Origin of the sequence: Providencia sp. PROV267 (genome assembly GCF_028477825.1) — a bacterium.
GTDB classification, from domain to species: Bacteria; Pseudomonadota; Gammaproteobacteria; order Enterobacterales; family Enterobacteriaceae; genus Providencia; species Providencia stuartii.
This window is the reverse complement of the sequence record NZ_JAMPLX010000021.1, coordinates 57,672-115,342: the sequence shown is the minus strand read 5'-3', so window position 1 is coordinate 115,342 and position 57,671 is coordinate 57,672. Positions and strand designations below refer to the sequence as shown.

Genomic DNA, 57,671 nt, shown 5'->3' with positions numbered 1-57,671 from the left:
TATTATGAAGGCGAGGCCGCAAAGCCCTTTTTATGTTTTAAGCGGTAGGCGTAATTGTGGGTGAATCTTTTTTCGTTCTAAACACCCGTTTATTTATAAGACGTGCAATGATAATAAAAATCACAATACCAACGATGACGAAGAACTTATCTAAAGTGGCGATTTGTTGATTGGCCTTTATTGATAAATAGAGTAAGAATGCTAACAGGCTCATTATTACTAGTAGTATAATGGTATTAATGAATGAAAGAAGCATTAAACGTTTTACCTTGAGTTGACTTCCTTGGAAAGGAATTGTTCTATATATACTTAAAAGGAAGATAACGATAGCAGCTGCTGTTGCAGGAAATAACATGTCAGACGCTTGGTAACTCAGAAGCAAGAAACCTTTTAATATCAGTTGATTCTCCTTGAATAATGCAATGCTATATACTGTGATAAAGGTAATAACAAGCGTAAAGCATAACATGGTTATGGTATAGAGTGCATTGTAAATTAACCCATGATTTTTTTCTGTTAATACGAAATCATGACGCGCTTTTTTACAAAAAAATATTCTTGGTATAAATAGCAAAATAAGTATCAAGACGTTGATAATGCTAACTATAATGGAAAACCTGTAGGCATACACTAAGCTGGGGCGATGATATAATCCTATCCCTCCAAATGTCTTGTTCATGACTATGCCACTTAAGTGTTGCGTAAATTTGAGAATAAAAAAGTAGACAATGGCAATACCCGCAACAATAAGTATATTTTTAAGGTTAGCTTGGTTCAATTTGGTGTAGTAAAAGATAAGGCAAGTGGAAAGTAGGAAGATAAAAATCTTAATGAACCACTCTACCCTTAGGCCATATATAATCGAATTTAAATAATGCGGTGGCGCGTATAATAATGGTTGGAATGTCACGCTATAAAACCACAAATATTCAGTGAGGATCCAAACACTCACAAATATGGCGGGTAATCTAAAAAAAGAGAGTTTGGCTGCATTTGATTGACTCATTTTTATTCCTAAATTTTAGAGAATCACATAATTGATAGCGGTGATATATAAATAGAAGATTACATTCCCGTTCAAAAATGCTATCAAGCTTACTGTCATTTTTACTTATTGTTCTGTATGGCATTAAATCATAATGCGTTGTTGCTACTCGAGAATGGATCATAACGTTTGCTATCTTAATGTTGCCATCGGGCATAAATATAGGAATTTTTCTTAGTAGCGTGAGAGCTAAAAACCTAAACTAACTTCGGATATATATTCACAATCTATAATTGCTTTTATTTAAAAGAAGCTCACGGCTCTCGCTTATTTGTTTCTTACGCATACAAAACAATGGATTAAGCAATATCACTATTGCAAATGTCGAGTAATAAATCAAACTCAAAGCAAAATATAAAGCACTATTCTGATATAACGCAACATTTCCCCAAGAACACTATTCTTTTCATTAATTGAAACTACTTAGAAAGAAAATAATGTAGATTGATAAGGTAAGTGTGAACGGTTTCTGTGGCTTCAATTAGCGTGCACTTACTATCTATGGCTGTTAATCTTAAGGTAAAGAGTGATGGAAAAGAGGTGAATCATGCTAAAACAAATTTGTGAACTGGCTATCGATGCAGGCTCTGCCATTATGGAGATCTATCATGCTCAAGAACCGCTACAAGTTGAGCAAAAAAGCGATAAATCTCCGGTGACGGCTGCGGATATTGCCGCTCATCAAATTATTACAGCGGGTTTGACTCGCATTGCACCGGATATTCCTCAGTTATCTGAAGAAGACCCCCCTTCATGGAATGAACGCAAAGGTTGGCAACGGTATTGGTTGGTTGATCCACTTGATGGCACAAAAGAATTTATTCATCGTAATGGGGATTTTACCGTTAACATTGCCTTGATTGAAAAGGGTATGCCCGTTATGGGGGTTATTTATGCGCCCGCCAAAGGCTTGCTCTATTATGCGGAGGGTAATCAAGCGTGGAAAGAAGAGGGTGGGCATAAACAGTCAATCCATGTTAAAGATATAACACCTCCAATCATAGCGATTAGCCGCTCTCATCAAGACGCTGAATTACGTGATTACCTTGCACAATTGGGGAACCATGACACGGTAGAAATTGGCTCATCATTAAAATTTTGCTTGGTAGCGGAAGGGAAAGCGCAGCTCTATCCTCGCTTTGGGCCAACTAACATTTGGGATACAGCAGCAGGGCATGCAATCGCAATGGCAGCTGGGGCTAAGGTGCTTGATTGGAATGGCAAAACATTAGATTACACACCACGTGAATCCTTTTTAAACCCAGGTTTTCGCGTAACGTTATTTTAAACTATGGTGAAATAATGTCGGGTAAATAACTTTATTTACCCGACAGCGCTGAATTAATTATCCAGTTTGAGCACTTTTGCCGTTGCCGCACGGATATCAGAGCAAGCTTTTGCATCGACTTTTAAGTCAATACCATAAGTTGGAATGATCTCTTTTAAGCGCGCTTCCCAGCCATCTGCACTAAGCTGCTCGGCAAAACAAGTTTTCAAAACGTTTAGCGCGATAAAGGCCGCAGTAGAAGCGCCCGGTGATGCTCCCATTAATACGGTGAAGGACTTATCTGCACTGGTAATTAGCTCCGTGCCGAATTCCAAGACCCCTTTCTTATCATGATCTGGCTTAATGATTTGTACACGTTGACCCGCGACAACTTCTTTCCAGTCTTCATGTTGTGCTTCAGGGTAGAACTCTTGTAGCATCGCAAACTGATGTGCTGATGTTTGTAATACTTGTCCAACTAAGTATTCCGCCAGCGACCAGTTATCTTTAGCAACTGCCAGCATCGGTTCGATGTTATTTAAGCGCACAGATTCAAACAAGTCTAAATAAGAGCCATGTTTAAGGAACTTACTGGAAAAACCCGCGTAAGGTCCGAATAGAAGTGAACGTTTGCCGCCAATGATACGTGTATCTAAGTGAGGCACTGACATCGGAGGGGAGCCTTTGCTTGCTTTACCATAAACTTTTGCATGATGGCGATTAGCAATCTCTTCGTTGTCGCAACGTAGCCAGATACCACTTACAGGGAAGCCACCGAAGCCTTTACCTTCTGGGATGCCTGATTTTTGTAGTAGCTCTATTGCACGTCCACCCGCGCCCACAAACACAAATTTCGCTGATGTGATGGTTTTTTCGTGAGTGAGTAGGTTTTTAACCTCAATATTCCATCGACCCTCTGCGGTTTTCTTAACATCAACCACTTCATGTTTGTAATGAACAGTGAAACCCGATTGCTGTGTTAATTGCTCCATCAATAAATGGGTCAATGCACCATAATCTACGTCAGCCCCCGTTACCACGCGTGTGACTGCAATGGCTTCTTTTGGATCACGGCCTTCCATGATCAACGGTGCCCACTCATTGATCTGCTTAGGATCATCACTGTATTCCATGTTTTGGTAGCAGTGGTGAGCAGACATTTGGCGATAGCGTTGCTGGAGGAATTTTACGTTATCATCACCCCAAACAAAGCTCATATGTGGGCAAGGGTGAATGAAGTCACGGGGATCTTTGATTTTACCTTTGGTGACAAGATAGGACCAAAGTTGACGTGATAGGTCAAATTCAGTGTTAACTTCAAGCGCTTTGCTGATATCCACTGTACCATCTGGGTTCGGTGGCGTGTAGTTCATTTCACAGTTTGCTGCGTGACCTGTTCCCGCATTATTCCATGGGTGGGAACTTTCTTGAGCACAGTCATTGAGTCTTTCAAATATCGCAATATTCAGCGATGGCTCAAGCTCTTTTAAAAAAGTTGCGAGTGTGGTGCTCATGATACCTGCGCCAATGAGCGCAATATCAACTTGTTCTGAAATAGGCTTACTCATTCAAAAAACTCCTAAGACTTAGAGGGTTTAAAACACAGTTCAGTGCCTTCTTGATAAACAACATAAGCACGGCGCCATGGTTCATCACCAATTAAACGCCATTTATGGCCAGTACCTGTGTTGTCTTGTGCGAGTAAAATATCACCAGGCTTGATAATAAAAGTTGAGCCGTCTTTGGTTTCGAATTCTAAAGTGCCTGAAAGTGTGATGACATAACGTGGTACAGGATCTTTATGCCAATCCCAAGACCCACCAGAGGTTGTTTCACGAAATGAAAGTTCACTGACGGCAATAGCAGGCGTTTCTTTATCGCCTCTAGCTTCACCACTTAATTCAATCGTACCTTCTTCAAAAAGAGAATTGCCATCTTCACCGGTCCACATACGAACACAACGTATCATATTATTAACCTCTTACATTTTATATGGCTGAACAAACAACTTAATTGGTAAAAGAGTGAGACTTTCAATAAAGGACTTTCTAAAAAAGACTAAACTGAAAATTAATAATTAACCTACTCGTTATTGTTGTAAATATAAAATATCACATTATTTGATTGTATCGTGTTTTATTTAAAATAAACACTGTAGTTATTAGATTAATAGTTCCTGATAGTATATTTGTGAATAAAAAATTATCGTAACCTATTGATTGTAATTTGGTATTTTTATTTATTTTTTGAGCTGGGATAAGAAATGTCAATATTTCTAGTATAGAGGAAATAAAACGTATTAATGTAAAAATATAAGAAGAAATAAACCCTATTTAATTTTCCTTCTTGGTTCTTATCAAGAAGGAAAATAGAATAATATAAATAGTACTTTTAATGACCCTTTAAAATATTATTTAGGGCAATGTGTTGTATAAGCATAATCGTTTTTCCATCAACAATCTCACCACTTTTTATCGCGGCTAATGCTTTTGGGAATTCCCACTCTAATACTTCAATATCTTCACCTTCCTCGGTAAGCCCACCTCCCGAATTGATGCGGTCGCCATCGTGATATTCGGCAATATAAAAATAGAGTTTTTCAGTGACGGAGCCTGGGCTCATATAGGCTTCATAGACTTTTTCTATTTTTTCGATACGAAAACCTGTTTCTTCTTCTGTTTCGGCAATAATGCGTTCTTCGGGCGATGCATTATCAAGCAACCCAGCCGCAGCTTCGATAAGAAAATGAGGATAGCCGTTGATATACAAAGGAAGGCGGAATTGGCGGATCAGTATAATGGTATTTTTCGCTTGGTTGTAAAGTAGGATAACAGCCCCGTCTCCTCTGTCATATGACTCACGGGTTTGCTGCTGCCAACGACCATCGCGGCGTTGAATTTCGTAAGTGTATTTTTTTAAGGTATACCAATTATCAGAGAGTAAAGTTTCACGAATATGACGGATTTGGGGCGTTTTAGCAGACATGATGTTACCTTCGTAATAGGGGTAACGGTTAATTTAGCACTGTGGTCACCATCCTTAAATAAGAGTTTATGCCAGTTTTATCACATCAATCTCTATCAATATAAATAAGGCAGCCGTAGCGGCTACCTTAATTTTTACCAAAAGATTATTTTATAATTTGGATCTGTTTGACTTCCACTTCGCGTGTATTCCAGTCTTTGTCGATTTTACCGCGGATCTCTACTTTATCTTTTGGCGTGACATTAATGCCATTCCAGCGTTTTGGGCTAATTTCGAGATTGATGGTGCCTGTCCCATCGGTAAACTCATAATGTTTTTGATCTAACTGCTTAACAATATTACCACGCAAGATCACCCAACTATCATCGGATAAATCGAGAGCTTTAGCGACCGTAGTTTCGCCGCTATTTGGGCCAGAAAAGCCACCAGCTTGGTTTGTTTGATTGGTGGTCGTCTGAGCCGCGCCTGGTCCATCAAAGCCACCATTTGCAGCGAGTACAGGTGCAGAAGCTAATGCAGCAATTAACGCGATTAAGGGTAATTTTTTCATAGTGGTCCTCTCCATTTGTTACCAAAATTTGTTTACGGGAGCTATTAAAACAAGAAATTCTTAACAGGATCTTAAGAACCCACAGAAAAAAAATATATTTTAAATTTAGTTCATAACAACTGGTCATATCCAAATTAATCGGATAAATATAACAATATTCTAATAAAGGAGAAAATCATGCGTATTTTGCTGATCGAAGATGACCGGTTAATTGGCGATGGTTTAAAAGTAGGATTAAGCCAACTTGGCTTTACCATTGATTGGTTTGCCGATGGTAAGCAAGGGCAAGTCGCCTTATTCGATGCGCCTTATGATGCCGTGATACTCGACCTTTCTCTGCCGAGTGTAGATGGTATGGAGATTTTGAAGTTTTGGCGCAAAGAAGGGCGTGATGAGCCTGTTTTAATATTAACCGCAAGAGATGCCTTGGATCAGCGAGTTCAAGGGCTACAACAAGGTGCCGATGACTACCTTTGTAAGCCCTTTGCGCTTGCAGAAGTTGCTGCGCGTTTGCAGGCATTAATTCGTCGGCGTAGCGGGCAATTGTCGCCAATATTAAAGCATGGTCATATTGAAATGGATCCTGTTGCAATGACTGTCACCTGTCACGGTGAACGTATCGAATTAAAAAGTAAGGAGTTATCTCTATTATCCTTGTTTTTACATAATCCAAACAAGGTGCTGTCTCGTGCCTTCATTGAGGAAAAATTGTATAACTGGGATGAAGAGGTATCCAGCAATGCCGTCGAGGTGCATATTCACCATTTACGGCGTAAGTTAGGTACACGTTTTATTCGAACAGTTCATGGTGTCGGCTACCGTTTAGGTGAGGAAGCATGAAAACCTTTAGCTTACGCTTAAAATTGACACTCATGCTGTTGCTACTCGCGCTAATGACGTGGGGAGTGGCGAGTTTACTTGCGTGGCATCAAACATATAAAACGATCAATGAACTGTTTGATACTCAGCAAATGGTATTTGCTAAACGTTTGTCTGTATTACCTTCTGATCTCGATTTTAATGATGTTTCATTAGCAAAAACGAAGAAAATCTTACGTAAAAACCGTGGTAATCAAGATGATGATGCGCTGGCATTCGCCATTTTCACACCTCAAGGGGAGATGGTACTGAATGACGGTGATAATGGGCGCAAAATCCCGTTTAACTTTAGCCGAGAAGGGTTTACCGAAGGCAAAATTAAAGGAAGTGATGATGAATGGCGCTTTGTTTGGCTAAGATCATCGGAAGGGCAATATATTATTGTCGTGGGGCAAGAGTGGGAATATCGGCAAGATATGGCGATGGAGATTATGGTTGCGCAGTTTTTACCTTGGCTAATTGCGCTGCCTATCATGCTAATCCTGTTTTTATGGTTATTAACGCGTGCATTGAGGCCATTACATCAAGTCACAACCCAACTCTATCAACGGCGGCCCGATGAGCTGAGTTCAGTGCATGTTGAGCGGCTCCCCTCAGAAGTCAAGCCAATGTTAGATGCACTCAATAGCTTATTTACGCGTATTCAAGCGATGTTTGCTCGTGAACGCCAATTTACCTCGGATGCGGCCCATGAGCTACGTAGTCCGTTGGCAGCACTGAAAGTGCAGGCCGAAGTTGTGCAGATAGCAGGGCATGATCCTACCATTCGAGAACATGCGGTTGCTAACTTATCCGAAGGGATCGATAGAGCCACACGTCTTGTCGATCAGCTATTAACGCTTTCTCGTTTAGAGTCATTGTCACAGCTTGATGATGTGGAGCAACTTTCATGGTTAGCCTTAATTGAGTCTGCACTGCAAGATATCTCATTAGAGGCGAAAGCTGCACAGACGACAATGGATGTTGTAGTGGTTAATGAGCCACCATTATTGACTGGGCAGCGTCTGTTATTAGCTATCCTTTTAAGGAATTTGCTACATAATGCCATTCGCTATGGTAAGGCTGGTGGAAAAGTAGATATTGTACTGAATAAGGATCACCTCACGATCCATGATGATGGGCAAGGGGTAACTCAGGATGTTCTTAAACGGTTAGGTGAACGCTTTTATCGTCCACCGGGGCAAGAGAAAACAGGTAGTGGTTTAGGGTTATCTATTGCGAAACAGATTGCTGAGCTACACCATTTCAGATTGGCTTTTGCAAATGGCGAAAATGGCGGTTTTTGCGTCAAAATCGCTTGGTAATAATGCTTGGTTATTAATAAATTCCAAATAATTATTCACCATATAAATTTAGTGGCTAATAAGCCTTTTTAGAATAACTCACTAGTGATAGATAAACTCACACCTCTCTTTTAATATGTGCACGACAGCGATGTTTCCGTGCACGAGAGGTGATGAGCGCTATTGAGCAAGTTCAGATTTAATTAATGTGATCACTTTATCCACTTCAGGGGCAGTGAGCGCACCGTCTTTGAAATAAAGCACTTTTCCTTGTTTATTCAAGATGATAATCGCTGAACTTTCTGGTGCGAGATGCCATGCTTTTTTAACGACACCATCGCTATCAACGATAAATTGCGAATAAGGAAACTCTTTTTTGCTGTCTTCAACACTGTTACTGACGAAAACACCTGTGCCAAAAATGGCATCATCCGCATTGATAATTGAGGTTGTTTGATAAGCATCATGGGGAAAATTCGCTTTTTTGATCGCTTCAATCAATGGTGCATTCAGCTCTTTAGCGGAAGAGCGCCCCGCAATGTGTTGAACTGTACGGACTTTTCCTGGTAATTGTTGGCTTTTCCACTCTTGATAGGAAAATTTCCCCTCTTGACTTAATAGCATCTCTCCTTTGTCTGTAACAGAAACTGCCGGTACAGGTTGATTTAGTTGGATTTGGCTTGCGAAAGCTGTGGATGATAAAGTGAGTAGGCAAGCAAGTAAAAAATTCTTTTTAATCATTATATTACCTCATTATTACTCGGTTTGAGAGTGTCATGCAATGACTGAAACATGGCAGTCATGTTTTGCGCTTACAGTTATAGCATAGCTCATCCGATGAGTTGTGAAACTGAAATTAACATTTTTGCAAAATTTAGCATAACTACAAAGTTTTTGAGGTTATTGACAGAATGTTCGTAGTGTCATTTTCTGTAAATGAATTGAATAAAACTGCAATAATAGAACCAAAGTAAATATTACTGGTCTATTATTAACGAGCGGTATGAGTGAACGAGTATCGTATGACAAAAGGAAAGGAAAAGTTCTAATGAAAATATTTAACCGTTATAACCCATCCAAAATTGCACTCTACGTTAAAACGCTATTCCGTGGTCGTATTTATATCAAAGGCTTTGGTGCATTTGAATTCAATTACGGCAAAATCTTACCACCTAAAGTGGGTGATAAGCGCCACTACAATGTAATGAGTGAGGTGAATAAACAAGTTCTGGTTCTACAATCTGAGTTGGGGTAAATGCTGTTGATTTAATTAAATAGTTGTTCGCTATTTAATTAAAAGCAGCGCCACACAAGGTGGCGCATCAAATGAAACGGCTTCGCTGTAAAGTATTACTCTTTGACTTTTTGTGTTGGTTGTTCTGCGTTAGCCGTTTCTGTGTTGTTTTTACCCGCTTGAACCACGACAGGTGCGGGTGGCGTTGTAATTCGGGTGACAAGCAACTGATCAATCTTATAGTTATCGATATCGACAACTTCAAATTTATAGCCTGCATATTTCACATAATCAGTACGTTTCGGCATTTTCCTTAAACGGTACATCATAAAGCCTGCGATGGTCTCGTAATTGCTCACATCAGGGAATTCATCGATATCTAAAATACGCTGTACATCTTCAATCGGAGTACCGCCTTCAACCAGCCATGAGTTTTCATCCCGCGTGATAATCTGCTCTTCTTGGCCTGGCCCAATCAGATCACCCATTAATGTTGTCATAACGTCGTTGATCGTAATAAGCCCCATCACAAGAGCGTACTCGTTGAGAATGACGGCAAAATCGACCCCATTTGTTTTAAAAGCTTCGAGTGTATCGGAAAGCGAGAGGGTATCGGGGATCATCAGCGCATTTTGAATATGAACGCCATCTTGCAAGTTAAGGCTTTGACCATTCAAAACACGATTTAGCAAGACTTTTGAATCAACAAAGCCAATGACATGGTCAATATCACCACTGCAAACTAAAAACTTAGAATGCGGCTCGGTTGAAATTTTATGTTTAATACTCTCCTCTGACTCTTCTTTATCAAAGAAGATAATACTTTCACGTGGCGTCATTGCAGAGGGAACGGTACGTGATTCAAGTTCAAATACGTTTTCGATCAGTTCGTGCTCTTGCTTACGCAGCACACCTGCAACCGCCCCCGCTTCGACCACAGCAAAAATATCATCGGAGGTAATATCTTCATTACGTGCCGTTGGTAACTTGAAAATTTTGAAGATCAGGTTTGCAAGACCATTAAAAAACCAAACTAGAGGGCTTAATACGGTCAAACAAAAACGCATTGGATTGACAATTCGCACTGCGATGGCTTCAGGTTTCACCATTCCAATACGCTTAGGCGTTAGATCCGCCACTAAAATAAATAGGCTGGTGACAATCGTAAATGAAAGAATGGATGCGGTTTGCTGTGCCCAAGTTGGTGATAAGAAATGAATAAATACCTCTTGTAGTGATGGCGCAAAAGCAGATTCGCCGACAATACCTGCTAAGATGGCGACGGCGTTAAGGCCAATTTGCACTACGGTAAAAAACATACCCGGCATTTCTTGTAATTTTAGAACACGAGCGGCATTAACATTGCCCTCATCAGCCATGAGTTTCAATTTAATGCGGCGAGATGCTGCCAATGATATTTCTGACAGCGAAAAAAATGCGCTGATAGCACATAATAAAAGTACGATTAGTAAACTGTTAAGCATAAATTATCCAGACATTACCTTCAGGTATAACGGATCTTGATTTGAGATCACCTGAAGGTAACTCGTTCTACTACATAGGTAAAAATAACGCGGAGTGCGCAAAAATTCGGTTAGTGGCGTTATTATAGCATTAGGTTAAATTTTCTGCCTAGTTTATGTTCTGTGGTGGTAAACAAATGCCGATTCCACCTAAACCACAATAGCCTGCTGGGTTTTTGTGAAGATACTGTTGATGGTAATCTTCCGCAAAATAAAACACTTCAAATGGCATGATTTCTGTGGTGATTTGGCGTGGATCACCCTGTGCTGCCATCGCTTGTTGATAAGCGTCCCGCGTCTTTGTGGCTTGCTGTAATTGCGAATCAGAGACGGTGTAGATAGCCGAACGGTATTGGGTGCCAATGTCACCCCCTTGGCGCATACCTTGTGCTGGATCGTGGTTTTCCCAAAACAGGGTCAGTAAGTCTGCATAACTAATAGTTTGTGGGTCAAAGACGACTCTCACGATTTCAGTATGGCCGGTGAGACCCGTACACACTTCTTCGTAAGTTGGATTTGGCGTAATCCCGCCACTATAGCCAGCGGATGTTGAGTAAACGCCCGGTTGCTGCCAAAATAAACGCTCAACTCCCCAAAAACAGCCCATCGCAAAATAGGCAATTTCAGCGTTCTTCGGAATATTGTCAATCGAATGATGGTTAACCGCATGGTATGGTGAATGGGGAATAGCACTTTGCCTACCGGGTAGCGCTTGGGAAATATTTATGGGTTGTGACTGATTAGATGACATAACTATTCCTATGAGTAATGTTGTGCACGTTAGGTAAAAATTAGGATAAAAACTTGTATCTAAAATTTATTTTACTCAAAATAAATTGATATGGAGTCTTTAGTCAAACTATCAATGAACTTAGGAGCGGGCGTGTCAAAATACCCTATCATTTGTTTTCTCAGCTTAACGGCGGCGGTTTCTACGGCATATGCTGCAAATCTTCGCCTTAATATTGAAGGGCTTGAGGGGCAACCGAATCAGAACGTCCGAGTTCAATTATCTACGATTTCTCAAGATGAAGTTGTGCCTAATGGCCGCTTCCGCGCTCGGGTAACAAAAGCGATTGAGGATGGTTTAAAGCCGTTAGGCTACTACCAACCAAAAATTGAATTCAGCTATCAAGAAAATAAGCCACCAGCGCGTTCTGTGCTGACAGCGAAAGTGACTTTGGGTGAACCCATTCGAGTACAGGGTGTAAATATTGAATTAGAAGGGGGAGCCAAAAACGACCCTGACTATGCCAAAATGATTAAAAGTAATACACCCAAAATTGGTACGATCCAAAATGATGGTGAATATGAAAGCTTTAAAGGGAAGTTTAGTAGCCTAGCGATCCGTAAAGGTTATTTCGATGCGATAATGGAAAAAAGTCAGTTAGGGATATCGCTAGACCACCACGCGTCTTATTGGGATTTTAATTTTAATAGTGGTGAGCGTTATCGATTTGGTGCTATTTCCTATGAAGGTTCTCAAATTCGCACGGATTACCTAAATAACCTTGCTCCCTTTAAAGAGGGGGAATATTACACGTCAGAGCAATTAGCTGAATTTAACCGCCGATTAGTCGAAACTGGCTGGTTTACTTCGGCTATTGTCACACCAAACATCGCTAAAGCGCGAGAAGATGATACTGACATATTGCCGATGGAAGGGGTGATGGTGCCTCGGGCAAAAAACTTTGTTGAATTGGGGGGCGGTTATGCGACAGACGTGGGGCCGCGTGTCAAAGCAACATGGAATAAGCCATGGGTCAACTCTCGTGGGCAAAGTATTACATCCAATATTAGCCTATCACAGCCAGAACAAATTATTGATGCAAGCTATAAGATCCCCCTTAAAGCCAATCCACTTGAACAATATTATGCCGTTCAAGGGGGGTATAAACGTACTGATTTAAACGATACGGAGTCTGATACCACAACGTTAAATCTGTCTCGTAACTGGGATTACTCCAGCGGTTGGCAGTATGGCGTCAATATGCGTTGGATGCTCAGTCACTTTACTCAGGCAGATGTCACAAATACCACGATGCTGCTCTATCCAGGGGCAAATGCGAGTCGCATTCGTCAACGCGGAGGGGTGATGCCAAGTTGGGGTGATAGCCAACGTTATTCTGTTGATTACTCAAATGAAATTTGGGGATCAGATATTGATTTTCTCGTGTTACAAACAAAACAGGTCTGGATCCGTTCTCCTTGGGAAGGGCACCGTTTTGTGTTTAGAGGCAACTTAGGTTGGATTGAAACTAATAACTTTGACAAAGTACCGCCAGACTTGCGTTTCTTCGCAGGGGGTGATGGCAGTGTACGTGGTTACGGTTACCAAAAAATCTCTCCAGAGGATAGTAAAGGCAAGCTAACCGGGGCATCTAAACTGGTTGTCGGCTCTATCGAGTATGATTACAACTTCACAGGTAATTGGTGGGGCGCCGCGTTCGTTGATACCGGTGAAGCAGTTAACGATATTAAGAAAAGCGATTTTAAAACAGGGGCCGGTGTAGGCGTCCGTTGGGTTTCTCCTGTAGGGCCAATTAAATTCGATTTGGCCACCCCAATTGGAGATTCGGATAACAATAAAATTCAATTTTACATCGGCTTGGGGACAGAACTATGAAATGGATGAAGTGGTTAAAATGGACTGGTCTCACCATTTTATTAGTCTTGATCTTGGTTTTTGCCGCGCTAGGCTGGGTACTTGGCACACAATCGGGCCTGCATTTTGCCTTGAACAGCGCCACCCGTTTTGTATCGGGGTTAGAAATCCGTTCGATTGAAGGGGATATCAATAATCTCACCTTGACCGACGTAAAATACCAAATGCCAGGTGTTGATGTGAATGCTGGAAAATTACATCTGGCGTTACGTTTAGGCTGTTTGACTAATCGGGAATTATGTATTGATGATCTTTCGACCGAAAATGTGGTCGTTAATGTTGATACATCCAAAATGCCACCTTCAGAAGAGACACCACCTTCTGAGCCATTAACAGAGTTAAATGCGCCACTGACCATCAACCTAAATCAACTACAACTGACTTCAACGCAAGTCAATGTGGATGGAATGGCGATTGATTTAGGGAAGTTTAAAACGGGTATTTACTGGCAGAAAAAAGCGTTAACGGTAACGCCAACCGATATTATTGATTTGGCGATTAATTTACCTGAAAACAAAGAGGCACCACCAGAAGAGCCCGTCAAAGAAGTCGCGACTGGCGAAGAAAAATCTATTGGTGAAACGCTAAAAACATTATTCGCCAAACCGTTATTAGCGGAATTGCCGGAAGTGATTTTGCCTGTTGATCTAAATGTTGAAGGTATTAATGGTTCAAACTTGCAACTGACGGGAGCAACCGAAGCGGTTATTAATAGTTTGAATTTAACGCTTTCAAACGATGGGCAAAACATTTTACTTAAGAAATTTACGATTGATTCACCGCAAGGTAATGTCGCCTTATCAGGCACCGCAACATTACAGGATAAGTGGCCGGTTTCTTTGTCGATAACAGGGGAAAGCCGCCTTGAAGATCTTAATGGGCAAAAGATTGATTTATCCCTTAAAGGTGGATTGCTCGAAGAGTTAAAACTGGCACTGAATCTCAGTGGGCCAGTGAATGCGACGTTGAATGCTCAGACCGATCTTGGTCAGGCAGACTTACCTATTCAATTAACGCTAGAGAGCCAAAAATTGAGCTGGCCGCTGGTGGGAGAGGCTCAATATCAGCTTGATGGCACTCGTTTACGCTTAAATGGGCGTCCTTCGGCTTATGATTTATCCCTTCGCTCTGCGATTACCGGACAAGATATTCCACCTTCAACGCTAATGTTGGATGCGAAAGGTAATGAAGAGCAAATTAACCTTACGCGCCTACGTTTAGCGGCGTTGCAAGGTAATGCGGATATTACGGGGGTGGCTGACTGGAGCAAAGCGATCAGTTGGAATGCAGTACTGACGTTATCAGGTATCAATACCGCAAAACAGTGGCCTGAATGGCCAGCAAAAGTCGATGGTAAGATTGCTACTCGCGGTAGTCTTTATGGCGGTAGCTGGCAGTTACAAGTCCCTGAGATTAGCTTAGACGGTAACGTCAAGAATAATCCGCTAAAAGCACGCGGTCAGGCTTCAGGTAATGCGGCAGGGCAATGGAATATACCTGATCTGAAACTGTCATTGGGTAAAAACCACCTTGATGTTAAAGGAAGCCTTGCGGACAAATGGAACCTAGATACTAAAATCAATGCACCGGGCCTTGATGGCATATTGCCGGGGCTAGGTGGTGTGATCATCGGTGATGTAAAACTACGCGGTGATCTCGACGCACCAGAGGTACAAGCGGATCTTACCGCTCGTGGGGTGAGATGGCAAAAAGACCTATCCATTGATAATGCGGTTATTAAAGGAAAAGTCACATCGGGTGAGCAAATCAAAGGGGATTTATCCGTCGTTGTTCGTCAACTCAAACAGGCTGACTTGGTGATCAGCCAGCTAACATTAGATGCGAATGGGAGCGAGAAAAAACATACCGTAAAATTGGATGTGAAAGGTGAGCCAGTTTCGGGGCGCTTAACGTTAGCAGGTGGTTTCGATCGCCAAACTGAAACATGGAAAGGTAATCTCAGCAATACCTTATTTGAAACGCCAGTGGGTGAATGGCAATTAAGTAAGGTCATGGCGCTGGACTATGCAAACCAAACGCAAGAAGTGACTATTGGTACTCACTGTTGGGTGAATACCAATGCACGCCTTTGTGTTCCCAAACCGATTAAAGCGGGGAAAAGCGGTAGCGCCGATGTTGTGTTAGAACGCTTTGACCTTGCGATGTTAAAACCGTTCCTGACAGATGAGACACGTGTCAAAGGCGTATTTAGCGGTAAAGCCAATGTGGTATGGAAGGATGATGGCAGCTTGCCACAAGCTAAAGTCGATCTTAAAGGTGATGGTGTTAAAGCTGTTCAATTGGTTCAAGGTACACTATTACCGTTAGAGTTTGAGACTCTGACCTTGAATGCCGCATTGAAAAATGGCAAAGCAGACCTGAATTGGTTGTTTAAAATTGCCAACAATGGGCAGTTAAAAGGCAATGTTCATATTGCTGATTTGGAAAAGAGACGGCAGCTTTCAGGTAATGTCGAAATCAATGCGATTACCTTAGCGTTAATTAAGCCGTTATTAGGCGAGAAAGAAGTTGCCAATGGTAACCTAAATGCCAATTTACGTCTTGGCGGAACGGCGAATAACCCATTGCTAAATGGTAATTTATCCCTTTCAGGCTTAGAGCTTAAATCGTCATTGATCCCATTTGATATCAAAAGTGGTCAATTAGGTATTGCCTTTAATGGCGCCAGCTCAGTCATGACGGGGCAAATTAATACGCCAGAAGGTTATCTGAATATTAATGGTGATGCGGATTGGCGTAAGGCAGAGGCATGGCACGCTAAAGTCATGGCCGTGGGTAACAATTTACGTGTATCCATGCCGCCAATGATCAAAGTGGATGTGCAGCCTGATATTGTGTTTGAAGCTTCACCGACCTTACTGACGTTAAACGGAAGTGTGAATATTCCGTGGGCAAGAATTACGGTTCAAGAAATTCCTGAATCAGCGGTAGGGGCTTCTTCCGATGTAGTGATGTTAGACAGTGACCTGAAACCTATTGAGAAGACAAGCACACCAATTCCAATTCAAACCAATCTGGATATTAAGATCGGCAACGATGTGATGTTGGATGCGTTTGGTCTGAAAGCTCGCTTAACAGGCATGTTGAAGGTACTGCAAAATAAACAAGGTCTGAGCTTAAATGGGCAAATCGATATTCCATCAGGGCGTTTCCGTGCTTATGGGCAAGATTTGATCGTGCGTAAAGGGCAAATCCAGTTCTCAGGTCCTCCGGAACAGCCTTTCTTGAACTTAGAAGCGATTCGTAATCCTGAAAACACAGCTGATAATGTGATTGCTGGTGTTAAGGTGACAGGGCTTGCAGACAAACCGAAAGTCGAGATATTCTCTGAGCCAGCCAAAACGCAACAAGAAGCTTTATCCTATTTGCTACGCGGAGAAGGATTAGAAAGCGGAGATGCTAATGGTTCACAAATGACATCAATGCTAATTGGACTCGGGGTGGCTCAAAGTGGGCAACTCGTAGGTAAGATTGGTGAAACATTTGGAGTATCTGATTTAGCCCTCGATACGCAAGGGGTTGGTGATAAATCACAAGTCGTGGTGAGCGGTAAAATTACCAATGACCTTCAAATTAAGTACGGTGTTGGTATATTTGACTCACTGGCAACGCTAACATTGCGTTATCGATTAATGCCTAAATTATATTTGGAAGCGGTGTCTGGTGTGAATCAGGCGCTGGATCTTCTTTATCAATTTGAGTTTTAATATATGCGTGTAATTGTTTATGGCAGTTTAAGGCGCAAGCAAGGAAATCATCACTGGATGACTTACGCTCAGTTGTTAGGCGAACATAGCTTAGAAGGCTATGAGCTTTATGACTTGGGGTATTATCCAGCGGTTATCAAAGGTGAAGGTGTGATTGAGTGCGAAGTGTATCGCATCAATCCCTCTATTTTGACTGAGTTAGATGAGTTAAAGAAAAATTCACAGGACTATGTTCGTGAATTAATCCCTACGCCATATGGCAATGCTTGGATTTATCTTTATCGGCATTCCGTTGAAGGCTTGCGTCGTATCAAATCAGGTGACTGGTTAAAACGTCACGAAGAAGAGTAATAAAGCGCCGGTAGCCAATGGGTTATCGGCGCTTTTTCTATAAAAAAGGCTCTCGTGTTACCACCAGAGCCTTCCCTTCCCGAGTTAGGGGAAATTATTTTTTAGCAGCGCGTTCGAAAGAAGAGATAATTTCAGCTTTAGCCGCTTCAACGTTATCCCAACCGTCTACTTTCACCCACTTACCTTTTTCTAAATCTTTGTAGTGTTCAAAGAAGTGTGTGATTTGTGCGCGTAGCAGCTCTGGCAGGTCGTTCACATCTTTAATGTGATCGTATTCTTTGCTCAGTTTAGTGTGTGGTACTGCAACTAATTTGGCATCTTCACCTGATTCATCAGTCATTTTTAATACGCCGACTGGACGGCAACGAATAACTGAGCCTGGTTGTAATGGGTAAGGTGTTGGTACCAGTACATCAACAGGGTCACCATCTAAAGATAGTGTGTTGTTGATGTAACCATAGTTACATGGATAGAACATCGCTGTAGACATAAAACGGTCTACAAATAGAGCGCCAGAGTCTTTATCAACTTCATATTTGATAGGATCTGCATTAGCAGGGATTTCGATGATAACGTAGATATCTTCTGGCAGATCTTTACCTGCCGGTACATTGTTCAGGCCCATGAAAAAGTATCCTTTATGTTAAAAACTAATATGCCCATCAATAAGTTAAGCCCTATCTAAGCAACTTAAAACGATTTTGGGTACATAACGTGAAAGGTATTATAGCCGTAAAGAGGGGTAAAACTCACTAGTTGGTAGGGCATTCATAAAAAAAAGCTGAGAAAAGGCCACAAAAAAGGCGGGATTAGCCCGCCTTAGCGCGATGAATAACATTATTCAGCGTCAGGGAACTCACGCATAAAGGATTCTGCTTTTTCAACCATAGAAGCTGTACCAACAAAGAAAGGAACGCGTTGGTGAAGTTCAGTTGGGTTGATATCTAAAATACGGTCACGTCCGTTACTCGCTTTACCGCCTGCTTGTTCTGCAAGGAACGCAATTGGGTTGCATTCGTACAGTAAGCGGAGCTTACCATTTGGATGGCTTGCCGTGCTTGGGTAGATATAGATGCCGCCTTTAAGCAAGTTACGGTGGAAATCCGCAACCAGCGAGCCAATGTAGCGAGTCGTATAAGGGCGACCTGTCGCTTCATCTTGTTCTTGGCAGTATTTAATGTATTTTTTCACGCCCATAGGGAACTTGATGTAGTTACCTTCGTTGATTGAATACATTTTTCCTTCTGTTGGGAACATCACTTTTTCGTGAGAGAGGCAGAAGACACCAAGTGATGGATCATAGGTAAAGGCATGTACGCCACATCCTGTGGTATACACCAACATGGTGGATGAACCGTAAACGACGTAACCTGCCGCGACTTGACGATGACCCGGTTGCAAGAAGTCAGCTTCAGTCACCGGTTGGCCAATTGGGGTAATACGATGGTAGATAGAGAAGATTGTTCCGACGGAAACGTTTACATCGATATTCGAAGAACCATCCAGTGGATCCATTAATACGACATATTTCGCGTTTTCTGCACGATCGCCTTCGAAAATGACGATTTCATCTTCTTCTTCGGAGGCAATACCAGCTACTTCCCCGCGAGCTTTCAAAGCGGCTTTTAATTTTTCGTTTGCATACAGGTCAAGCTTCATCTGGACTTCACCTTGGACATTCGACACACCGCTTGTGCCAAGAATGTCTACAAGTCCAGCTTTGTTAATATCACGATGGATAATTTTAGCGCCCAGTTTGATTGCTGACAGTAATGCGGTCAGTTCTCCTGTTGCATGAGGAAAATCTTGTTGCTTATCGACGATGAATTCGCCTAATGTTTTCATGACGAAGGTCCTGAATATAATTGACAGAGGTTTGCAGGGGGGAATTGTACCCTTGCGCGTGGAGTTAATCTATACCCTTGATACGTTGTACCGCCGCGATGTGGGCCGTATTTTGTTACCTAAGTCACATACTTGAGCATGTACTCTTGGGATAACAGTAACTGGCTCTTGTTGCCGCGTTTGGATCATTTTGGGAATACTCTGCCTATTTTTCCCTGTATTTAATTCGAATTTTTTGTCTATATAAACCTAACGTTGATGGGTAGAATAGTGACAAACCTCATGCTATTGGATGGAAAATAATGCACATACATATTTTGGGTATCTGCGGTACGTTTATGGGGAGCTTGGCAATACTGGCTCGCTCCCTCGGGCATAAAGTAACAGGCTCCGATACAAACGTGTACCCTCCGATGAGTACCTTACTAGAAAAGCAAGGTATTGAACTCATTCAGGGCTATGACCCTAGTCAGCTAGAACCAGCACCTGATATGGTCGTTATTGGTAATGCGATGACGCGTGGTAACCCTTGTGTTGAAGCGGTATTGGAAAAAGGCCTCACTTATACATCTGGTCCACAATGGCTACATGATCATGTACTTCCTGAACGCTGGGTACTCGCTGTCGCGGGCACCCATGGTAAAACAACCACGGCGGGGATGCTTGCTTGGATCTTAGAAGATTGCGGTTATAAACCAGGGTTTTTAATTGGAGGCGTGCCAGGGAACTTTGAAGTATCAGCCCAATTAGGGGAAAGTCCCTTTTTTGTGATTGAAGCTGATGAGTATGATTGCGCGTTTTTCGATAAGCGTTCGAAATTTGTACACTACAGTCCAAGAACGCTGGTGCTCAATAACCTTGAGTTCGACCATGCCGATATTTTTGAAAATTTAGAAGCCATCCAAAAACAGTTCCACCATCTTGTTCGTATTGTGCCTGCTAGCGGTAAAATTTTCATGCCAGATAGCGATAATAACCTTAAACAGGTTATGACGATGGGCTGCTGGAGTGAGCAAGAGTTCGTCGGTGAACATGGTGAATGGCAAGCGAAAAAGCTGAACCACGATGGCAGCCAGTTCGAAGTCTATTATCAACAACAACGTGTGGGTGAAGTGAATTGGTCACAAGTGGGTAATCACAATATCCAAAATGCGTTGATGGCAATTGCCGCAGCACATCACGTAGGCGTGCCCGCCAAAGAAGCGTGCTTTGCTTTAGGTAAATTTATTAATGCTCGTCGCCGCCTTGAATTACGGGGGGTTGAGTATGGTGTCAGTGTTTATGATGATTTTGCTCATCATCCAACGGCGATCCTCGCAACACTGGAAGCGCTGCGCAGTAAAGTTGGGGGCACTTCCCGCATACTGGCGGTATTAGAGCCACGCTCTAATACTATGAAGTTAGGGGTTAATAAAAGTGATATTGCTCCGGCGTTAGGTCGTGCTGATGAAGTTTTCTTATTCCAGCCAAGCAATATTCCGTGGATGGTCACTGAAATTGCGGAAAAATGTGTTCAACCTGCCCGTTGGAGTGGTGATATTGATGCGTTGGCACAAATGGTCATTGAAACCGCTCAGCCAGGCGATCATATTCTTGTTATGAGTAATGGGGGTTTTGGTGATATCCACGGTAAGTTACTCGCCGGCTTAAAAAATAAAGCAGAGACAGAGTTAGACGACTAAATATAATGGCTGACGCAAAATGCCACTTCCCTTAACAGGACAGTGGCATTTTTTGTTTTTGGATAGTAGAAAACGTCTCGTATGTTATACGACTAAACTCAGTGAATGATATTGGTGAAATGCATTGGGTTAGCGCTGTAAAATCGCGCTCTTGGCGAGGTGTGCCGAGGCTAAATGTTAACTCGCCTCAATAAATTGGCGACTATAACAATAACTATACTGTAGCTCTTGTTTTAGGCTGCCCATGTAGCAATCTAAAGAATCTGTGCAGAGATGGAAAAGACAACCAACAGCGATAGCCTTTAATTTCCACGATGGCATCAAAAAGAGGATACAATAAGCGATTGCCGCCCAGAGAGTATGTAATGGGTGAAAACCAATGCCACAGCGATTAGGATCAAAAATTGGATCCGCAAGAAGATGGTCTAAATCAATCGCCATCGTGGCTATCATAAGCAGTGACGCTAATTTCCAATTTTTGCGCCAAAATAGATAACCGAAGAGAATGGGAACTAAAAAGTGAAATCCATAGTGCACAACGTTTCTGAATATCTCAAATATCACTTTGATAGCCCATCGTTTTTATATTCAATCGCGCACGAATGCGCGAATGGAATAGAAATTAAAAAATAAAAATGGATTTAAAGCTCTTGATCAAAGAGTGAAAGGATCGCTTCGTAAAGCTCTTTAGTTGTAAAATTATTCGCTGGTGTAGAGAAAATGGTATCGTCCCCTGCGATACTGCCTAAGATCCCTTCCGCTTTCCCTAAAGAATCTAGCAAGCGTGCAATCAATTGTGCGGCGCCGGGGCTTGTTCTGATCACCACAACAGAATGGTTGTAATCGATATCCAGTACTAGGTTTTTTAATGGGCTAGTCGCCGTGGGAACGCCAGGCTCTGTGGGTAAGCAGTAGACCATTTCCATTTTTGCGTTGCGAGTGCGCACAGCACCGAACTTAGTCAGCATTCTGGAAATTTTTGATTGGTTGATATTTTCAAAGCCTTGCTCTTGCAGTGCGATAACAATTTCAGCCTGAGAGCTAAATTTTTCTTCTTTAAGCAGCGCTTTGAACGCTTTAACCAAGTCTTCTTGTTTAGACGGTGTACGCATAATTAACCCATCCTATGACAATAAATTGGTCTGTATTATCTGTAAATGTGAATTTTTATGCAACAAAATTGCGTTATGATGGTTTTGTATACGATGAAAAATGAAGGTTATTGTCTTTTTTATGCATAAAAAGAGAACATTGATGAAAGTTTAGTTTAGCAAAAGTTGATAAATAAAAATAATCAATAATCTTAATGATTTATGCCTATATAAGAAGAAAATAGACCCAGTAGCATAGAGAGGTAATGCAATTTGTTGCCAAAAGGTGTAAATTTTTTGTTAATCACTTTGTGAATAACGGGATTATCAGCAGTAAAAACAATTTATTATGCAAAAATCAATAGTGATAAAAACTATTTGTTAAAAAAGTGCCCCTTATCTCATTAACAGATAAGGATTTTGTTTAGAATAGATGAAATCAGTGCGTAAGCCTATACACATTAATATGCTTCAACATCTGTTAATGAATTGTTTTTTATCAGTAATGTGTTTACTACATAACAAGATGAATCAATATACTTTTTTAAGTACAAATAAAGGAGTTTCAGAATGAAAGTTGCAGTCCTAGGCGCAGCAGGTGGTATTGGTCAGGCTCTGGCCCTTCTTCTTAAAAACCAGCTTCCAGCAGGTTCAGAACTCTCACTATATGACATCGCACCAGTAACTCCGGGTGTTGCTGCGGACCTTAGCCATATCCCAACTGACGTTAAAGTAGTTGGTTTCTCAGGTGAAGATGCGACTCCTGCACTGAAAGGCGCTGATGTTGTCCTGATCTCAGCAGGTGTTGCTCGTAAACCAGGTATGGATCGTTCAGACCTATTTAATGTTAACGCGGGTATTATTCGCAATTTGACTCAACAAATCGCTGATACTTGTCCAAAAGCATTAATCGGTATCATTACTAACCCAGTTAACACAACAGTGGCTATTGCGGCTGAAGTGCTGAAAAAAGCAGGCGTTTACGACAAAAACCGTCTATTCGGTGTAACGACTCTGGATATCATCCGTTCTAATACTTTCGTTGCTGAACTGAAAGGTAAGAAACCACACGAAATCGAAGTGCCTGTCATCGGTGGTCACTCAGGTGTTACTATCCTGCCTCTATTGTCTCAGATCCCAGGTGTTAGCTTCACCGATGAAGAAGTTGTTGCTCTGACTAAACGTATCCAAAACGCAGGTACTGAAGTTGTTGAAGCAAAAGCAGGTGGCGGATCTGCAACACTGTCAATGGGCCAAGCAGCAGCACGTCTAGGCCTGTCTCTGATCCGTGGCCTACAAGGTGAGCCAAATGTTATCGAATGTGTTTACACCGAAGGTGAAGGTGAACACGCTCGCTTCTTTGCTCAGCCAGTCCGTTTAGGTAAAAATGGTATCGAAGAGCATATCTCTTACGGCAAACTGAGTGAGTTTGAACAAAAAGCACTGAAAGACATGCTTGATGTACTGAGAAAAGATATCGAACTAGGTGAAAAATTCATTAATGGCTAATTGCTATTAATTTTCACTTATTTCTTAAGAAAACCGCTGTCCTGATATTGTTGGGGCAGCGGTTTTTTTTATATTCTTTCAGCTTGAGGTTGGGGTTTTTTCTCTTACTTTTCTTTCTAATAATTCACCTGTAATTGGATTGAAATAGCGGCTTGGCCATATCTCTGAAGGATGAATTCCGAGATAATTCGCAATAATCCATTCACCTTTAGGCCAAGGACGAGATAAGGCATTCGCCAGTGTGGAGGAGCTTAAACCTGCTTGTCGAGATATTGCTGCTAAAGTCGTTCCGCGTTTACGTAAAGCGGCAATTATATCTGCTGGATGCCAATCCGATTTCCGTAAGATCATTTTTTAGTCCTTTTTTTACTCAGAATCATGTAGAGTTAGTAGTACATCTAACAGGAGATTGTGATACATTCACTGCAATAGCCCTGTTATTGGAAATAAAATAACAGAAATTTTCCAAAATTATTTCTAATTTTTTCTAAAAATTCAGTTTTATGAAAGGAGTTTTATTTTTATGAAATATAAGAAAGATTTGGCATATATATTTGTGATTTTATCTAACATATTGAAAGTAAAAACTAACTAGTTTGGGTTATCTGTAAAAATCACATATTAATGATAGATGTTATAAGTACAGCTAATATATAAAGACGATCGCATGAAAAAAGATAACTGTGACCTCGTGTATATCCAATCTATTGTTATTAAAAGAAATTAAAATATACTTTACATGTATAACTCATAAATTAATTAATAATAAATATTAATAAAACAAAAAAGAAAAAGGTTATTGAGAAAATAAACACGTTTTTCAGCAATTATTATTAAATTGTAAATCGTGACTAGGAGGGTCAGGCATGCAAAAAGAATGGTTAACGGCGAAAGAGTTAGTTGGCTTAAAAGGACTCCCAATGACTACTCAAGGTATCAATGCGATGGCTCGTCGTGAAAACTGGTTATGCCGCAAGCGGCGGGGGATTCAAGGAAAGGCGTTGGAATATCATATTAATAGTTTGCCTGAAGGTTTATTTGAGCCCCTTTCTGTTTATGAAGCCCCTGCATTATATCAAGCAAAACATCATGATAATGCATTTATTTGGCAGGAAGTTTATCACCAGCTTTCTCCGGAAGAGCGTAACCTTATATTGGCATTTATTATGCGTGAAGGTGTAATAGCATTGGTAGATTTAATAAATAAAAAATAATTTACCTAAAAAATCGGTTTGGGTAATTCAATAATGAAGAATAGGCATATTGGTACTCAACATATTCTTTATTAACAATATTTAGATAGAGCCTCAACGGCAGATTTCATAATATAAGTTCGAAAGAGATAATATGAAAAAAATGTGGTTCACTGCGAAAGAATTAGCAGGTTTAGAAGGCTTACCAACTTCTCCTCAAGGTATTAATTTGATGGCTAGAAGAGAAGGATGGAAAAATCGTCGTAAGCGTGGCGTTCAAGGTAAAGCCGTCGAGTATCATCTAGAGAGCTTACCTGGAGAAATACAGAGTCAATTGAGTCTTTCTGAGCCTTCAGTGGGCTATCAAAGCCAAAGAATGGATGCTTCACAAATTTGGATGGAAGCCTATTACCAACTCACTGAAGCGGAGCGTGATAAAGTGGTGAAATATATTTTGCGTTATGGCCTTTCATCATTGCTCGCTAGGATCGAAAAAGAAGAAAAAGGGGAAGAGTAGTCTCTTTCCCCCTCATCGCATTCAAAACGATACGTTTAACGCTATGAGTGACGTGAAATAGCCACCTCTGCGAGGCTGATTAACGCGTCTTTATAAACTGAATCATCAAGAGTACTCAAAGCATCAATGGCTTTTTGCGATTCCTCTTTTGCGCGAGCGTAGGTGTACTCCAGTGAGCCGCAACGTTTCATAGTTGCCAGCACAGTGTCCAGTAGGTGACGGCCATTGCCCTGCTCGATCGCTTGACGGATCAAGGCGGCTTCTTCCTCGGTTCCATGGTTCATTGCATGAAGTAGGGGCAGCGTAGGCTTCCCTTCATCAAGGTCATCCCCGGTATTTTTGCCTAATTGCTTATTATCTGCGTCATAATCCAACAAATCATCAATCAATTGAAAGGCAGTGCCGAGATAGCGACCGTAATCTTGCAAGGCTTTCTCTTGCTCGGGGGTTGCTGATGCTAAAATTGCCGATGCATGCGCGGCAGCTTCAAACAAACGAGCGGTTTTACTGTAGATCACTTGCATGTAGTTTTCTTCAGTAATGTTAGGATCGTTACAGTTCATCAACTGTAAGACTTCACCTTCAGCGATAACGTTCGTCGCTTCCGACATGAGTTTAAGGACACGCATCGAGTCAAGATCCGTCATCATTTGGAAGGATCGTGTATAAATAAAGTCCCCAACGAGGACACTCGCAGCATTACCAAATACGGCGTTCGCTGTTTGTTTACCGCGGCGCATGTCGGATTCGTCGACAACATCATCATGCAATAAAGTTGCAGTATGGATAAACTCGATCAGCGCAGCAACTTGAATATGTTTTTGCCCTGAATAACCAAGGGATCGTCCTGCCAATACCGCGATCATTGGACGGATCCTTTTCCCACCACCGCTAACAATGTAATAACCAAGTTGGTTAATTAGCGCAACGTCTGAATTCAATTGACTGAGGATTGCTTCGTTTACTGCTGACATATCCTCGCTAGTCAGTTCAACAATAGATTCTAAATTCATCGTAATTTATTCATATTATAGGATTTTAGCCGCCACCCTTTAGTCAAAAAGGTGTCGCCAATAGAACAGTTATAGCCTAAGCATAACATTAATATTTCTAAGATAATTAGTTGTAATGCAAAAAATGTTTAAATAAGTAACAATTCGAGTTATTCATCATAAATCAAAGGCTGACCGGAGTATGGAATAAAAAAGTCGGTTTTTTTGTGATCTAAATGCATTATTGGCTTGTGTTCTGACGCTTTTTTGCGTAGAATTCGCGCCCTATTGTGAATATTTTATAGCGTGCTCAGGAATTAAATTTTTTAGCGGGTACGCGGAAAGCGGAGTTAATATGTACGCGGTTTTCCAAAGTGGTGGTAAACAACACCGAGTTAGCGAAGGTCAAACTGTCCGCCTAGAAAAGCTGGACATCGCAACAGGTGAAACTGTTGAATTTGATCACGTTCTGATGGTTGCTAATGGCGACGATATCAAAATTGGCGCTCCTGTCGTTGAAGGCGTTAAAGTGAAAGCGGAAGTGGTTGCACACGGTCGTGGCGATAAAGTTAAGATTGTCAAATTCCGTCGTCGTAAACACAGCCGTAAACAACAGGGTCACCGTCAGTGGTTCACTGATGTTAAGATCACTGGCATCGCTTAAGATTTAGGAGAGCAGATTAATGGCACACAAAAAGGCTGGCGGCTCGACTCGTAACGGTCGCGATTCAGAAGCAAAACGTCTGGGTGTAAAACGTTTCGGTGGCGAAGCTGTATTAGCAGGTAGCATCATCGTTCGTCAACGTGGTACTAAGTTCCACGCAGGTAACAACGTAGGTTGTGGCCGTGACCACACTCTGTACGCTTTAGCGGACGGAAAAGTTAAATTTGAAGTTAAAGGTCCACAAAACCGTAAATTTATCAGCATCGAAGCTGAATAAGTTTTCTGACTTTTAATTCGAATTAAAGCCCTGCAAAAACTTTTTGCGGGGCTTTTTATATTTAGAATACGCCATCTCTGGGTAACACGGCCATCCAGCACTATAATGGCTATCATACGGAGAAAGAATTATGAAATTTGTAGATGAAGCCAAAATATTGGTTGTGGCGGGGGATGGTGGCAATGGTTGTGTCAGCTTCCGCCGCGAAAAATACATTCCAAAAGGCGGTCCTGACGGTGGTGACGGCGGTGATGGTGGTGATGTCTATCTGCAAGCCGACGAAAACCTGAATACACTCATCGACTACCGTTTTGAAAAATCTTTCCGCGCAGAGCGTGGGCAAAATGGTCAAAGTCGTGACTGTACAGGGAAACGTGGTCAAGATATCACGATCAAGGTGCCTGTCGGAACGCGTATACGCGATCTCGGTACTGGAGAAATACTGGGTGATATGACTCGCCATGAGCAGCGCCAAATGGTCGCGAAGGGCGGTTTCCACGGTTTAGGTAATACACGCTTTAAATCTTCAGTTAACCGCGCTCCACGTCAACGTACGATGGGGACGCCTGGTGAAACTCGTGAGCTGATGTTAGAGCTGATGCTGCTCGCTGATGTGGGTATGCTAGGGATGCCGAATGCGGGTAAATCGACCTTTATTCGTTCGGTATCGGCAGCGAAACCAAAAGTCGCTGATTATCCATTTACTACGCTAGTACCGAGCTTAGGTGTCGTGCGTATGGATAACGAAAAAAGCTTTGTGGTTGCGGATATTCCAGGGTTAATCGAAGGTGCTGCGGAAGGCGCAGGTTTAGGGATCCGTTTCCTTAAACACTTAGAGCGCTGTCGCGTGCTATTGCATCTGATCGACATCTGCCCGATCGATGAATCGGATCCTGTGGAAAATGCCAAGATCATTATTAGCGAACTCGAAAAATACAGCGAAAAACTGGCAGAAAAACCACGTTGGTTAGTGTTTAACAAAGTGGATATTTTAGGCCCTGAAGAGTCCGCAAAACGTGCTGCTGAAATCGCTAAAGCGATGGGCTGGGAAGATAAATACTATATGATCTCCGCGGTGAATCACGAAGGTGTGAAGGCACTGTGTTGGGATATTATGGAGTTTATGGAAACTCAGCCGCGTGATATGGCAGCATCGGAAGATGAAAAACAGCCTGAAAAAGTTGAATTTATGTGGGATGACTACCATAAAGAGCAACTCGAAGGTGCTGAAGATCTGGATGACTGGGATGATGATTGGGACGAAGATGACGACGAAGGTGTCGAAATCATCTATCAGAAATAATCAATCTCAGAAAAACCCCCAATGATTGGGGGTTTTTTCAAATACAAAGATTGTATTATTTACGGCGAATTGATCGAAGGATCAATTTTTCTGGTAAAGATCTTTATACAACCGACTCTCAAAACGCACGAGAGGAACGCGTCGGCTCCGTTGTTGGTTTTGTGGTACCGCATAGGCAGAGATAAACTGTACGAAAGCAACGCGTTGCCCACTAGCCGTCGTGATAAAGCCTGCTAAGTTATAGACGCCTTGTAAAGCCCCTGTTTTAGCTGAAACTTTGCCATTCACACCGGCTTCATCTAAGCCGCCACGGTAACGTAATGTACCGTCATGTCCTGCAAGAGGCAGCATAGAGATAAAATCAAGTTGCTGATCGTTTTTAGCGATAAATTGTAGAATTTCCATCATTGTCGTCGGCGTGATCAGGTTATGGCGGGATAAACCAGAGCCGTCGACCATAACGGTATTACCTAAATCGATGCCCGCTTTTTGTTTTAAAACCTGCCTAACAGCATCCGACCCCGAGCGCCACGTACCGGGAACACCGTAATAGTCTCGACCAATAGTACGAAAGACAGTATCAGCAATCATATTGTCTGATTTTTTCAACATCACCTTCAATAGGTCATGCAGCGGCTGAGATTCGGTTTTGACGAGGACCTGCGATTGTGCCGTTGGTTGGGTACGCTTTTTGACATGCCCTGTTAGCGCTATGCCCGCATTTTGCAGTTCATTTTTAACAATAGCGCCGGAATAGCTTGCGCCATTTTGTACCGCAAAGGCAAGGGGGAGAGGTTCACTACGTTGTGATAGACAGCCTGTTAACGTGTAGCGATTTAGCTCGCCAGGAACCACATCCAGTTCACAATAACGCCCTTCAGGGTCTCCCTTAGCTAATGTTTTAACCTCACTGAACATATTGACGGGGTAGAAACTGGCTGCCTTGATATAAGCCATATCCCCTATTTTTTGAGCGGGATAGAGTGAAACAGAAAAACAGTTTCTATCGATAATGGCTGCGGCAGGCGGTGCACTAAAGCATTGCGTCATATCGTTCCATACCCAGCCCGGCGCTTTATCATGGCTAGTAAATGCCGAAATATCGACAATTAAATCACCTTCAACTTTGTGGATACCAATCTGTTTCAGCGCATTGACCATATTGCGGATTTGCTGGCGTGTGAGTGTTGGGTCGCCACTAAAGCGGATAACGAGGTCGCCCGTTAGCGTATTGTTGTTTAATTTTGCATTGGTTTCGAAATTCGTCACAAAACGGTAATCAGGACCAAGCTGTAGCAAAGCCGCGAGGGCAGTGACGACTTTTTGGGTACTTGCAGGCAGTGCCATTTGCTGCGCATTGTAATCAATAATGGGGGTGTCACTACCGACTTTTTGCGCAACCAGAGCGAGGTTAGTACCATCGGGTAAATATTGCTTATAATCATCAATTGGAATGGCAAATGCTTGTCCTGTGGTGAAGACAAGTCCTAAAGTGATGATCCATTTTCTGGTAAGTGTTAATAACGGCATAAATTTCACGCATTAGGGTAGACATACTGTACATACTAAAGTGTAATGCCTGAAAAAGTAAACGATGACCCGCTATTAACTCTACGTTAGAATGGTTAGCATTGTGATAAGATAAGTGTGTGAATGGGTTTTAAAGACACATTCACAGCCTGTGTATTGTTTGAGCCTCCCCATTAACCATGGGGCGGTTCAGTGTACTGTTGTTACAAAAATCAGGAAGATACTTATTTTTAGATAGGATTGAAACAGAGGTATTTATCAATGAAACAGATTCCAATGACGGTATTGGGTGCAGATAAGTTACGAGAAGAGCTCGATTATCTTAAATCTGTCCGCCGCCCGGAAATTATTGCAGCGATTGCGGAAGCCCGCGAACACGGTGACTTGAAAGAGAACGCAGAATATCATGCCGCTCGCGAACAACAGGGTTTTTGTGAAGGCCGAATTCAAGAAATTGAATCCAAGCTTTCCCATGCTCAGGTTATTGACGTCACGAAAATGACAAACAATGGTCGTGTGATTTTTGGTGCGACAGTTACTGTGTTGAATGTTGATACGGATGAAGAGCTGACTTATCGCATAGTGGGTGATGATGAAGCAGATATTAAAATCAATCTGATTTCCGTTAACTCACCGATTGCACGCGGCTTGATCGGTAAAGAACAGGATGATGTTGTCACTATCAAAACGCCCGGTGGCGACGTTGAGTTCGAAATTCTTAAAGTTGAGTATATCTGATTCCTATTTGCCTGAATTGGTTATATTATTTTACTGTATTAGCGAAAAAGGCCGCTGGCGGCCTTTTTCTTCATATAAAAGCTGCCTTCAATGGCATTTTTATATAAATTAAGGGTGATTATTTAGGTAAAATAATTTTGCGCTCATCCGATGGTCGGTAGAGAACAAGTATCTTGCCTATAATTTGTACATTAACAGCACCTGTTTCGCGAACGATCGCTGCGGCGATCAAATTTTTAGTTTCGCGATCTTCGCCTGCGATTTTGACTTTGATAAGCTCATGATGTGCTAATGAAAGTTCAATCTCAGCTAAAACACCCTCAGTTAACCCATTGTTACCAATCATAACAACTGGGTTGAGGTGATGAGCGAGGCTTTTCAGGTGTTGGATTTGTTTTTTATTAAGATTCATCGATTTTTTGCTTCGTTAGTATTGAAAATGGCTTATTCTACCGCCATCTGATATCTATCACCATCAATTATATTTATCGGATGGTAAAGAAGTAACAATGAACACCCAAAATAATTCGAATTACATGCAGTGGTATCATCAACGTTCATGTAGGCCGAAAAATGATGGGGATAGATGTGCTCTATTTAGTATAGTTGGAAAATGCAATGGCCAATAAAAAACGTTCGGCAAGCTCTAGTCGCTGGTTGCAAGAACATTTTAGTGATAAATATGTTCAACAAGCACAAAAAAAAGGGCTTCGCTCACGTGCATGGTTTAAACTGGATGAAATCCAGCAAAGTGATAAAATTTTTAAACCAGGTATGACCGTTGTTGATTTGGGGGCAGCACCCGGAGGCTGGTCACAGTATGTGGTTAGTCAAATAGGCCATAATGGCCGGGTGATTGCTTGTGATATTTTACCGATGGACCCGATTGTTGGCGTTGATTTCCTTCAAGGAGATTTTCGTGAAGAAGCAGTGCTAGCTGCACTGTTAGAGCGGGTTGGAGATAAAAAAGTCCAGGTAGTCATGTCTGACATGGCTCCCAATATGAGTGGGACTCCCGCGGTCGATATACCTCGGTCGATGTATTTGGTTGAGTTAGCATTGGATATGTGCCGTGCTGTGCTGGCTCCTGGGGGCAGTTTTATTGTTAAAGTGTTTCAGGGGGAAGGCTTTGACGAGTACCTCAGGGATATCCGTTCCCTATTTACGAAAGTAAAAGTTCGTAAACCCGAATCTTCGCGGGCACGATCGCGTGAAGTATACATTGTAGCGACAGGGCTAAAACTGTAGTACCCTGAACGTTATTTGTTAACACAGTTGTAATATGAGGTTAATCCCTTGAGTGACATGGCGAAAAACCTGATTCTCTGGTTAGTCATCGCAGTTGTTCTGATGTCCTTGTTCCAGAGTTTTGGCCCAAGCGATTCGAATAATCGCAGAGTTGATTATTCTACGTTTATCAATGAGTTAGCCCAGGATCAGGTACGTGAAGTTCGTATCACAGGTCGTGAATTAAACGTCAGAAAGGCTGATAATAGCCGTTATACAACTTATCTTCCTATGCAGGATGAGAAGCTGTTAGACACGTTGCTAAATAAGCACGTAACTGTCGTTGGTGAGCCACCAGAAGAACCTAGCTTTCTGCAAACTATCTTTATTTCCTGGTTCCCAATGCTTCTGCTGATCGGTGTCTGGATCTTCTTTATGCGCCAAATGCAAGGCGGTGGCGGTAAAGGAGCAATGTCATTCGGTAAAAGCAAAGCTCGAATGCTAACGGAAGATCAAATCAAAACGACTTTTGCCGATGTTGCTGGCTGTGATGAAGCAAAAGAAGAAGTTGGTGAAATTGTTGATTTTCTACGTGAACCAGCTCGTTTCCAGAAGTTGGGAGGTAAAATACCAAAAGGCGTCCTGATGGTAGGTCCTCCAGGTACAGGTAAAACTTTGCTTGCTAAAGCAATTGCTGGTGAAGCCAAAGTACCATTTTTTACGATTTCAGGTTCTGACTTTGTTGAAATGTTTGTCGGTGTTGGTGCATCGCGTGTTCGTGATATGTTCGAACAAGCGAAAAAAGCAGCACCTTGTATTATCTTTATCGATGAAATCGATGCGGTTGGTCGTCAACGTGGCGCTGGTTTAGGTGGTGGTCACGATGAGCGTGAACAGACTCTGAACCAAATGCTGGTTGAGATGGACGGTTTTGAAGGCAATGAGGGTATTATTGTTATTGCGGCAACAAACCGTGCTGATGTTTTGGACCCTGCATTATTACGTCCAGGCCGTTTTGACCGTCAGGTTATGGTAGGTTTACCAGATGTACGCGGTCGTGAACAAATATTAAAAGTTCACATGCGTCGTGTTCCTATTGATCCTGCTGTTGATACAGCCATCCTTGCTAGAGCAACGCCTGGGTTCTCCGGTGCTGAATTGGCAAACCTAGTGAATGAGGCAGCCCTGTTTGCGGCTCGTGCCAACAAACGCGTTGTTTCAATGGTTGAGTTTGAAAAAGCTAGGGATAAAGTATGGCTGGGGGCTGAACATCGTTCTTTGATGATGACAGAAGAACAAAAAGAAGCTACCGCGTATCACGAAGCAGGCCATGCAATTGTTGGTTATCTGATGCCTGAGCATGACCCTGTGCATAAAGTGACGATTATCCCTCGTGGGGGTGCATTGGGCGTTACTTTCTATCTACCTGAAGGCGACCAAGTCAGTGCAAGCCGTCAGAAATTAGAAGGGAATATCGCTAGCACATACGGTGGTCGTATTGCAGAAGAGTTAATTTATGGTCATGACAAAGTCTCTACAGGGGCGTCAGGCGATATTCAGCAAGCAACCAACACCGCTAGAAAAATGGTGACTCAGTGGGGCTTCTCTGAGAAGTTAGGGCCAGTACTGTATGCTGACGAGGAAGGGCCTGCATTTTTAGGTCGCTCGGGGCACAGCTCGACTTATTCGGATGAAACTGCTCGCATTATTGATGAAGAGATTAAAGCAATTATTGAGCGCGCTTACCAAGTCGCCTATAAAACGCTGACAGACAATATGGATATTCTGCATGCTATGAAAGATGCATTATTGAAATATGAAACCATTGATATGCCAATGATTGATGATTTGATGAATCGTCGTCCTGTACGCGAACCGGCGGGCTGGGATGAAGACAAAAAAGTCAACAATGTAACGGGTTCTTTTGGTGCTGCGGTTAATACATCAAAACCTGAAACAACGACTGAAAAACCTCAATCTGAAGAGCCAAAAAACAGTAATGATGAATCTCATTCATCAGACAATACAAACGATAACAAACCACAATAAGCTATCGTTAAGTGATATGGAAAAACCCCAGTTCTCTGGGGTTTTTTACGTTAAGGTGAAATAACGATGAAAATTAGAGCAAGGGCTTGTGAACTCGATCTATCCACACCAAAAGTGATGGGGATTTTGAATGTTACTCCTGATTCATTTTCAGATGGTGGCACTCATAATCGTTATCATGACGCATTGGAACATGCCGCTAAGATGGTGAATGAAGGGGCATCGATTATTGATATTGGCGGTGAATCGACGCGTCCGGGAGCGGCAGAGGTTTCTGTCAATGAAGAACTCGATAGAGTTATTCCAATTGTGGAAGCCATTGCACAGCGTTTTGATGTGTGGATTTCTGTTGATACTTCAAAAGCGGAAGTGATGTCAGAAGCCGCAAAAGCAGGTATGCACTTAATCAATGATATTCGCTCATTACATGAGCCAGGAGCCATTGAAGTTGCGGCACAAAGTGGCTTACCCGTTTGTATTATGCATATGCAAGGTCAGCCAAGAACCATGCAAGATGCGCCTAATTATGAAAATGTTGTAGCAGATATTAAAGCTTATTTTGATGCTGAAATTGCGCGTTGTGTCGCGGCAGGTATTGATAAACAGCAGATAATACTCGATCCCGGTTTTGGTTTTGGTAAAAACCTGTCACATAATTATCAACTGCTGGCAAATTTGGATCAGTTTCATGATTTCGGACTACCGCTATTGGCAGGAATGTCCCGTAAATCTATGATTGGAAACTTATTGAATGTTCCACCACAAGAAAGGCTTGTGGGAAGTATTGCTTGCGCAACTATCGCAGCGATGCAAGGCGCACAGATTATTCGTGTACATGATGTCAAAGAGACCGTACAAGCAATGCAGATCGTTCAGATGACTCTGTCAGAAAAGGAAAAGTTAGCGTATGAGTAACCGTAAATATTTTGGTACTGATGGTATTCGTGGCAAAGTGGGTGACAGCCCAATCACGCCTGATTTCGTATTAAAATTAGGCTGGGCAGCAGGGAAAGTTCTCGCTCGCCATGGCTCACGAAAAATTATTATTGGTAAAGATACGCGTATCTCCGGTTATATGTTGGAGTCATCTTTAGAAGCGGGTCTAGCGGCTGCGGGTTTATCTGCGTCATTTACTGGCCCAATGCCAACACCTGCCGTAGCTTATCTGACACGTACTTTCCGCGCTGAGGCGGGGATTGTAATTTCTGCGTCTCATAACCCTTATGATGATAATGGGATTAAATTCTTCTCGATTGATGGGACTAAATTGCCTGATGAAGTCGAAGAAGCGATAGAAGCGGAGATGGAAAAACCAATCACATGTGTTGAATCCGCAGAGCTAGGTCGCGCAAACCGTATTGTTGATGCTGCGGGTCGTTATATTGAATTTTGTAAGGGCACTTTCCCTAGTGAACAAAGCCTCTCTAGCCTAAAAGTCGTTATCGACTGTGCTAATGGCGCAACTTACCATATTGCACCGAATGTATTTCGTGAGTTAGGGGCTGAAGTCATCGCGATTGGCTGTGAACCTAATGGGATCAACATTAATGAGAAGTGTGGCGCTACGGATGTTCGCATGCTACAAGAGCGTGTGCTTGCAGAAAAAGCGGATGTGGGGCTAGCCTTTGATGGTGATGGTGACCGTTTGATTATGGTTGACCATGAAGGCAATAAAGTCGATGGTGACCAAATTCTCTATATCATTGCGCGTGAAGCATTACGTCAAGGCCAATTAAAAGGTGGTGTTATCGGCACGCTGATGAGCAATATGGGGTTAGAAATCGCTCTGAAACAACTTGGCATTCCTTTTGAGCGCGCAAAAGTGGGTGACCGCTATGTACTTGAGAAGCTCCAAGAAAAAGGTTGGAGAATGGGGGCTGAAAACTCAGGTCATATTATCTTATTAGATAAAACGACGACGGGTGACGGTATTGTGGCTGGTCTGCAAGTACTCAGTGCGATGGTTCGTAACCAAATGAGTTTGCATGACTTATGCAGTGGCATGAAACTGTTACCGCAAGTATTGGTTAACGTACGCTTTTCTGGCTCACATGACCCATTACAAAGTGAAGCTGTATTGGCCGCGAGTGAGCAAGTCGAGAAAGAGTTGGCAGGCAAAGGTCGTGTTCTGCTGAGAAAATCAGGTACAGAACCTTTGATTCGAGTCATGGTCGAAGGTGAAAATGAAGCTGACGTTTTGGCGATGGCTAACCGCATTGCTGATGCAGTAAAAGCGGCAGGTTAATCATTTTAACGATAGGATCGTTTAAAAATAAGGCACTAACTGAGAGCCTGACAAAATTGCCCATCCCGAGTTCATTTGCTGTTTTTTTCCGCAAATGAACTCGGGAAATGAAATTTGGCTTGCTTGTCGGCTCAGCTTTGGTTAGTATTCGCACCTGCTTAATCCCGTAAAGGTCATACTTAAGCGGCAAATAAGCGGGTGTGCAGTATTATAGGTCATAGTGGTTACACTATGTTCCGCAAACTGAATAGGTAACTCAAATGTACATAGCTCTTTTAATTGTTTTCTTGTTGGTAGCTATCGGTCTGATTGGTCTGATCATGTTACAACAAGGTAAAGGTGCTGACATGGGTGCGTCATTCGGTGCGGGTGCCTCTGCAACACTGTTTGGTTCATCGGGTTCTGGTAACTTCATGACTCGTATGACTGGAATCTTGGCTGCTGTATTTTTCATTATCAGTTTGATCCTTGGCAATATGACTGCCAATAAATATGGAACTGGTAGCAAATGGGAAAATATTAGTGAACCGGCAAAAGTCGAGCAACCAACAGACGTTCCGGCAGCACCAGCAACACCAACGAGCGATATCCCTCGTTAAGTGTTAAAGATTCCGGATGAAGGCATTTAAGCCATCATCAATAAAGTAAAAAAGAATTTGAGGTTATTGTTAAGTTATTCATCAATAACCTCGCCTCAGTGCCGAGGTGGTGAAATTGGTATACACGCTACCTTGAGGTGGTAGTGCCTACAAAACGGGCGTACGGGTTCAAGTCCCGTCCTCGGCACCATTATTTAAGATAACTTGTGCTCTACAGGTTATTTGTGTAGAATATGTCACGTTTTCGAACGCGGGATGGAGCAGCTTGGTAGCTCGTCGGGCTCATAACCCGAAGGTCGTCGGTTCAAATCCGGCTCCCGCAACCAATTCTTAGTCAGCATATCTTATCAGATGTATTTATCGGAAATTCTCATCGATTTATCACGGTTTTAAAGATATACTAAGAACATGGTGAACCCGTTGGCACTACAGGGTCCAGTTTCATAAAGCCCCGAAATTTCGGGGTTTTTTGTTATTTGACAATCGAATTAACTGGGCTTTTATAGCCCTTTTTTTATGTCTGGGGGTGGGCTTGTCCACATTAGAACAAAAATTGACAGAGATGATTTCAGCACCGGTGGAAGCACTTGGCTTTGAATTTGTAGGCTTAGAGTTTGTCCGTGCTCGTACATCGACATTGCGTGTTTTCATTGATAGTGAAGAAGGCATCACTGTTGATGATTGTGCTGATGTCAGCCATCAGGTGAGTGCAGTATTGGATGTCGAAGATCCAATCTCTGTGGTCTATAACCTAGAAATATCGTCACCAGGGCTAGAACGCCCACTGTTCACTGTCGCACATTATGAGCGTTTTGTCGGTGAAGAGGTGGCACTGACTTTACGCATTGCGATGCAGAACCGCCGTAGATGGCAAGGCATTATAAAAGCTGTCGAAGGTGAAATGATAACGGTTACTGTGGATGGTAAGGATGAAGTGTTCGCCCTTGGCAACATCCAGAAAGCTAACTTGGTACCCCACTTTTAATTAAGTTCAATGAGGCAACTAGGATGAACAAAGAAATTCTGGCTGTTGTAGAAGCGGTTTCTAACGAAAAATCCCTCCCTCGTGAAAAAATCTTCGAGGCACTGGAAACGGCACTAGCGACAGCAACCAAAAAGAAATATGAGCAAGAAATTGACGTTCGTGTCGAAATCGATCGCAAATCCGGTGATTTTGATACCTTCCGTCGTTGGCTGATCGTTGAAGATGTAACGATGCCAACACGTGAAATTACGTTAGAAGCAGCACAATTTGAAAACCCAGAGCTAAAACTGGGCGAATACGTTGAAGACCAAATCGAGTCCGTTGCTTTCGACCGTATTACAACCCAAACTGCAAAACAAGTGATCGTACAGAAAGTACGTGAAGCGGAACGTGCGATGGTGGTTGATCAATTCCGTGAGCAACAAGGTGAGATCATCACCGCTCAAGTTAAGAAAGTAAACCGTGAAAATATCACGTTAGATCTTGGTAACAATGCTGAAGCGGTGATCTTACGAGAAGATATGTTACCGCGTGAAAACTTCCGTCCAGGTGACCGCATCCGTGGAGTCCTGTATGATGTTCGTCCGGAAGCACGTGGCGCACAACTTTTTGTTACCCGTTCTCGCCCAGAAATGTTGGTTGAATTATTCCGCATTGAAGTGCCAGAAATTGGTGAAGAAATTATTGAAATCAAAGCCGCTGCTCGTGATCCGGGTTCTCGCGCTAAGATCGCAGTAAAAACTAACGATAAGCGTATTGACCCGGTCGGTGCGTGCGTTGGTATGCGTGGCGCGCGAGTTCAAGCTGTTTCTAGTGAGCTAGGCGGCGAGCGAATTGATATTGTGTTATGGGATGATAACCCAGCTCAATTCGTGATTAATGCAATGGCTCCGGCTGATGTGGCATCTATTGTGGTTGATGAAGACAAATGTACAATGGATGTTGCCGTAGAAAGCAGTAACTTAGCTCAGGCGATTGGTCGTAACGGCCAAAATGTGCGCTTAGCAGCACAGTTACTGAAAAAACACCGTGGTGATGACAAATGGGAATTGAATGTCATGACTGCAGAAGAGCTGAATGCAAAACATCAGGCAGAAGCGCATGCTTCTATTGACACATTCACTAAGCATCTTGACATTGATGAAGAGTTCGCCACTGCACTTGTTGAAGAAGGCTTCTCGACGTTAGAAGAACTGGCCTACGTGCCTATCAAAGAGCTTCTGGAAATTGACGGTTTAGATGAAGAAACTGTTGAAGTTCTACGTGAAAGAGCGAAAGCGGCCCTCACTACGATTGAATTGGCTCAAAAAGAGAGTCTAGGTGATAACCAGCCGGCAGAAGATTTATTGAATCTGGATGGTATGGATAATACTCTGGCCTATAATTTGGCTATTCGCGGTATCTGTACACTGGAAGATCTTGCTGAGCAGGGCATCGACGACCTGATTGATATCGAGGGTCTGGATGGTGAGAAGGCAGGTGCACTCATCATGGCCGCACGTAATATTTGCTGGTTCGGTAACGATGCGTAAACACTGTAGCAGGAAGGAACGGCATGACAGAAACTGTAAAATCATTGGCAGCAGAAATTCAAACCACAGTTGAACGCCTGGTACAGCAATTTGCTGAAGCAGGGATCAAAAAAGGTGAGAATGACTCTGTTAGTCAGGCAGAAAAAGAAACATTGCTGGGGCACTTGAATCGTGAGCAAGGCGGTTCAGCGAGCCAGCCAAGTAAGTTAACATTGCAACGTAAAACGCGTAGTACGTTGAGTGTTCCAGTCACCGGTGGTAAGAGCAAATCGGTAAATGTAGAAGTCCGCAAAAAACGCACTTATGTGAACCGCGACGCTGAGCAAGCACAAGCGGAAGAGCAGGCGAAGCGTGAAGCGGAAGAGCAAGCACGGCGCGAAGCTGAAGAACTGGCTAAACGTGAAGCAGAAGCAAAACGTATCGCAGAAGAAAATGCGAAGCGTGAAGCGGAAGCGAAGCGTGCAGCCGAAGAGAAAGCAAAACGTGAAGCAGCTGAGAAAGCTACGCGCGAAGTAGCGGAAAGAGAAAAAGTGAAATCAAGCGAAAATCATCAAAAAGCTGGCAAAGCCGGTGAGACCAACTCTGAAAAACAGCGCCGTGAAGCTGAAGCAGCAGCTCTGAAGCGTAAAGTTGAAGAAGAAACTCAACGTAAAGTTGAAGCAGAAGCGAGACGTGTCGCAGAAGAGGCTCGCAAAATGGCAGAAGAAAACAACGAAAAATGGAACAATGATTCCAGAATCGACGACGATAGTGACTATCACACGACGACTTCTCGCCATGCTCGTGCAGCGGAAGATGAAAGCGACGAAAAAGAAGAAGGTCGTCGTTCTCGTAACCGTAGTGCGAAAGCGCCTCGCCAAAAGAAAGGCAATAAGCTTTCTGAAAAAGCCGATCGTGAAGAAGAACGCGCTGCTGGCCGCTCTAATCGCGTCAAAGGTAAACAACGTAAAGGTAGTTCACTGCAACAGAGCTTTAACAAGCCTGCGGCAGCAGTAAACCGTGACGTGGTTATCGGTGAAACGATCACTGTTGGTGAACTCGCTAACAAAATGGCGGTGAAAGGTTCACAAGTGATTAAAACAATGATGAAGATGGGCGCGATGGCGACTATCAACCAAGTCATTGACCAAGAAACTGCGCAGCTTGTTGCAGAAGAGATGGGTCACAAAGTTATCCTTCGTCGCGAAAATGAGCTAGAAGAAGCGGTAATGAATGACCGTGATACGGGTTCAGCAGTTGAAGAGCCACGTGCACCGGTTGTTACCATCATGGGTCACGTTGACCATGGTAAAACATCACTGCTTGACTATATTCGTTCAACGAAAGTCGCTTCAGGCGAAGCAGGTGGTATCACTCAGCACATCGGTGCTTACCATGTGAAAACTGATAAAGGGATGATCACCTTCTTAGATACTCCGGGTCACGCCGCGTTTACGTCAATGCGTGCTCGTGGTGCTCAGGCAACGGATATCGTTGTTCTGGTTGTTGCAGCAGACGATGGTGTGATGCCACAAACTATCGAAGCCATCCAACACGCAAAAGCGGCGGGTGTGCCTATCGTTGTTGCTGTGAACAAAATTGATAAACCAGAAGCGGATCCAGATCGTGTAAGAAATGAGCTGTCACAATACGGTGTTATTTCTGAAGATTGGGGTGGTGATACTCAGTTTATTAGCGTATCGGCGAAAAAAGGTACCGGTATCGATGAGCTGCTTGATGCTATCTTGCTACAAGCAGAAGTCCTTGAGCTGAAAGCAGTTTACGCAGGTATGGCAAGCGGTGTTGTTGTTGAATCTTACCTTGATAAAGGTCGTGGTCCAGTTGCAACGATTCTTGTTCAAGAAGGTACGCTCAACAAAGGCGATATTGTTCTTTGTGGTTTTGAATACGGCCGTATTCGTGCAATGCGTAACGAACTCGGTAAAGAAGTTCAATCTGCTGGCCCATCAATGCCTGTTGAGATTTTAGGTCTATCCAATGTTCCATCCGCAGGTGATGAAGCAACCGTTGTTCGTGACGAGAAAAAAGCACGTGAAGTTGCATTGTATCGCCAAGGTAAATTCCGCGATGTGAAATTGGCTCGCCAACAGAAATCTAAACTGGAAAACATGTTTGCTAACATGGAAGAAGGTAAAGTTTCTGAACTGAACATTGTTCTAAAAACCGACGTTCAAGGTACTTGTGAAGCGATTACTGACTCACTGTTAAAACTATCGACTGATGAAGTTAAAATCAAAATCATCGGTTCTGGTGTGGGTGGTATTACCGAAACTGACGCAACTCTGGCTGCGGCATCGAATGCGATCATTCTTGGCTTTAACGTTCGTGCTGACGCATCTGCTCGCCGCGTTATTGAGAGTGAAAGTGTTGACTTACGTTACTACTCCGTCATCTATAGCTTGATTGATGAAATCAAACAAGCGATGAGCGGTATGTTAGCACCTGAATACAAACAGCAAATCATGGGTCTTGCAGAAGTCCGTGACGTCTTTAAATCACCGAAGTTTGGTGCTATCGCTGGTTGTATGGTGACAGAAGGTACTATCAAGCGTAATAACCCAATCCGTGTTCTGCGTGATAACGTGGTTATTTACGAAGGTGAGCTGGAGTCACTGCGTCGCTTTAAAGATGACGTCAACGAAGTCCGTAATGGTATGGAGTGTGGTATCGGTGTTAAGAACTACAACGATGTCCGTGTTGGCGATATGATTGAAGTCTTTGAAGTGATTGAAGTTAAACGTTCGATTGACGGTTAATTTCTTTTATACCCGCGAAGGGGGCATATCGCTTATCGCGGGTATCCATAGCTTTGTATTTATTGGGGGGCAATAGCCCCCCAAAATGTCAGGAGATATAACGATGGCAAGAGAATTTAGTCGTTCTCAGCGCGTAGCCCAAGAAATGCAAAAAGAAATTGCGATTATCTTGCAGCGTGAAGTTAAAGATCCCCGCATTGGCATGGCAACTGTTTCAGGTGTCGAGCTATCAAGAGACTTGGCTTATGGTAAAGTTTTCGTGACTTTCCTTAACATTTCTCATGAAGAACATGAGTCTCAAATGGTTCAAGATGGCATTAAAGCGCTCAATGAAGCTTCTGGCTTTATTCGTTCTTTGCTAGGAAAAGCGATGCGTTTACGCGTTATTCCAGAGTTAACGTTCTCTTACGATAGCTCATTGGTTGACGGTATGCGTATGTCTAACTTAGTTTCCAATGTTATTCGTAATGATGAAATGCGTCGTGCGAACGCGGATGATAAAGAGGAAAAATAATGGGGCGTCGTCGTAGCGGCCGTGACATACATGGCGTTTTGCTGCTGGATAAACCCACTGATATTTCTTCAAACGATGCGCTGCAAAAAGTGCGGCGCTTCTTCAATGCAAATAAAGCGGGTCACACGGGAGCGTTAGATCCACTTGCAACAGGGATGCTCCCTGTTTGTCTCGGTGAAGCAACCAAGTTTTCTCAATTTTTACTCGACTCAGACAAGCGTTATCGTGTGATTGCCCGTCTAGGACAACGTACTGACACTTCGGATTCCCATGGTCAAATCATCAGTGAGCGTAACGTTGAGTTTACACAAGCTCAGCTTGATGAGGCATTAGCGCATTTTCGTGGTGATACATTGCAAGTGCCATCAATGTATTCGGCACTAAAACATCAAGGGAAACCTTTGTATGAGTATGCGCGTAAAGGGATCACCGTTGAGCGGGAAGCACGGCCTATCACAGTGTATGAGTTACAGTTTATTCGTTTAGAAAATAATGAACTGGAACTGGAAATTCACTGCTCTAAAGGTACTTATATTCGTACCATTATTGACGATTTAGGTGAGATGTTAGGTTGTGGTGCACATGTCATTTACCTACGACGCTTGCAGGTAGCAAACTACCCTTATGCGCGGATGGTGACATTAGAGCAGCTCGCCGCATTAAGAGCGCAAGTTGATGAAGGCAATGGCACTTTTGAATCGCTGCTCGACCCTTTATTGTTGCCGATGGATACTGCGGTGGTGCATTTTCCTGCCGTTAATTTGACAGAAGAAACGGCGGCATACTTTAAGCAGGGCCAGCCTGTTAGGGCGAATATTGGTCAATTAGCGGAAGGCACCATGGTTCGCGTGACTTGTGGTACTGTTGAACGTTTTATTGGCATTGCGTTGATCAGTGAAGATATGCGGGTTGCTCCTCGGCGTTTAGTTGTTGAAAATGAATAATCCGCATGGCGGCACTTATTGCTTTGCGACTATAAGCAGCGTAGAATAGCGGCGCTTAATCTGTGAGATGCTAAATTAGAGATTGGCTCTCATTACATACATTTATACATTTGGAGTTTAATATGTCTCTAAGTACTGAAGCTAAAGCAAAAATCGTTGCTGAATTCGGCCGCGATGCTAACGACACTGGTTCAAGCGAAGTGCAAATCGCTTTGTTGACCGCTCAAATCAACCATCTGCAAAGCCACTTTGCAGAGCACAAAAAAGATCACCACAGCCGTCGTGGTCTGCTGCGTATGGTTGCTCAGCGTCGTAGATTGCAAGCTTATCTGAAAAGCAAAGATATCGCGCGTTACACCGCTCTTATCGAGCGTCTGGGTCTGCGTCGTTAATCGAGTCAGTTTCAGTGGAAAGGGGCCTAATGGCCCCTTTTCTTCTAAAAGTTATATTTAAAGTTGAAGTAAGACTCGAATTATACTTAACTTAAATGCTAAGCTATGATTCGTAATTAATTGTTTTATTAACGCCTCTTCAGCTACACCGATTCGCGCGGCTAATGAGAAAATTGATCATTTGAATATCTGTCTTCTCATTAGTCGCGAGGCTGTAGTTAGGAAGAGAAAGCCAATGCCACGAGAGAGAGTCGAGTGGCCTAAAATAAAGGGTACTATTTTGTTAAATCCTATCGTACGCAAATTTCAATACGGTCAACATACCGTATCCATTGAAACCGGCATGATAGCGCGTCAAGCGACTGCCGCTGTTATGGTAAACATGGATGATACAGCCGTTTTCGTGACCGCGGTTGCTCAGAAAAAAGTTAAAGAAGGCCAAGACTTCTTCCCTCTGACCGTTAACTACCAAGAGCGCTCTTATGCTGCTGGTCGTATTCCAGGCAGTTTCTTCCGTCGTGAAGGCCGCCCTGGTGAAGGTGAAACGCTGATCGCGCGTCTTATTGACCGCCCATTACGCCCTCTGTTCCCAGAAGGTTTCCTGAACGAAATCCAAATCATCGCAACCGTTGTTTCTGTTAACCCACAAGTTAACCCGGATATTGTTGCTATGATCGGTGCATCGGCTGCATTGGCGTTGTCTGGTGTTCCTTTTAATGGCCCAATTGGTGCGGCACGTGTTGGTTTTATCAATGACCAATATGTTCTGAACCCAACAGCAGATGAGCTAAAATTAAGCCGCCTTGATTTAGTGGTAGCAGGAACAGAAAGCGCAGTTCTGATGGTTGAGTCAGAAGCGGATCTGTTAAGTGAAGAGCAAATGCTGGGTGCCGTTGTTTTTGGTCATGATCAACAACAAATCGTGATTCAAGAAATCAATGAGTTAGTTAAAGAAGCAGGTAAAGAAAAATGGGATTGGCAACCAGAGCCAGTTAACCAAGCTTTACGTGATAAAGTTGCAGCGCTGGCTGAAAGCCGTATGGGTGATGCTTATCGTATCACTGAAAAACAAGAGCGTTATGAGCAAGTTGACCTGATCAAAGAAGAAGTCACAGCAGCAATCGTGGCTGAAGATGAAAATGTCGACGTAGCTGAAGTTGCTGACATTCTAGCGAACCTAGAAAAACAAGTTGTTCGTAGCCGTGTCATTCGTGGTGAGCCACGTATTGATGGTCGTGAAAAAGACATGGTTCGTGCGCTGGATGTACGCACTAGCGTTCTGCCACGTACTCACGGTTCTGCGCTATTTACCCGTGGTGAAACTCAGGCATTAGTCACTGCAACACTGGGTACTGAACGTGATGCACAGGTTATTGACCAGTTAATGGGCGAATATACTGATCGCTTCTTGTTCCACTATAACTTCCCTCCATACTCTGTTGGTGAAACAGGTATGGTTGGTTCGCCTAAGCGTCGTGAAATTGGTCATGGTCGTTTAGCGAAACGCGGTGTGATGGCGGTCATGCCTGATCATGCTGATTTCCCATACACTGTTCGTGTTGTATCTGAAATCACTGAATCAAACGGTTCATCATCAATGGCGTCGGTTTGTGGTGCTTCTTTAGCACTGATGGATGCAGGTGTACCAATTAAAGCAGCGGTTGCTGGTATTGCTATGGGTCTGGTTAAAGAAGGCGATGATTTCGTCGTACTTTCTGACATCCTTGGTGATGAAGACCATTTAGGCGATATGGACTTTAAAGTCGCAGGTAGCCGTGATGGTATCAGCGCACTGCAAATGGATATTAAAATCGAAGGTATTACTCGCGAAATCATGCAAGTTGCATTGAACCAAGCAAAAGGTGCTCGTCTGCACATCCTAGGTACAATGGAACAAGCGATTAACAGCCCTCGTGATGATATTTCTGAATTTGCACCACGTATTCACACTATCCGCATTAATCCAGATAAGATTAAAGATGTTATCGGTAAAGGTGGTTCGGTTATCCGTGCGCTGACAGAAGAAACTGGCACTACAATCGAAATTGAAGATGATGGTACAGTGAAAATTGCTGCAACTGATGGCTTGAAAGCAAAAGAAGCTATCCGTCGTATCGAAGAAATTACTGCTGAAGTCGAAGTCGGCCGTGTTTACCAAGGTAAAGTTACTCGTATCGTTGACTTTGGTGCGTTCGTTGCTATCGGTGGTGGTAAAGAAGGCTTAGTGCATATTTCTCAAATCGCCGATAAGCGTGTTGAGAAAGTGACTGACTATCTGCAAATGGGTCAAGAAGTTCCTGTTAAGGTGTTGGAAATCGACCGTCAAGGCCGTATCCGCCTAAGCATGAAAGAAGCTGTTGCGACTGAAGAAACTCCAGCACAGCAGCAGGACTCAGCAGAATAGGCTGAATCTAAGCAGCGCCCTATAAGTTAGGGCGCATAGCCGTAATTTGCTGAAATAGTGGTAATGTAAGGGCGGAGTATGCTGAATAGTATCTGTCTTCGGTTTAGGGGCTTAAGCACGTTTACTCGTGTGGTCTCTGCGCTTATCTTTTTTGTGCTCATTGGATGCAGCAGTAAAGATTGGCGTAAAAACGAGGTATTTGCTGTTCCTCTGCAACCTTCATTACAACAAGAAGTAATATTGGCTCGTATGGAACAAATCCTTGCGAGCCGATCTTTAACCGATGACGAATACGCTCAGCTTTTATATGAGCGCGGAGTGTTGTATGATAGTCTCGGTTTGAGGGCGTTAGCGCGCAATGATTTTTCAACGGCGTTAGCGATTCGCCCTGATATTCCTGAAATTTTTAACTTTTTAGGAATATATTTTACGCAGGCTGGCAACTATGATGCCGCCTATGAAGCGTTTGATTCTGTATTAGAGCTTGATCCAACTTACACTTTCGCGCGTATGAACCGCGGCATCGCATTATATTACGGTGGTCGGTACAAACTAGCGCAAGATGATCTGCTGGCGTATTATCAGATAGATCCAAATGATCCTTTTCGCACGCTATGGCTTTATCTCGTTGAGAAAGACATAGACCCGCGAGTGGCGCAAGATAATCTTGCAGCTCGTTATGACCGTGCGGAGAAAGGGCTATGGGGCTGGAATATCGTAGAGTTTTACCTTGGCAAAATCAGTGAAAACACATTGATGGAGCGCTTGAAAGAAACTTCTACGGATAACACTTCGCTCGCTGAGCATCTCAGTGAAACTAACTTCTATTTAGGTAAGCATTACCTAAGTCTGGGGGATAAGGATAGCGCAACTGCGTTATTCAAACTGACGGTGGCTAACAACGCTCATAGCTTTGTTGAACACCGCTATGCATTGTTGGAATTGGCGCTGTTAGGCCAAGAACAAGACGACCTTTTAGAATCGGGCCAGCAATAGCTGACGAACATTTCATCACTATTTTTTGAGTCATCATCCTTCGGGGTGACGGCCTATTTGTTCGTTTAATAACACAATTTGAGCCAGTTCACATTTTAAATGAAAATGACCGAAATGATTTTCGCACGGTTATGTAAACTGGCCGCCATTAAGTATGAGGCACCTTTACATGACCACCGAGACTGATATCTCTTTCGCTGATTTAGGTTTATCAGCGTCTATTTTGACTGCACTAAACGACCTGGGATATGAAAAACCTTCTCCGATCCAAAAACAATGTATTCCATTGTTAATGGACGGTAATGATGTGTTGGGTATGGCACAGACGGGGAGCGGTAAAACCGCAGCCTTTAGTTTGCCGCTACTGCACAACATTGATCCAGATTTAAAAGCTCCGCAAATTCTAGTCCTAGCCCCAACACGTGAGTTGGCGGTTCAGGTTGCTGAAGCGATGGGCGATTTTTCTAAACACATGAGCCGTGTTAACGTGGTGGCCCTATATGGTGGCCAGCGTTACGACGTGCAATTGCGTGCTTTGCGCCAAGGGCCACAAGTTGTTGTAGGAACGCCTGGGCGTCTGCTTGATCATCTGAAACGCGGTACATTAGACCTGTCTAAATTGAAAGGCTTAGTACTGGATGAAGCTGATGAAATGCTGCGTATGGGCTTTATTGAAGATGTTGAAAACATCATGAGCCAAATTCCAGCAGAGCATCAAACAGCGCTGTTTTCAGCGACGATGCCAGAACCAATTCGTCGTATAACACGCCGTTTCATGAAAGAGCCTAAAGAAATTCGTATTCAGGCTAGCATCACAACACGTCCAGATATTGCTCAAAGCTATTGGACTGTTTACGGCATGCGCAAAAATGAGGCTCTGGTTCGTTTCTTAGAAGCCGAAGATTTTGACGCAGCAATTATTTTTGTTCGTACAAAGAATGCAACGCTGGAAGTGGCAGAAGCGCTCGAGCGCAACGGTTATAACAGTGCTGCATTGAACGGTGATATGAACCAAGCGCTACGTGAACAAACGCTAGAACGTTTAAAAGACGGTCGTTTGGATATTTTGATCGCCACTGACGTTGCTGCTCGTGGTCTTGATGTTGACCGTATTAGCTTAGTCGTTAACTATGACATCCCAATGGATGCAGAGTCTTATGTTCACCGTATCGGTCGTACTGGCCGTGCAGGGCGTGCTGGCCGTGCACTCTTGTTCGTAGAGAACCGTGAGCGTCGTTTGCTGCGTAACGTTGAACGCACCATGAAGCTAACGATCCCTGAAGTTGAACTGCCAGATTCACAATTGCTAAGTGAACGTCGTCAGGCGAAATTTGCTGAAAAAATCCAACAGCAATTTGAAAGCAGTGACTTAGACCAATACCGCGCGCTGTTAAAGAAACTGTCACCGTCAGAAGATGTTGATATGGAAACATTGGCCGCCGCGTTGCTAAAAATGGCTCAAGGTGAGCGTGCACTTATTCTGCCACCAGATGCACCGCGTCGCCCACGTCGTGAATTCAATGACCGTGATGATCGCCGTCGTGATCGTAATGGCAATGGCTTTGACCGTGCAGAGCGTGGTGATCGTAGTGGTCGTCGTGAGCGCCGTGATGTTGGCGATATGGAAATGTATCGCATCGAAGTCGGCCGTGATGATGGCGTAGAAGTGCGTCACATTGTAGGGGCGATTGCCAATGAAGCGGATATTAGCAGCCGTTATATTGGTAATATCAAGCTGTTTGGCTCTCACTCAACGATTGAGCTACCAAAAGGCATGCCAACCGAAGTGTTAACTCACTTAAGCCGTGCACGCATTTTGAATAAACCAATGCAAATGCAATTAATTGGTGATGCACAGCCGTTTGAACGTCGTGAGCGTCGTGGTGGTTCACGCCGTGACGGTGGCTTTAATGGTGAGCGTCGCAACGACCGTGAGGGTGGCAATCGTCGTGGTGGCCATCGTGGTAACGGACGTGGTCGTAATGAAGATCACAACTCGGCAGCTCCGCGCCGCCGTAGCACCAGCCATAATGCTTAATTACACACATTTACCGAGTGTTTCTATTTAGGAAGCACGACTTAAATTGTGAAAAAACCGCTTCAAATTAATGGAGCGGTTTTTTTATGCCGTTCTAACACGGCAGGTAATAACACTATTTATTATCTAATAATTCTTCCGCTTGCCTTTGTGGCATGGGTAATTCGTCATGGCTGACAATCACTTTTTTCAGTTTATGATTAAACGCCGTAACGGTAATTTCTTCTAATAACCTGACTTCAACGGGGCTTAGTCCACCTTCATTTTTTTCTAAGGCTTGTATAACAATGCGGTGATGAGGGGTTAAAGGAAGGCGAATACTGAGTTTCATTGCATCAATAAGCTGTATTAGGAGGCTTTGGGCGACGTAGAAATCTCCGACAATTAACCGAGAAGATGAGAACTCCCCTTCGGCGGTGTACTCCTCATGGGTCTTTAGGTTTTTTAAAGTCATTGAGTTAGTGCGAAGTTGTAAATAGAAGTCCGCCATGTGTGATCTCCTTATAAACTCGTTATCCGCCAAGTTGCAGTATGTTGACTTGTCGCCTAGCGACAACGCAAATTATTTAGAGTCAGTATGGCACATTAAATGATCCCCAGCGCTTCTTTTAGTGGTTTTAAGTAACGACGGCTGACAGGAATATGTTCGCCCGACCTTAAAACGAGCTCTGCTTGCCCATTGTCACCAAACAAAATCTCACTTAATTCTGTCATGTTCACCAAATACTGGCGATGGCAACGGACCAAAGGTGTGCGTAACTCTAGCGTTCTCAGTGTCAGTTCGGTGAAGCCCTCTTGACCTTGCGTGCTCATCACATAAACACCACTCATCCGCGAGGTCACATACTGCACTTCGTCCAACTTCATCAGCCAAATACGACTGTGACCAGTACAAGGAATAAATTTGAGCGGTTCATGGTCACTTAGGATCTCGAGATCTTGTTTTTGCTTGCCTTGGCGTAGACGGGTTAGTGTTTTATTTAGCCTTTCACTCTCTAATGGTTTTAATAAGTAATCAAAAGCATGTTCTTCAAAGGCTTGTATGGCAAATTCATTAAATGCAGTTAGAAAGACAATATAAGGCCTATCTTCAGGGTCGAGCATGCGTACCATTTCAAGGCCCGTAATACGTGGCATCTGAATATCAAGAAACACGACATCGGGCTTCTTTTTATGGATAACACTGATCGCCTCAATGGCATTGGCACACTCATCCATAATTTCAATATCATCATGCTCTTCCAACAAACAGCGTACATTTTCCCGCGCAAGTGGTTCATCATCAACAATCAATACATTCATAGAAATTTAATCATTTTATTCTGTTAGCCTATAAGGCAGACGTAATTGCACTCGCGTAAACTGTTCAGGTTCATATTCCACGCTAACGCCATATTGTTCGCCATATTTTAGGCGTAGACGCTTATCAACTAGGCTCATGCCTAATCCATCGTTCTGAGCTGTGGGTTGATAAAGACCTGCATTATCTTCTATCTCAATATAAACCTGTTCACAGCGTATATAACTTCTAATTGTAATATATCCAGTGTCTAATAACTGTGAGGTGCCGTGTTTAATTGCATTTTCAACGATCGGTTGTAAGGAAAAGGCAGGTAACTCTACTTGTCTTAATGCTTCAGGGATATCCAGCTCTATCTGTAATTTCTCACAAAAGCGTGCTTTCTCAATTTGTAAGTAAGCATTTACATGCTCTAACTCTTCGCCAAGCGTTGCATTTTGTTCCGGACGCTTAAGGTTATTACGAAAGAAGGTGGAAATATATTGCACTAGCTGACCCGCTTGTTGGCTGTCTCTGCGAATAACGGCTTGTAGCGTATTGAGGACATTAAATAAGAAGTGAGGGTTTACTTGCGCGTGAAGTAGCTTCACTTCGGATTGTAGTAATGATTGTTTATTGCGTTCATATTGCCCAGCAAGGATTTGTGCCGAAAATAGACTCGCAATGCCTTCACCCAATGTACGGTTGATAGAGCTAAATAAACGGTTTTTGGCCTCATACAGTTTAATTGTACCAATAACGCGTTCGTTCTCTCCCCTAAGTGGGATCACCAGTGCAGAGCCGAGCTTACATGTTGGGCTTAACGAACATTTATAGGGGGTTTCATTACCATCGGCATACACCACCTCGTTATTATCAATTGCTCGGCGCGATTGTTCTGAAGCTATGGGGGTTCCGGGGCAATGGTGATCGGCTCCTATCCCAATAAAAGCTAATATTTTTTCTCTATCGGTGATGGCGACCGCACCAATTTCTAGCTCTTGATAGATAATTTTAGCCACTTTCATACTGTTATCGGTATTGAACCCTTTACGTAAAATACCATCTGTGCAGAGGGCTATTTTTAGGGCCTGTGCGGAGAATGCGGTTGTGTATTTTTCTACGATAGCGCGGCGATCGAGTAAAATCCGAATAAACATCGCGGCACCAATCGTGTTGGCAATGACCATCGGGGCGGCAATACTTTTGACCAGTTCCAGTGCTTCGCCGAAAGGGCGGGCAAGTAATAGGATGATCAGCATCTGAATAATTTCGGCCACAAAGGTAACGCAACTGGCGGTGAGAGGATTAAATATTTTATTGATCTGACCGCGTTTCATATAGTAGCGGTGGACTAAGCCACCAATTAGCCCTTCCACGATGGTGGAGACCATACAACTGAAGGCGGTCATGCCGCCGAGTGAGTAACGGTGTAATCCTCCCGTGAAGCCAACAGCAAACCCAACCGCGGGGCCACCAAGTAATCCACCAAGGACAGAGCCAATGGCGCGTGTATTTGCTATTGAGTCGTTAATGTGTAACCCAAAATAGGTTCCCATGATGCAGAAAACCGAGAAAATGAGATAGCACATCACTTTATGGGGTAAGCGAATGGTCACTTTTAATAATGGAATAACAAGGGGGGTTTTACTGAGCGCCCATGCAATGACCAAATAAACGCACATCTGCTGTAGTAGCAGCAGAATGAGATCAAACTCGTACATAAAGGTTTCCAGTTGGTGGCGTCTTAACAGGGCAATTGTAACGTAAGCGGCTGATTTGATAATAGCGATTTGGTCAAAGTTAACTTTTCTTTATTTGACATAAGGGGCAAGTCACTTCAATATTATATATCCCCCTTCTATTTGTGACCTTGCGCACAAATTTATTAACGCTGTATCGGCAATTACTGCGATAATTTTATAGCCATAGTTTCCTCCGTGATTATTTAGGGTTTTACTAATAATGAAAAAAAGAACAATAGCACTGATTTTGTTGATGCTGATTTTGATAGCGGCGGCGGCACTTTTCCATTCTCACAATCAATTTTTGCTATTACAAGGTGAAGTTGATGCACCCGAAGTCATGGTCACATCTAAGGCTAAAGGTCGTGTTATTGAGCGTCATGTTGAGCGTGGGGATGATGTTAAAAAGGGGCAGTTATTATTGACCTTAGAAAGCCCTGAGCTAACAGCGCAATACGCTGCCTTGAAAGCCGCAAGAGATCAAGCAAAGGCACAGTTAGCACAATCGCTCCATGGCACTCGCGAAGAGACGATCCGTCACCTGCAAGCCTCATTGGCACAAGCCAATTCACAATACCAAAATGCGTCTCGTGAATACCAACGCTTAAGTAATTTATCGGCTAAAGGCTATGTTTCAGCCAATGAGCTTGATAATGCGCGTAAAGCGAAAGAAGTTGCTTTTCAGCAAGTTCAAGGGGCAAAAGCGCAGCTTGAAGAAGCTAAGAATGGTGATCGCATTGAATTGCGTCAAAAATATGAGGCGGCGCTGAATGAAGCTGAACAAAAACTCGCGGAGCTTCAAGTCCAATTAGATGATTTACAAGTGAAAGCGCCAGTGGATGGGGAAATCGGTCCAATTCCCGCAGAAGTAGGGGAAATTTTCAATGCGGGCAGCCCGCTTTTGACCATGGTGCGTATACCGCAGTCTTACTTTATCTATAACTTACGTGAAGACATTCTTGTCGATGTGAAAAAAGGCGATAGAGTTCAGCTTGATGTGCCTGCATTAGGCGATAAAAAAATCGAAGCTGAGGTGCGTTATATTGCGCCAAAAGGGGATTACGCAACAAAAAGGGCAACACGTGCAACAGGGGATTTTGACTTGAAAACCTTTGAGGTTCGTTTGTATCCAGTAGAGCCTGTTGACGGCTTAAGGCCTGGAATGAGCGTGCTATGGCGCTGGGATAAATAAAAGGCGCGAGTATGAGATTAAAATTCGCTTGGCATGGTTTTGAGCATGCATTCAGTCGAGAAACACAAGCCGCTATTCGTAGTCCGGTTTTTCACTGGTTAAGCTGGTTGTTTCCATTAATGTTATTCACGTTAGTTAGTGCTAACTTCTCAGAAGGAACGTTGATGGATTTGCCTGTTTCGGTGGTGGATAATGACAGAAGCCCCGTTTCCCGACAAATTATCCGGGATCTCAATGCTGGACCCCATGCTGACGTTAAAGCGATTGATAATAATCTTAATACATCGTTAAAACGATTAGCCAGTGCACAGGATTATGCGCTGCTGTACGTGCCGACTAATTTTGAGGCCGATGCATTACGGGGGCGTCAACCTGAGCTACGCATGTACTATAACGCGCTGTTTTATGCGTCAGGGAGCTATGCAATCCAAGACTTTAGTGGGCTGGTGGCTGAGCTAAATGCCAAATATCGAACTCAGTTGGCAGGTTCGATGGGGAAAGCATTACCACCGCTCGCTCAAGTGACCCTCTCTTATGACAGTTTATTTAACCCTAGTGGTAGTTATATTTATTATCAGCAATTTGCGGCTACCATTCATATGCTACAACTGTTTGTGGTGACCTGTACGATTTACACATTATCACGTAGTTCTATCTTACAAAGCGTGAAGCCTTTCGGTATGGCGGTCTTAGGGAAAATGGCTCCTTATACGCTATTTTTTACGACACTGTTAGTGGTTGAACTTGCGGCTTTGGTCAGTATTTTTGATGCTAAGGTTGTGGGGAATCCCCTCTATATGATAATGGTGGGCTTTTTCTATGTAATAGCGGCACAAAGTATTGGGCTACTGCTATTTAGCTTTACTTCAAGTGCGATTATGGCTTACAGCTTGATAGGGATGCTAGTGAGTATTGCACTCGCTTTCTCCGGTATGGCTGTACCGGAATTATCCATGATTTTACCTGCGCAGATTATTTCCAATATCGAGCCATTAACTCATACACTCAATGCGATGTTTGATATTTTCCTACGTGAGATCTCATTTAAACGTATTGTGGAAGTGTGTCTATTTTTGCTGATTTATCCAATAGTGACGGCATTTTTGATCCGTAAGCGCTTGCCGAAACGTATTGCGGCACAAGGAGGGGAGCTGTAATGCAAATGTATTTTGCGACTTTCCGTAAGGTGCTGATTGGCATGTTAGATAAGCCAATGTGGTTATTATTGATCGTTTCACTGTGTGTGATGAGTTTGGTGTATGCGAAACCCGTCTTGTGGGATCTGCCTGTTGCAGTCATCGATCAGGATCATAGTGTGGCAAGTCGGGCACTTATCCGCGATTTGGATGCGGCGCCTAAAGTTAAATTACACAGCTATGACAATTTGGAACAAGCTCGTAAGGATATGATTAATCGGCAGCTTTTTGCCATTATTATTATCCCGACAGACTTTGAAAAATTCCTGCTAAATGGGAAAAATATCACTATCCCCGTTTATGGTGATGCGACAAACCGTTTAGCAAGTGGTCAGATCCAGCAAGAGCTAATGAGTGCGTATCAAACGTTATTAAATAGCTATAACACCCAATTACTCATCAACTCAGGATTTAGTCAAGAGCAAGCGAACGTCATTATTACGCCAATACGTAGTTTAACAGAGCCGTTATATAACCCGGGTGTAAGCTTTGCCGCGATTGTGTTTCCTGGGTTGTTAGTGATGTTGTTACAACACTCCTTGCTGATTGCTTGTGTTCGCGTGAGTATTGCTATCCGCGGTACACCGAAAGGTAAACCACCATTAGCGGTGTATTTGGGGGCGCTATCGGCCTTGATACCGATCTGGCTATTTTTATCGACCGTCTTTTTTGCATTATGGCCGTGGATCTTAGGCTATCGTCAAGAGGCGCCATTGTATCAATTGTGGATGCTCACTTTTCCCTTCTTGCTTGCCGTAATTGGGTTAGGGAAGTTGGTCACTGAGTGTTTGCGTAGTGTCGAGATGATTTATCTGACATTAGCGTTTATTACAACACCTGTCTTTTACATGTCCGGTACGATATGGCCCTTACAAGCCATGCCAGAATGGGTACGAATGATTGCTTCGGCTTTACCATCAACATGGGCAACGAGTGCCATGGCGGGTATCAATCAAATGGGGCTACCTTTTAGTGGCGTCTTGATGGATATTGTGATGATGTTAGTGCTCGGTGTGATTTATACTGTAATTGGTGTCTTAATTGGCATGTTGCGTGATGGTGAATTACGTCAGATTTCTCATATTATTCATCGTTGGCGTAAACAACATCATAATTAATATTATTCTTCTGGCGTGTTTGATTGTCAGAAAATAAAAAACGATTGCAGTTGGTGGTAGCCAGCTGCAACACCACTAATCATTTTGCTCTCAATATTATTATCTTTATCTGTTTGGTATTCTTACTTAAATATAAGTATTTTTAACATTAGATAAGAAAAATCCATTATTGGTTTATTCGTGACAGAATTGTCATCATCAATTAATCGTTTAGACCTTATGCAGTTATTCTATTATTAATAAAGCGACTTATTTGATACTACTACTCTATCATGCTCAGTAAAAAATGAATCATTAGATCATAGTCTCTAGATAAAAGTAAAATGCACTGAATTATTTATAATCTCTTTATTTTTGAAAAAGGTTAAGCTACATTTATTCCTTTTTCACGGAAATATAATTTCATGGATTTTACAGCTATACTTTCTGCTCTACTCTCCTTTATTAGTTATTTTGCAATTGGTGCTGTTATGGTACTTGCATTCCTCTTTATTTATACACGTATATCGCGTCATAATGAATGGGTATTAATTAAACAGAATAATACCGCCGCTGGCCTTGCATTTATTGGTGCGATGCTAGGTTATATCACTCCGTTATCGAGTGCGATTTCTCATTCTATTAGTATTCTTGACTGTATAATATGGGGTGTTATTGCATTATTAGTTCAATTGCTTGTTCTTGGCGCAACAAAAATCTATATGCCAAAAATCAGTGAAAAAATAGAGCAAAATAATATATCCGCAGGCCTCTTTTTAGGTGGAACATCACTTGGATTTGGTATTTTGAATGCAGTAAGCATGAGCTATTGATGAATAATGATGTTCTATGAAAAATAAAAATAAAATCAAAAGAAAACAGCGTAAGTATAATAAGGCTCAAGAGGGGCCTGAATTAAAGCGTATTGGCCTTGATGTAAAAGATGAACCACGCAAAGGCGCTAATATACTTACGTTGGCAATTATGGGAGGAGCCGTTTTTTTGGGGTTACGCAGTTGCAGTGACGAATCACCAACACCCAAAATAACGATTTTCAAGGGGCTTAATGATTGTGAGCTTGCAGGTTATAGCAACTCTTTTTGTAAACAAAAACAAGAAGAAGCACAACAAGAATTGAATAGAAGCATGGCGATTTACAATCGATTAGTTGATTGTGAATATCATTATGGGAAAGATAACTGTGTTTTAGTTCATCGTGCCCTTAATATAAGAGAATATCAGCAATGCTTATTACAATCAAAGCCAGAATATTGCGATAGCATACAGCGTGATGTTTATGGCCCCAAATTGGCTGGTTTTGCGCTTAATGAATTTCCGCAGCCAGCAAGTAGTAGTCATACAACCAGCTCTTACTCAGGCTCTCATTACTATTTTTCACGAGTTCGTCCATTTTATCGCGCTAAAAATGAACCGAATATTTATCATGAGCTAGGTTCATCCGATAAATGGGTTGCTGATGGTTCGAATAGGCTAAAGCCTGCGAAATATAGTAATAATTCGACTAAAACAACATCAAGAGGGGGCTTTGGGCATAAATCGGGGAGTAGAGGTGGTTAATTATGTTACGAATACCTGTAAAGCCACGCGAAGATTTAGTGCGAATTACGCA

At 42.9% G+C, this 57,671-nt stretch carries 54 protein-coding genes and 2 tRNA genes (1 of these 56 only partly in view); 37 read left to right on the top strand and 19 right to left on the bottom strand.

The window, feature by feature from the left end:
• Positions 1-37 precede the first annotated feature (37 nt).
• Positions 38-1,006 (bottom strand): hypothetical protein, encoded by a 969-nt coding sequence (locus tag PR709_RS14515; protein WP_272570956.1) that lies wholly within the window; start codon positions 1,004-1,006, stop codon positions 38-40.
• A 586-nt stretch (positions 1,007-1,592) separates the two neighbouring features.
• Between PR709_RS14515 and cysQ the strand changes: the two genes are divergently transcribed.
• Positions 1,593-2,333 carry a 3'(2'),5'-bisphosphate nucleotidase CysQ gene (gene cysQ / locus PR709_RS14510; RefSeq protein WP_004915686.1) on the top strand — a complete coding sequence of 247 codons (741 nt, stop codon included), beginning with the start codon at positions 1,593-1,595 and terminating at the stop codon, positions 2,331-2,333.
• A gap of 53 nt (positions 2,334-2,386) precedes the next feature.
• Here the strand turns inward: cysQ and mqo are convergent, their stop codons facing one another.
• The 4 genes from mqo to PR709_RS14490 all read right to left on the bottom strand — a co-directional run bounded on the left by mqo (position 2,387) and on the right by PR709_RS14490 (position 5,847).
• Positions 2,387-3,880, bottom strand: a complete 1,494-nt coding sequence (gene mqo / locus PR709_RS14505) for a malate dehydrogenase (quinone) (RefSeq protein WP_004915691.1) — start codon at positions 3,878-3,880, stop codon at positions 2,387-2,389.
• Between the two features lie 11 nt (positions 3,881-3,891).
• Positions 3,892-4,281, bottom strand: coding sequence for a cupin domain-containing protein (locus PR709_RS14500; protein WP_014657311.1), 390 nt, complete (start codon positions 4,279-4,281; stop codon positions 3,892-3,894).
• Between the two features lie 422 nt (positions 4,282-4,703).
• On the bottom strand, positions 4,704-5,297 hold the full coding sequence (locus PR709_RS14495) for an NUDIX domain-containing protein (protein ID WP_102780876.1): 594 nt from the start codon (positions 5,295-5,297) through the stop codon (positions 4,704-4,706).
• 145 nt (positions 5,298-5,442) lie between these two features.
• On the bottom strand, positions 5,443-5,847 hold the full coding sequence (locus PR709_RS14490; RefSeq protein ID WP_036942658.1) for a YgiW/YdeI family stress tolerance OB fold protein: 405 nt from the start codon (positions 5,845-5,847) through the stop codon (positions 5,443-5,445).
• A gap of 177 nt (positions 5,848-6,024) precedes the next feature.
• Here PR709_RS14490 and qseB point away from each other — a divergent pair, with 177 nt between their 5' ends.
• Together qseB and qseC are read left to right on the top strand one after the other, a co-directional pair.
• On the top strand, positions 6,025-6,687 hold the full coding sequence (qseB, locus tag PR709_RS14485; RefSeq protein WP_004915700.1) for a quorum sensing response regulator transcription factor QseB: 663 nt from the start codon (positions 6,025-6,027) through the stop codon (positions 6,685-6,687).
• Positions 6,684-8,030: a quorum sensing histidine kinase QseC gene (gene qseC, locus PR709_RS14480; RefSeq protein WP_036942664.1), complete on the top strand. Its 1,347-nt coding sequence runs from the start codon at positions 6,684-6,686 to the stop codon at positions 8,028-8,030. The genes qseB and qseC overlap by 4 nt, the downstream gene beginning before the upstream one ends.
• A 159-nt stretch (positions 8,031-8,189) precedes the next feature.
• Here qseC and PR709_RS14475 read toward each other — a convergent pair whose 3' ends face one another.
• On the bottom strand, positions 8,190-8,750 hold the full coding sequence (locus PR709_RS14475) for a YtfJ family protein (protein WP_004915703.1): 561 nt from the start codon (positions 8,748-8,750) through the stop codon (positions 8,190-8,192).
• 307 nt (positions 8,751-9,057) lie between these two features.
• On the opposite strand from PR709_RS14475, the gene PR709_RS14470 reads away from it, so the two are divergent.
• Positions 9,058-9,264 (top strand): DUF1107 domain-containing protein, encoded by a 207-nt coding sequence (locus tag PR709_RS14470; protein WP_014657315.1) that lies wholly within the window; start codon positions 9,058-9,060, stop codon positions 9,262-9,264.
• Positions 9,265-9,359: 95 nt separating this feature from the next.
• Here the strand turns inward: PR709_RS14470 and PR709_RS14465 are convergent, their stop codons facing one another.
• Together PR709_RS14465 and msrA are read right to left on the bottom strand one after the other, a co-directional pair.
• Positions 9,360-10,727: a hemolysin family protein gene (locus PR709_RS14465; protein WP_014657316.1), complete on the bottom strand. Its 1,368-nt coding sequence runs from the start codon at positions 10,725-10,727 to the stop codon at positions 9,360-9,362.
• Between the two features lie 148 nt (positions 10,728-10,875).
• Positions 10,876-11,517, bottom strand: a complete 642-nt coding sequence (gene msrA, locus PR709_RS14460) for a peptide-methionine (S)-S-oxide reductase MsrA (protein ID WP_036942667.1) — start codon at positions 11,515-11,517, stop codon at positions 10,876-10,878.
• 132 nt (positions 11,518-11,649) lie between these two features.
• Between msrA and tamA the strand changes: the two genes are divergently transcribed.
• Genes tamA through PR709_RS14445 form a run of 3 tightly spaced genes read left to right on the top strand, consistent with a single transcriptional unit; the run spans position 11,650 to position 17,510 of the window.
• On the top strand, positions 11,650-13,392 hold the full coding sequence (tamA, locus tag PR709_RS14455; protein WP_036944083.1) for an autotransporter assembly complex protein TamA: 1,743 nt from the start codon (positions 11,650-11,652) through the stop codon (positions 13,390-13,392).
• A complete protein-coding gene (tamB, locus tag PR709_RS14450; RefSeq protein ID WP_272570955.1) occupies positions 13,389-17,159 on the top strand; it encodes an autotransporter assembly complex protein TamB in 3,771 nt (1,256 codons plus the stop codon). Before tamA ends, tamB begins: the two co-directional genes overlap by 4 nt.
• Positions 17,160-17,162: 3 nt before the next feature.
• Positions 17,163-17,510 (top strand): gamma-glutamylcyclotransferase family protein, encoded by a 348-nt coding sequence (locus tag PR709_RS14445; RefSeq protein WP_004915721.1) that lies wholly within the window; start codon positions 17,163-17,165, stop codon positions 17,508-17,510.
• Positions 17,511-17,604: 94 nt separating this feature from the next.
• Here PR709_RS14445 and ppa read toward each other — a convergent pair whose 3' ends face one another.
• Positions 17,605-18,135: an inorganic diphosphatase gene (gene ppa, locus PR709_RS14440; protein WP_004915724.1), complete on the bottom strand. Its 531-nt coding sequence runs from the start codon at positions 18,133-18,135 to the stop codon at positions 17,605-17,607.
• A gap of 212 nt (positions 18,136-18,347) precedes the next feature.
• Positions 18,348-19,355 (bottom strand): class 1 fructose-bisphosphatase, encoded by a 1,008-nt coding sequence (fbp, locus tag PR709_RS14435; RefSeq protein ID WP_004915725.1) that lies wholly within the window; start codon positions 19,353-19,355, stop codon positions 18,348-18,350.
• A 302-nt stretch (positions 19,356-19,657) separates the two neighbouring features.
• On the opposite strand from fbp, the gene mpl reads away from it, so the two are divergent.
• Positions 19,658-21,037: a UDP-N-acetylmuramate:L-alanyl-gamma-D-glutamyl-meso-diaminopimelate ligase gene (mpl, locus tag PR709_RS14430; RefSeq protein ID WP_014657320.1), complete on the top strand. Its 1,380-nt coding sequence runs from the start codon at positions 19,658-19,660 to the stop codon at positions 21,035-21,037.
• Positions 21,038-21,214: 177 nt separating this feature from the next.
• Here the strand turns inward: mpl and PR709_RS14425 are convergent, their stop codons facing one another.
• Both PR709_RS14425 and argR read right to left on the bottom strand, forming a co-directional pair.
• The gene (locus PR709_RS14425) at positions 21,215-21,601 is read right to left on the bottom strand and encodes a DUF6122 family protein (protein WP_004915730.1); all 387 of its coding nucleotides are present in this window, start codon (positions 21,599-21,601) and stop codon (positions 21,215-21,217) included.
• Positions 21,602-21,678: 77 nt separating this feature from the next.
• On the bottom strand, positions 21,679-22,149 hold the full coding sequence (argR, locus tag PR709_RS14420; protein ID WP_004915733.1) for a transcriptional regulator ArgR: 471 nt from the start codon (positions 22,147-22,149) through the stop codon (positions 21,679-21,681).
• 549 nt (positions 22,150-22,698) lie between these two features.
• On the opposite strand from argR, the gene mdh reads away from it, so the two are divergent.
• A complete protein-coding gene (gene mdh, locus PR709_RS14415; RefSeq protein WP_004915736.1) occupies positions 22,699-23,637 on the top strand; it encodes a malate dehydrogenase in 939 nt (312 codons plus the stop codon).
• 78 nt (positions 23,638-23,715) lie between these two features.
• Here the strand turns inward: mdh and PR709_RS14410 are convergent, their stop codons facing one another.
• Positions 23,716-23,988, bottom strand: a complete 273-nt coding sequence (locus PR709_RS14410; protein WP_004915739.1) for a helix-turn-helix domain-containing protein — start codon at positions 23,986-23,988, stop codon at positions 23,716-23,718.
• 515 nt (positions 23,989-24,503) lie between these two features.
• On the opposite strand from PR709_RS14410, the gene PR709_RS14405 reads away from it, so the two are divergent.
• Positions 24,504-24,851, top strand: a complete 348-nt coding sequence (locus tag PR709_RS14405; RefSeq protein ID WP_004915743.1) for a DNA-binding protein — start codon at positions 24,504-24,506, stop codon at positions 24,849-24,851.
• 133 nt (positions 24,852-24,984) lie between these two features.
• Positions 24,985-25,347: a DNA-binding protein gene (locus PR709_RS14400; RefSeq protein ID WP_004915746.1), complete on the top strand. Its 363-nt coding sequence runs from the start codon at positions 24,985-24,987 to the stop codon at positions 25,345-25,347.
• Between the two features lie 41 nt (positions 25,348-25,388).
• On the opposite strand, the gene ispB is transcribed toward PR709_RS14400, so the two are convergent.
• Entirely contained in the window at positions 25,389-26,360 is a 972-nt protein-coding gene (gene ispB / locus PR709_RS14395) for an octaprenyl diphosphate synthase (protein WP_004915749.1), read from the bottom strand.
• 334 nt (positions 26,361-26,694) lie between these two features.
• On the opposite strand from ispB, the gene rplU reads away from it, so the two are divergent.
• The 3 genes from rplU to cgtA all read left to right on the top strand — a co-directional run bounded on the left by rplU (position 26,695) and on the right by cgtA (position 28,583).
• Positions 26,695-27,003 carry a 50S ribosomal protein L21 gene (gene rplU / locus PR709_RS14390; protein WP_004915752.1) on the top strand — a complete coding sequence of 103 codons (309 nt, stop codon included), beginning with the start codon at positions 26,695-26,697 and terminating at the stop codon, positions 27,001-27,003.
• A 19-nt stretch (positions 27,004-27,022) separates the two neighbouring features.
• Positions 27,023-27,280, top strand: coding sequence for a 50S ribosomal protein L27 (gene rpmA / locus PR709_RS14385; protein WP_004915755.1), 258 nt, complete (start codon positions 27,023-27,025; stop codon positions 27,278-27,280).
• 130 nt (positions 27,281-27,410) lie between these two features.
• The gene (gene cgtA, locus PR709_RS14380) at positions 27,411-28,583 is read left to right on the top strand and encodes an Obg family GTPase CgtA (protein WP_004915758.1); all 1,173 of its coding nucleotides are present in this window, start codon (positions 27,411-27,413) and stop codon (positions 28,581-28,583) included.
• A gap of 81 nt (positions 28,584-28,664) precedes the next feature.
• Here the strand turns inward: cgtA and dacB are convergent, their stop codons facing one another.
• The gene (gene dacB / locus PR709_RS14375; protein WP_004915760.1) at positions 28,665-30,113 is read right to left on the bottom strand and encodes a serine-type D-Ala-D-Ala carboxypeptidase; all 1,449 of its coding nucleotides are present in this window, start codon (positions 30,111-30,113) and stop codon (positions 28,665-28,667) included.
• Positions 30,114-30,374: 261 nt separating this feature from the next.
• Here dacB and greA point away from each other — a divergent pair, with 261 nt between their 5' ends.
• Positions 30,375-30,851 (top strand): transcription elongation factor GreA, encoded by a 477-nt coding sequence (gene greA, locus PR709_RS14370; protein WP_004915763.1) that lies wholly within the window; start codon positions 30,375-30,377, stop codon positions 30,849-30,851.
• Between the two features lie 118 nt (positions 30,852-30,969).
• On the opposite strand, the gene yhbY is transcribed toward greA, so the two are convergent.
• The gene (gene yhbY, locus PR709_RS14365; RefSeq protein ID WP_014657324.1) at positions 30,970-31,263 is read right to left on the bottom strand and encodes a ribosome assembly RNA-binding protein YhbY; all 294 of its coding nucleotides are present in this window, start codon (positions 31,261-31,263) and stop codon (positions 30,970-30,972) included.
• A 206-nt stretch (positions 31,264-31,469) separates the two neighbouring features.
• Here yhbY and rlmE point away from each other — a divergent pair, with 206 nt between their 5' ends.
• The 16 genes from rlmE (at position 31,470) to PR709_RS14285 (ending at position 49,532) form a co-directional block, all read left to right on the top strand.
• Positions 31,470-32,099 carry a 23S rRNA (uridine(2552)-2'-O)-methyltransferase RlmE gene (gene rlmE / locus PR709_RS14360; protein WP_004915770.1) on the top strand — a complete coding sequence of 210 codons (630 nt, stop codon included), beginning with the start codon at positions 31,470-31,472 and terminating at the stop codon, positions 32,097-32,099.
• A 48-nt stretch (positions 32,100-32,147) separates the two neighbouring features.
• Positions 32,148-34,127, top strand: coding sequence for an ATP-dependent zinc metalloprotease FtsH (ftsH, locus tag PR709_RS14355; protein ID WP_127891335.1), 1,980 nt, complete (start codon positions 32,148-32,150; stop codon positions 34,125-34,127).
• Between the two features lie 66 nt (positions 34,128-34,193).
• A complete protein-coding gene (gene folP / locus PR709_RS14350; protein WP_004915787.1) occupies positions 34,194-35,042 on the top strand; it encodes a dihydropteroate synthase in 849 nt (282 codons plus the stop codon).
• A complete protein-coding gene (gene glmM / locus PR709_RS14345) occupies positions 35,035-36,372 on the top strand; it encodes a phosphoglucosamine mutase (protein ID WP_004915791.1) in 1,338 nt (445 codons plus the stop codon). The genes folP and glmM overlap by 8 nt, the downstream gene beginning before the upstream one ends.
• A 260-nt stretch (positions 36,373-36,632) precedes the next feature.
• A complete protein-coding gene (secG, locus tag PR709_RS14340; RefSeq protein ID WP_004915793.1) occupies positions 36,633-36,971 on the top strand; it encodes a preprotein translocase subunit SecG in 339 nt (112 codons plus the stop codon).
• Positions 36,972-37,071: 100 nt separating this feature from the next.
• Positions 37,072-37,161, top strand: a tRNA-Leu gene (locus PR709_RS14335).
• A gap of 59 nt (positions 37,162-37,220) precedes the next feature.
• Positions 37,221-37,297 (top strand) — tRNA-Met (locus PR709_RS14330).
• Positions 37,298-37,503: 206 nt separating this feature from the next.
• Positions 37,504-37,956: a ribosome maturation factor RimP gene (gene rimP / locus PR709_RS14325; protein ID WP_014657325.1), complete on the top strand. Its 453-nt coding sequence runs from the start codon at positions 37,504-37,506 to the stop codon at positions 37,954-37,956.
• A 23-nt stretch (positions 37,957-37,979) separates the two neighbouring features.
• Positions 37,980-39,488 (top strand): transcription termination factor NusA, encoded by a 1,509-nt coding sequence (gene nusA / locus PR709_RS14320; RefSeq protein WP_004915799.1) that lies wholly within the window; start codon positions 37,980-37,982, stop codon positions 39,486-39,488.
• Positions 39,489-39,511: 23 nt separating this feature from the next.
• Positions 39,512-42,244, top strand: coding sequence for a translation initiation factor IF-2 (gene infB / locus PR709_RS14315; protein ID WP_004915802.1), 2,733 nt, complete (start codon positions 39,512-39,514; stop codon positions 42,242-42,244).
• A 103-nt stretch (positions 42,245-42,347) separates the two neighbouring features.
• Positions 42,348-42,758 (top strand): 30S ribosome-binding factor RbfA, encoded by a 411-nt coding sequence (gene rbfA, locus PR709_RS14310; protein ID WP_014657326.1) that lies wholly within the window; start codon positions 42,348-42,350, stop codon positions 42,756-42,758.
• Entirely contained in the window at positions 42,758-43,702 is a 945-nt protein-coding gene (gene truB / locus PR709_RS14305) for a tRNA pseudouridine(55) synthase TruB (protein WP_121874804.1), read from the top strand. Before rbfA ends, truB begins: the two co-directional genes overlap by 1 nt.
• A gap of 122 nt (positions 43,703-43,824) precedes the next feature.
• Positions 43,825-44,094, top strand: a complete 270-nt coding sequence (rpsO, locus tag PR709_RS14300; RefSeq protein ID WP_004915813.1) for a 30S ribosomal protein S15 — start codon at positions 43,825-43,827, stop codon at positions 44,092-44,094.
• 280 nt (positions 44,095-44,374) lie between these two features.
• Positions 44,375-46,498 (top strand): polyribonucleotide nucleotidyltransferase, encoded by a 2,124-nt coding sequence (pnp, locus tag PR709_RS14295; protein ID WP_014657328.1) that lies wholly within the window; start codon positions 44,375-44,377, stop codon positions 46,496-46,498.
• Between the two features lie 78 nt (positions 46,499-46,576).
• Positions 46,577-47,494 (top strand): lipoprotein NlpI, encoded by a 918-nt coding sequence (gene nlpI / locus PR709_RS14290; protein WP_004915819.1) that lies wholly within the window; start codon positions 46,577-46,579, stop codon positions 47,492-47,494.
• A 169-nt stretch (positions 47,495-47,663) separates the two neighbouring features.
• Positions 47,664-49,532, top strand: coding sequence for a DEAD/DEAH family ATP-dependent RNA helicase (locus PR709_RS14285; RefSeq protein ID WP_004915822.1), 1,869 nt, complete (start codon positions 47,664-47,666; stop codon positions 49,530-49,532).
• A gap of 115 nt (positions 49,533-49,647) precedes the next feature.
• On the opposite strand, the gene PR709_RS14280 is transcribed toward PR709_RS14285, so the two are convergent.
• The 3 genes from PR709_RS14280 to PR709_RS14270 all read right to left on the bottom strand — a co-directional run bounded on the left by PR709_RS14280 (position 49,648) and on the right by PR709_RS14270 (position 52,535).
• Entirely contained in the window at positions 49,648-50,022 is a 375-nt protein-coding gene (locus tag PR709_RS14280) for a YjaA family stress response protein (protein WP_004915826.1), read from the bottom strand.
• Between the two features lie 95 nt (positions 50,023-50,117).
• Positions 50,118-50,834: a two-component system response regulator BtsR gene (gene btsR, locus PR709_RS14275; RefSeq protein ID WP_014657331.1), complete on the bottom strand. Its 717-nt coding sequence runs from the start codon at positions 50,832-50,834 to the stop codon at positions 50,118-50,120.
• A 15-nt stretch (positions 50,835-50,849) separates the two neighbouring features.
• Complete coding sequence (locus PR709_RS14270; RefSeq protein WP_004915834.1) at positions 50,850-52,535, bottom strand: sensor histidine kinase; 1,686 nt, start codon at positions 52,533-52,535, stop codon at positions 50,850-50,852.
• 241 nt (positions 52,536-52,776) lie between these two features.
• Between PR709_RS14270 and PR709_RS14265 the strand changes: the two genes are divergently transcribed.
• The 6 genes from PR709_RS14265 to PR709_RS14240 form a co-directional block, all read left to right on the top strand.
• Positions 52,777-53,748, top strand: coding sequence for an HlyD family secretion protein (locus tag PR709_RS14265; RefSeq protein WP_004915837.1), 972 nt, complete (start codon positions 52,777-52,779; stop codon positions 53,746-53,748).
• Between the two features lie 11 nt (positions 53,749-53,759).
• Positions 53,760-54,905 (top strand): ABC transporter permease, encoded by a 1,146-nt coding sequence (locus PR709_RS14260; protein WP_004915838.1) that lies wholly within the window; start codon positions 53,760-53,762, stop codon positions 54,903-54,905.
• Entirely contained in the window at positions 54,905-56,062 is a 1,158-nt protein-coding gene (locus PR709_RS14255; RefSeq protein WP_004915840.1) for an ABC transporter permease, read from the top strand. Before PR709_RS14260 ends, PR709_RS14255 begins: the two co-directional genes overlap by 1 nt.
• A 404-nt stretch (positions 56,063-56,466) precedes the next feature.
• Positions 56,467-56,874, top strand: a complete 408-nt coding sequence (locus tag PR709_RS14250; RefSeq protein WP_004915844.1) for a DUF350 domain-containing protein — start codon at positions 56,467-56,469, stop codon at positions 56,872-56,874.
• 16 nt (positions 56,875-56,890) lie between these two features.
• Positions 56,891-57,619: a DUF1190 domain-containing protein gene (locus tag PR709_RS14245; protein ID WP_076914545.1), complete on the top strand. Its 729-nt coding sequence runs from the start codon at positions 56,891-56,893 to the stop codon at positions 57,617-57,619.
• Between the two features lie 2 nt (positions 57,620-57,621).
• Positions 57,622-57,671, top strand: the start of a protein-coding gene (locus PR709_RS14240) for a glutathionylspermidine synthase family protein (protein ID WP_004915847.1). It continues 1,147 nt past the right edge of the window; only the first 50 of its 1,197 coding nucleotides appear in the window; its start codon is at positions 57,622-57,624; its stop codon lies beyond the right edge, outside the window.

Excerpts from the sequence above, each read along its gene's own strand:
- PR709_RS14515 (WP_272570956.1), bottom strand. The coding sequence starts at position 1,006 with ATGAGTCAATCAAATGCAGCCAAACTCTCTTTTTTTAGATTACCCGCC.
- cysQ (WP_004915686.1), top strand. The coding sequence starts at position 1,593 with ATGCTAAAACAAATTTGTGAACTGGCTATCGATGCAGGCTCTGCCATT.
- mqo (WP_004915691.1), bottom strand. The coding sequence starts at position 3,880 with ATGAGTAAGCCTATTTCAGAACAAGTTGATATTGCGCTCATTGGCGCA.
- PR709_RS14500 (WP_014657311.1), bottom strand. The coding sequence starts at position 4,281 with ATGATACGTTGTGTTCGTATGTGGACCGGTGAAGATGGCAATTCTCTT.
- PR709_RS14495 (WP_102780876.1), bottom strand. The coding sequence starts at position 5,297 with ATGTCTGCTAAAACGCCCCAAATCCGTCATATTCGTGAAACTTTACTC.
- PR709_RS14490 (WP_036942658.1), bottom strand. The coding sequence starts at position 5,847 with ATGAAAAAATTACCCTTAATCGCGTTAATTGCTGCATTAGCTTCTGCA.
- qseB (WP_004915700.1), top strand. The coding sequence starts at position 6,025 with ATGCGTATTTTGCTGATCGAAGATGACCGGTTAATTGGCGATGGTTTA.
- qseC (WP_036942664.1), top strand. The coding sequence starts at position 6,684 with ATGAAAACCTTTAGCTTACGCTTAAAATTGACACTCATGCTGTTGCTA.
- PR709_RS14475 (WP_004915703.1), bottom strand. The coding sequence starts at position 8,750 with ATGATTAAAAAGAATTTTTTACTTGCTTGCCTACTCACTTTATCATCC.
- PR709_RS14470 (WP_014657315.1), top strand. The coding sequence starts at position 9,058 with ATGAAAATATTTAACCGTTATAACCCATCCAAAATTGCACTCTACGTT.
- PR709_RS14465 (WP_014657316.1), bottom strand. The coding sequence starts at position 10,727 with ATGCTTAACAGTTTACTAATCGTACTTTTATTATGTGCTATCAGCGCA.
- msrA (WP_036942667.1), bottom strand. The coding sequence starts at position 11,517 with ATGTCATCTAATCAGTCACAACCCATAAATATTTCCCAAGCGCTACCC.
- tamB (WP_272570955.1), top strand. The coding sequence starts at position 13,389 with ATGAAATGGATGAAGTGGTTAAAATGGACTGGTCTCACCATTTTATTA.
- PR709_RS14445 (WP_004915721.1), top strand. The coding sequence starts at position 17,163 with ATGCGTGTAATTGTTTATGGCAGTTTAAGGCGCAAGCAAGGAAATCAT.
- ppa (WP_004915724.1), bottom strand. The coding sequence starts at position 18,135 with ATGGGCCTGAACAATGTACCGGCAGGTAAAGATCTGCCAGAAGATATC.
- fbp (WP_004915725.1), bottom strand. The coding sequence starts at position 19,355 with ATGAAAACATTAGGCGAATTCATCGTCGATAAGCAACAAGATTTTCCT.
- mpl (WP_014657320.1), top strand. The coding sequence starts at position 19,658 with ATGCACATACATATTTTGGGTATCTGCGGTACGTTTATGGGGAGCTTG.
- argR (WP_004915733.1), bottom strand. The coding sequence starts at position 22,149 with ATGCGTACACCGTCTAAACAAGAAGACTTGGTTAAAGCGTTCAAAGCG.
- mdh (WP_004915736.1), top strand. The coding sequence starts at position 22,699 with ATGAAAGTTGCAGTCCTAGGCGCAGCAGGTGGTATTGGTCAGGCTCTG.
- PR709_RS14410 (WP_004915739.1), bottom strand. The coding sequence starts at position 23,988 with ATGATCTTACGGAAATCGGATTGGCATCCAGCAGATATAATTGCCGCT.
- PR709_RS14405 (WP_004915743.1), top strand. The coding sequence starts at position 24,504 with ATGCAAAAAGAATGGTTAACGGCGAAAGAGTTAGTTGGCTTAAAAGGA.
- PR709_RS14400 (WP_004915746.1), top strand. The coding sequence starts at position 24,985 with ATGAAAAAAATGTGGTTCACTGCGAAAGAATTAGCAGGTTTAGAAGGC.
- ispB (WP_004915749.1), bottom strand. The coding sequence starts at position 26,360 with ATGAATTTAGAATCTATTGTTGAACTGACTAGCGAGGATATGTCAGCA.
- rplU (WP_004915752.1), top strand. The coding sequence starts at position 26,695 with ATGTACGCGGTTTTCCAAAGTGGTGGTAAACAACACCGAGTTAGCGAA.
- rpmA (WP_004915755.1), top strand. The coding sequence starts at position 27,023 with ATGGCACACAAAAAGGCTGGCGGCTCGACTCGTAACGGTCGCGATTCA.
- cgtA (WP_004915758.1), top strand. The coding sequence starts at position 27,411 with ATGAAATTTGTAGATGAAGCCAAAATATTGGTTGTGGCGGGGGATGGT.
- dacB (WP_004915760.1), bottom strand. The coding sequence starts at position 30,113 with ATGCCGTTATTAACACTTACCAGAAAATGGATCATCACTTTAGGACTT.
- greA (WP_004915763.1), top strand. The coding sequence starts at position 30,375 with ATGAAACAGATTCCAATGACGGTATTGGGTGCAGATAAGTTACGAGAA.
- yhbY (WP_014657324.1), bottom strand. The coding sequence starts at position 31,263 with ATGAATCTTAATAAAAAACAAATCCAACACCTGAAAAGCCTCGCTCAT.
- rlmE (WP_004915770.1), top strand. The coding sequence starts at position 31,470 with ATGGCCAATAAAAAACGTTCGGCAAGCTCTAGTCGCTGGTTGCAAGAA.
- folP (WP_004915787.1), top strand. The coding sequence starts at position 34,194 with ATGAAAATTAGAGCAAGGGCTTGTGAACTCGATCTATCCACACCAAAA.
- glmM (WP_004915791.1), top strand. The coding sequence starts at position 35,035 with ATGAGTAACCGTAAATATTTTGGTACTGATGGTATTCGTGGCAAAGTG.
- secG (WP_004915793.1), top strand. The coding sequence starts at position 36,633 with ATGTACATAGCTCTTTTAATTGTTTTCTTGTTGGTAGCTATCGGTCTG.
- nusA (WP_004915799.1), top strand. The coding sequence starts at position 37,980 with ATGAACAAAGAAATTCTGGCTGTTGTAGAAGCGGTTTCTAACGAAAAA.
- infB (WP_004915802.1), top strand. The coding sequence starts at position 39,512 with ATGACAGAAACTGTAAAATCATTGGCAGCAGAAATTCAAACCACAGTT.
- rbfA (WP_014657326.1), top strand. The coding sequence starts at position 42,348 with ATGGCAAGAGAATTTAGTCGTTCTCAGCGCGTAGCCCAAGAAATGCAA.
- truB (WP_121874804.1), top strand. The coding sequence starts at position 42,758 with ATGGGGCGTCGTCGTAGCGGCCGTGACATACATGGCGTTTTGCTGCTG.
- rpsO (WP_004915813.1), top strand. The coding sequence starts at position 43,825 with ATGTCTCTAAGTACTGAAGCTAAAGCAAAAATCGTTGCTGAATTCGGC.
- nlpI (WP_004915819.1), top strand. The coding sequence starts at position 46,577 with ATGCTGAATAGTATCTGTCTTCGGTTTAGGGGCTTAAGCACGTTTACT.
- PR709_RS14285 (WP_004915822.1), top strand. The coding sequence starts at position 47,664 with ATGACCACCGAGACTGATATCTCTTTCGCTGATTTAGGTTTATCAGCG.
- PR709_RS14280 (WP_004915826.1), bottom strand. The coding sequence starts at position 50,022 with ATGGCGGACTTCTATTTACAACTTCGCACTAACTCAATGACTTTAAAA.
- btsR (WP_014657331.1), bottom strand. The coding sequence starts at position 50,834 with ATGAATGTATTGATTGTTGATGATGAACCACTTGCGCGGGAAAATGTA.
- PR709_RS14270 (WP_004915834.1), bottom strand. The coding sequence starts at position 52,535 with ATGTACGAGTTTGATCTCATTCTGCTGCTACTACAGCAGATGTGCGTT.
- PR709_RS14265 (WP_004915837.1), top strand. The coding sequence starts at position 52,777 with ATGAAAAAAAGAACAATAGCACTGATTTTGTTGATGCTGATTTTGATA.
- PR709_RS14260 (WP_004915838.1), top strand. The coding sequence starts at position 53,760 with ATGAGATTAAAATTCGCTTGGCATGGTTTTGAGCATGCATTCAGTCGA.
- PR709_RS14255 (WP_004915840.1), top strand. The coding sequence starts at position 54,905 with ATGCAAATGTATTTTGCGACTTTCCGTAAGGTGCTGATTGGCATGTTA.
- PR709_RS14250 (WP_004915844.1), top strand. The coding sequence starts at position 56,467 with ATGGATTTTACAGCTATACTTTCTGCTCTACTCTCCTTTATTAGTTAT.
- PR709_RS14245 (WP_076914545.1), top strand. The coding sequence starts at position 56,891 with ATGAAAAATAAAAATAAAATCAAAAGAAAACAGCGTAAGTATAATAAG.